The following is a 54659-nucleotide window of genomic DNA, read 5'->3' on the forward strand; positions in this document are numbered from 1 at the left end:
ACTGGCCGCGAGCACCGCCATCAGGAAAATATCGAGCTTGTCGCGCCGCTGCTTGGATGACCAGACGATCCAGAGGCCAATCAGCTGCATGGCGGCATAAGGAAACTGGTAGGCCATCATGCGGGGGAAGGATTGCCTGGGCAGGTCCTGCACGAAATAGACGATGACCGAGGTTGCCACCAGAAAGACGGTCATGAACCGCCATGGCGGATCGATGCCATATTTGTGCGCGAGCCCGATGTTAAAGATCAGCGTCGCGGCAAGGAAGACGGCAAAGGCGGCGACGACCGGCGGCGTTGCATAGTTGAACGCCGGAATGGAAAACTCCACCACGAAATAGGCCATGCCGACGGCATAGCCGAGTGCCAGCCAGCGAGCGGCGACGCGGCGCGTGTCGTAGGCGGCAATGGTCATGAAGGCCGCGGCCAGCAGGCCGGCCACGAACAGGTTGATCGCGAGGATAAAATTCGCACCGCTCATCGTGACAAATCTATCCGCAGCCTCAGGTCCGGTCGCAACGGTTACGTCAATTTAGCAAGAGCTGAATGTAGGGCTCCGAAGCGAACAACAGGTTAATCCAGCACTTGTCGCGCCATCGTCAGCCCGCGGCGGGCAAATCCCCCAACGGGGTTGGCGACGGTCTCTGGAAGGAGAGCCGGACGCTGTTGCGGCCATTCTGCTTGGCTTTGTACAGCGCTTCGTCGGCGCGCTCCGTCAGGGGAGCGAGTTCCTCGTCGCCAAAGCGCCCCGCCACGCCGAAACTGGCGGTCAACATGGTGCCGGTGGGCACCCCTTCCGGCACTTCCGAAGAGAAGGCGGTGCGCACCGTTTCGGCGAACAAGCGCCCGGCGACAAGATCGGCGGAAGGCAACAGCACGGCGAACTCCTCACCGCCGACGCGGCCGACGGCAGCGCGTGGCCCGGCCACCGCCTGCAGGCGCGCGGCGAAATTTGCAATCACGCGGTCGCCGACGGCATGGCCGAAGCGGTCATTGACGGCCTTGAAGTGATCGAGGTCGGCCAGCACCAGCGTCGCCGGCTCATTCAAGCGGGCGCAGCGCTCCAGCATCAAGGCGGCCCTCTGCTCGAAACCCCGACGGTTGAGCAGCTTCGAAAGCGGATCGGTCTCGGACTCAGCCTCCAGCTCCTTGATCGTATCCAAGGCAACGGCCGTGAGCAGCGTCAGCGCGATCAGCAGCGAGAACACCATTACCGAAAGGCTGGTGGTGAGCCAGTAGGACGAGGTTATCGGCGGCGATTGACCCGCATTGACGCTGTCGAACATGGCCACCGCGAGAGGGCGAACGAAAAAATCCGCCGCCCGCAGACCGGCGACCAGGACGATCATCCGGTCGATCACCGAACGCCGTTTGGCCTGGCGCAAACGCATCAAGGCGACCACGCACATGGCGCCGAGCCCGTAATTCACCGCGAAGACCCGCGCCGGGAAACTGGGCTGCGCGAAGAAGAACCACAGCAGGCAGCCCATGCCTGCCGCGACGCAAAGCAGGAGTTGCACGACGGGAACCTTGAGCCCCTGCCGCAGGATGATCGCCGCCGCCAGAAGAAACAGGGCGCCGAAGAACAGCGTGTTGGCGACGATCTTGGATGCAATCGGCCCAAGACCGAAGTCGAAGGATTGCAGCGTGAAACCGATGGCAACGGCGAGATAGCAGAGGCAAAGCTGCAGAACATAGGTGTTCTCGCGCCGGAATGACCACAGCACGAAGAAGGCCGTCGACAGCACCATCGACAGCACGGGATTGAGAAGAGAAATGAAAAGGCTCTGATTCACCGCCCGGTGCCCGACATCCCAGCCCTGCAAGGCTAGAACGAAGCGGCAAACAACGGGTTAAGCGACGGACCACAAAGGCGGCTTAATGACGGAAGAGGCGGCTTGGCGCCGTCAGCCGGTCGCCGCCAGCTCCTCCAGGATGCGCATTGCATCGTCGGCGCGATCGGCGGGCACGAAAAGATGGTCGTGATGGAATGCCGAAACCGGGTTCACGCCCATGCCGGCCGCCGCCAGGCGCGGCAGGATCGCGGCCAGGAAGCCGACCGCCCCCAGCGACGAATGAATGGACAAGGTGATCATCCGGCATGGGAATGTGCCAGCCAGGCCGGCGCCCCGCGCCGCGTCCTCTGAAAGGATGCAGGTCCAGCCTTCGTCTTCCCGAAACACCATGAGGGGCTGCACGCCGCCAGGCAATTCGTCGGCCAGGGGAATGGTCACGAAAACAAAACTATCGGGTTGCAGGATCGGCCGCATCGACCTCAGTAATGTCGTCAGATCCGTTTCGCCTGTCATGGCTGCGGCCCGCCGCTGGTCATCGGTTTTCTCCAAAGGTGAACCTATCGTTGGCCTGATGCGCAAACTCACCAGGTCACAAGCGGTTTTGCCCAGTATGAGCGGCGACCCTCGGCAAAAACGCAAGGGGCTTGTAGGATCGCCCGCCCGCCGACCGTCCTAGGAGCACTCTTTGTAAGTTTCAACAACCGGAGGGATTTCCATGGCTAACATTTCGCACACCGCAAACCCGCACATCGGCACCACGTCGCCCCGCATGGTTTGGGCCGGCCGCATCCTGAGCGGCCTCGTGATCTTGTTCATGATCTTCGATGGCGTCATCAAGCTGCCGCCGCTGGATGTCGTTCCGCAGTCGATGGCCCAGCTTGGCTGGCCGACCGACGTCGGCACGGCACGGCTTCTCGGCATCATCAGCCTTGCCGCCGCCGCCCTGTATGCCTGGCCGCGCACCGCCTTTCTCGGCGCCATCCTGCTGACCGCCTATTTCGGCGGCGCCATCGCAACCCATGTCAGGATCGGCAACCCGCTGTTCTCGCACACTTTCTTTGGCGTCTATCTGGGCATCATCATGTGGGGCGGCCTATGGTTTCGCGATGCCCGGCTGCGCGCTTTGCTGCCGTTTTCTCGTTGACGTCGGATATACAAACCCTGCCCGACTGCTCGATTTCGGATCGAATCGAATGCCAGCGCGTTAGGATCAGGCGGGGCGGCATACCGCGCCCGAGAGGAACGATCATGAAGAACGTCCTGATCCTGATGGCGATGCTCGTGCCGCTCGCCGCATGTTCGCAAACGGAGCGCGGCGCTGCGATCGGTGGCCTTGGCGGCGCTGCTGTTGGCGCTGCCGTCGCCGGCAATCCGGTCAAGGGCGCGGTCGTCGGCGGTGCCGTCGGCGCGGTTGCCGGCGCGCTGATCGGCAATGCGAACGAGCCGGGCAAGTGCCGCTATCGCGACCGCGACGGCCGCGTCTATGTCGCCAGCTGTCCCGACCGCGGCGGCTATTACAGTCAGGGCGACCCGGACTATCGCGACCGGCCCGGCGGCTACTAGCAGAAAGGCCGCCGCGCTGGACCCGCCGAGCCGGCGAAAACCCGTATACGCAAATAGGTCGGTCGCGACGCAATGTGTCGTGACCGACTGTTGTCTCCGGCGCCGAGGCGCTCTATGCCCGATCCGCCGGCTTGGCCGGTCGCGTTCGAGTAGCGGGGGCCATTATGATCGTGCGGCCGAAACCAGGGCTGTTGCAGCTCTTCTTCATCATGCGCGGTTCGATCGTACCGCGCATCCTGCCGCAGATTCTCGGCTTCGCCGCCTTTGCCGCCGCGGTGGTCGCGCTGGTGCGGCATTTCAACATCGAGCTCAGCGGCTTCACCATCGCGCCTTTCGGTCTGCTCGGCGTGACGCTGTCGATCTATCTGGGCTTCCGCAACAACGCCGCCTATGACCGCTGGTGGGAGGCCCGCAAATTATGGGGCCAGCTGGTCTACGACATCCGCAATCTTTCGCGCGCGGCAACCGGACTGATTGCGAACCGATCGGACCATCGCGCCCTGCTGATGGACTCCCTGGCCTTCTGCCACCTGCTGCGCGGACAGCTGCGCAAGGTGGACAGCCTGAACGAAGCGCGCGCGTTCATCGGCGATGCTGTCGACGACGTCGCTTTCACCAATCGCGCCGACGAAATGGTTAGGCGCATGGGCAAGCGCGCCGCCACGCTGCGCGAAAACGGCACGTTGGACAGCATCGGTTACCGCATTCTCGACGAGCGGCTATCGGCGATCGCCGCCATGCAGGCCGGTTGCGAGCGCATCGCCGGCACGCCCTTGCCCTTCGCCTATACGCTCCTGCTGCACAGGACAGCCTATGTCGTCTGCCTGCTGCTGCCTTTCGGCCTGGCCACCAGCGCCGGTTGGGTGACGCCGCTTTTCACCGCGCTCATCGCCTACACTTTCTTCGGGCTCGACGCGCTTTCGGAAGAACTGGAGGATCCGTTCGGCACGGAGGCCAACGACCTGGCGCTCGACGCTCTCTGTCGAGTTTGCGAGATCTCGGTGTATGAGGCGCTCGGCGAACCGCCACCGGCAATGCTGGCGGCGGAGAACTTCTTCTATTCGTAGGCCGTCGCGGCGACCGAGCCGCCTTTGCTACGCGACCTTGCTCTCGCCGTTGCGGTAGGTTTCGATGATCCGCGCCGCGCCAACGCTGTCGACGGGCGGGCTGAACAGGAAGCCCTGGATCTCGCCGCAGCGTTCTTGCCGCAGCAGTTCGAGTTGTGCGCCGGTCTCGACGCCTTCGGCTGTCGTGTCGATGCCGAGATTGGCGCCAAGGCCGATGATGGCGCGCACGATCGCCATGGATTCGCGACTGGAGCCGATGTCGCGCACGAATGAGCGGTCGATCTTCAGCCGGCTGAACGGGAAGCGCCTGAGATAGCTCATGCTGGAATAGCCGGTGCCGAAATCGTCGAGCGCCACGCGCACGCCGATTTCCCTCAGTTGCTGCAGCAAAGCGAGATTGGCGCCGGTATCGGCAAGCAGGACCGATTCCGTGATCTCGATTTCCAGCCGGGACGGATCCAGACCCGACATATCGATCGCGACGCGGATCGTCTCGGCGAACTGCCCCTGGCGGAATTGGACCGCGGAGGCATTGACGGCGATGATGAGGTCGTCAGGCCAGGAAGCCGCGCGCCGGCAGGCCTCGTCCAGCACCCAGCGACCGATCGCTTCGATCATGCCGGTTTCCTCGGCAAGCGGAATGAACTCCGCCGGCGACACCATGCCCCGCCTTGGATTGCGCCAGCGCACCAGCGCCTCGAAGCCGCGCAAGCCACCGCTGCGCAGCGATATGATCGGCTGGTAATGCAGCTCAAGTTCACGGTCGAAATCGGCGGAGCGCAGCTCGAGCTCCAGCGCGCGACGTTCGCGCATTTCGACATCCATCTCCGGCTCAAAGAAATGGAACGCGCCCTTGCCGTCGCGCTTGGACCGATAAAGCGCCAGATCGGCACATTTGAGCAAGGCTCCGGCTTCGCGCGCGTCGACAGGCGCCATCGCCGCGCCGAGGCTCGCACCGATCGAAAGCCTGTGTCCCTCGTAACCATGCGGTTCGGAGATTGTTTGGATGATGCGCCTGGCCAGCGTTTCGACATCGTTGCGGCCCAGCGCACCGCGCAGCAGCACGGCGAATTCGTCGCCCCCCAGCCGCGCGACCAGATCGGTCCGGCGCAACAGCCTGCGGATGCGCGCGGCCGTCTCGATCAGCAGCGAATCGCCCGCGGCGTGGCCAAGTGTGTCGTTCACGGCCTTGAAGTCGTCGAGGTCGATCAGGACGAGTGTGAATGGCTGGTGGCCCGCGACGGCGGTCGCCACCGCATCCTCGATCTCCTGCGAGAATGTCGTGCGATTGCCGACGCCGGTCAGCGGATCGTGGTGGGCCAGGAACGAGACGCGTTCCTCGGCGCGTTTGCGTTCGGTGATGTCGACGATGGTCGACAGCATCGCCGGCTGTCCACCGACGGTAATGGCGCGAGCATATTCGACGACGTCGAGATCGGCGCCGGTGGCGGTGCGATGGCGGACAAACCGCTCGCCGGAAACCGCCGGCCGATCGGCTGTGCCGGGCACCAGTTTGCCGATGCTCAGCGCCAGGAACTCGGCCCGGCTGCGGCCGTAGAGATTGAGCGCCGCGGCATTGACGTTGAGAAAGGCGCCGCCGTCGGCGCGCCGCACATACATCGGCACCGGGTTGTCGTCGAACAGCGAGCGGAACAGCATCTCGCGATTGCGGATTTCGCGGATGTCGGTCAGCGTTACCGCCAGAAGTCCTTCGGTCTCCGCCACACCGACCTGCAGCGAAATAGCCTCTCCGTCGAGCTCATATTCGAGTTCGAGCGAAGGCGCGGCGACGCCATGCGCACGCGCCTCGCCACATCGATCGAGCAAGTCCGTCAGCCTCTGGGCGGCACACGTTTCCGACAAAAGATGGTAGCGCATGGCTTCCGCGGAAACACCGAGCAGCCGCGCGGCGGCATCGTTCATGCTGAGGATCTGATAGTCGCGCGCTTCGCCGCTGGCCGTTTCCAGCGCGCTCAGCGCCATGATGCCTTCGTCGGTGGAGTTGATCAGCAATCTGGCAAGGTCGACCTGCGCTTTGCGCGGCCGTGCGAAGATAAGGAAATATTCGCCCGGCCAGCGGCAGGACAGCGGCAGCGCCAGCACCTCGACCGTCGACACCATGCCGTCGACGATCGAACGGCAAAGCGTCAACCGTGGCTTCGCCGCCAGACGCGAGAGATCGATGGCACCGGCAACGGCCCGCTGCAGGGCAAACGGCAGCGCGGAAAGCGAGACGGCGGGTTCGGCAAGCCCGGCAAGAGCGCCGAAGCGCGGCCCGGCGCGCAGAATGAACCCTTCGCGATCCGCCGCAATCCGCACCACCGCCATCTCGTCGGCGAAACGACCGACGCTGCCCAAGGCCAGTTCTTCGTAGGGCGGCAGGGCGTCGTCGACACAGGCCGCCTGCCAGCGCCGCAGCACCAGCCTGACGTCGTCGAATTCCGTTTCGACCCTGGTCGATGCCCGCGTTGGCGAGAACCCGTCGGGCTCGACCGGGTCACGCAGCGATCCTGCTCCCCCATTCAGCCCGTTTGCCCGCACCACCGTCAGCATCATTTGAGCCCGCCACCATCGCAACGACCAAAGGTCCGGCGGTGCCGGACTCCCAGTCGATGTCGGATCGATCTTTCAGCACATGCCGAACCGGATTCGGCGCAATGGCCCGGCATCATGCCCGCGCGAACGGTCGTGGTCCGCGCGCCATCGAAACCACGTTAGCGGCGACTAACTTACTCGTTGCTTAAGCCGAATGTCATATAGCCGTCATAGTCTGGTGGAGACGAAGCCTCGGCCAGCGCTGAGCCTTTCGACGCGACCGGACGGACCTCAACCCATGAGGATCGGCCGTACGAGATTGAGATGGCGGAAGGTGAAATCGAAGAAACTGCCGATGCGCGGTGTCTGGCGCAGATCGGCTCGCGTGAGAAGATACCAGCCGCGCGTGAGGTCCTGCACGGGTGGAAGAACCTGAACGAGCTCCTCTTCCATGTCTGCAATGGCGGTGGGTAGCGGCGCGACGCCGACGCCCGATTTCACTGCGTGCAGCACCCCAAGCACGCTGTTGTTGCGCGCAATGACCTTGGCGCCGGGTGCGACAGCCGATAGCCATTTCGCCGCGCGATGGTTGACGAGCATCCCATCGAAACCGACAAGCGCGTGATGGCCGAGGTCGTCAACCCGTTCCGGCCGGCCGTGATGTTGAAGATAGCTTTTGCTGGCATAGACCGCCCATATCGAATCGGCGATCTTTCGGCCGACCAGCGTTTCGTCATCCGGCTCACCTGAGCGAAGCGCCACATCGGCTTCACCCTTTCCGAGATCGAGATAGCGGTCGCTCATCACGAATTCGATCTTCAATCCCGGGTGCTTCTCGTGAAAAAGATCGAGATATGGCGACCCAACGAGGCGCGATACCAGCGGCTCGGGACAGGTCAGGCGAATGACCCCGACAAGTTCGTTCCCGTGAGCGTGGATCTGGTTCTGGAGAACCGCGACTTCAGCCTCGACGCGCTCGGCTGTGGGAAGCAGCGCCTCGCCAAGGGCGGTCAACCTGTAGCCCGTCGGATGCCGAACGACGAGCGCAAAGCCGGCCCGACGTTCGAGCTCGACGAGCCGCCGATGAACCGTGGACTGGTTGACGCTGAGCGTCCGTGCCGCCGCCAGCGTGCTGCCCTCGCGCGCGACGGCAAGCAGATAGCGCAGGTCGTTCCAGTCGAACATCCTCAACTTATGCGCTTCTGCACGGCCGCTCTGCAAGCTTGCGGCTGCCGGAGCGGCCGGTCCCGCGTTAGCCTTCATTCAGCAACGATGGAGGAGGCGATGCACAAGACAATGGCCACCAGGGATGCCATCGCGGGCATGACCGTCGGTATCACCACCTCGGCGCAACTGTCGGGCGCCGCGAAGCTCTCGGTCGTACACCGCGAGAAAACGACCGGTATGCCGATGGAGGAAATGCAGGAAATACGGGTCCTGCTGGCCAGGCTCGATCCAGGCGATTGCACACCCCGTCACAGCCACCGGCACCCCGTGACGGTCTACATGCTGGAAGGCACGTTCACGCTGGAGCTCGATGGACGGACGCCAGTGGAGGTGAAGGCTGGCGAAGTCTTTGTCGAGCCACCGCACATAGCCATGACCGGCCGCAATCTAAGCGCGGGTACGCCGGCGCGGATGGCGATTTTCTATGTCAGCAAGCCTGATACCCCGTTCGCCGACCCCGTGGCTTGATAAATGCAAAACGGCGGGCCTCTCGACCCGCCGTTTGCCTGCGCCAGATTGGCGAAATTTACTCGGCGCTCGTCTCGGCCGGAGCAGCGGCGCTGGCCGCGGCAGCAGCAGCCGCTTCCTGGGCCTTCTGCAGAAGAGCGGCGCGTTCCTGCGCCTTCTTGCCCGGCTCCGCCTTGTTCGGGTTCGAGCGAGCTTCGCGCTTGGCGATGCCAGCCTCGTCGAAGAAGCGCAGCACGCGATCGGTCGGCTGCGCGCCGTTGCTCAGCCAATGCTTGGCGCGGTCGGCGTCGACCTTGACGCGCTCGCCGTCCTTCGGCAGCAGCGGGTTCCAGGCGCCGATCGCTTCGATGAAGCGGCCGTCACGCGGCGAGCGCGCATCGGCAACGACGATGTGGTAGTAAGGACGCTTCTTCGAGCCCGCACGGGCCAGTCTGATTTTCAGTGACATTTTATTTCTCCTAAAGCTCTGTTTCTCGTTGGTCGGGTTACGGCCGGGTTCAGCCGGTTTTGCTTGCGCCGTTTTCCGCTGCGATCTGCTCGTGATGGCGGATCACTTCGCGGATGACGAAGTTCAGGAATTTTTCTGCGAAATCGGGGTCGAGATGCGCTTCCTTGGCGAGGCGACGCAGCCGCTCGATCTGCTCGGTCTCGCGCTTGGGGTCTGCCGGCGGCAGGCCGTGCGTGGCCTTCAGCACGCCGACCGCCTTGGTGCAGCGGAAACGTTCGGCCAGCATATGGACCAACGCCGCATCGATATTATCGATCGAGGCGCGGTAGCCGGCGAGCTGGGTCCGGGCGTCGTCCATGGTCACGTCGTCGCTCATCCCTGCCTCACTTCTTCTTGGCCGAACCGGGCAATCCGCCCGGACCGCCCAGACCCGGCAGCTTCAGCCCGCCCGGCAGGCCGGGCAATCCGCCGCCGCCGAGGCCCGGCAAACCACCGGGAAGGCCCTTGGGCAGCCCGCCGCCGAGGCCGGCCGCCTCCGCCTGCTTCTTCAGCGCTTCGAGCTGCTTGGGATCCATCTTGGACAGGTCCGGCATACCGCCCATGCCGGGCATCATGCCGCCAAGGCCCATCTTGTTGGCAAGGCCGCCCATCAGGCCGCGCATCATGCCACCGCCTTTGCCCTTGCCGCCCATCGCCTTCATCATGTCGGCCATGCCGCGATGCATCTTGAGCAGCTTGTTGATTTCGGCGGCATCGGTACCGGAGCCGGCGGCGATGCGCTTCTTGCGCGAGTGTTTCAGAACGTCGGGATTGGCGCGCTCGGCCTTGGTCATCGACGAGATGATGGCGAGCTGGCGGCCGAACATCTTGTCGTCCATGCCGGCCGCGGCCATCTGGTCCTTCATCTTGCCCATGCCGGGCATCATGCCCATGATGCCGCCCATGCCGCCCATCTTCTGCATCTGGCCAAGCTGGTCGGCGAGATCGTTCAGGTCGAACTTGCCCGACTGCATCTTCTTGGCCATCGCCGCGGCTTTTTCCGCGTCGATGTTCTCGGCGGCCTTTTCGACCAGCGAAACGATGTCGCCCATGCCGAGGATGCGGTCGGCGATGCGCTTGGGATGGAATTCCTCCAGCCCGTCCATCTTTTCGCCGGTGCCGATGAGCTTGATCGGCTTGCCGGTGACGGCGCGCATGGAGAGTGCCGCACCGCCACGGCCGTCGCCGTCCATACGGGTCAGCACCAAACCGGTGATGCCGACGCGATCGTCGAAATTCTTGGCGAGATTGACGGCGTCCTGGCCGGTCAGCGAGTCGGCGACGAGCAGGATTTCGTGAGGGGTCGACGCCTTCTTGATGTCGGCCATTTCGACCATCAGCGGCTCGTCGATATGCGTGCGGCCGGCGGTGTCGAGGATGACGATGTCATGGCCGCCAAGCTTGGCCGCCTGCACGGCGCGTTTGGCGATGTCGACCGGCGTCTGGCCAGCGATGATCGGCAGCGTCGCCACCTTGGTCTGCTCGCCGAGCTGGCGCAGCTGTTCCTGCGCGGCCGGGCGGCGCGTGTCGAGCGAAGCCATGAGCACTTTTTTGCCCTGGCGCTCGGTCAGCCGCTTGGCGATCTTGGCCGAAGTGGTCGTCTTGCCCGAACCCTGCAGGCCGACCATCATGATGACGACCGGCGCCGGCGCATTCAGGTCGACGGCAACGCCCTCGGCGCCCAGCATCTCGACCAGCTCGTCATGGACGATCTTGACGACCATCTGGCCGGGCTTGATCGACTTCAGCACCGCCGCGCCAACGGCCTTTTCGCGCACCTTGTCGGTGAACGAGCGCACCACTTCAAGCGCGACGTCGGCTTCGAGCAGCGCACGGCGCACTTCGCGCAGCGCTGCCGAGACGTCGGCCTCCGACAGCGCGCCGCGGCCGGTGAGGCCGTTCAGAATTGAGCCAAGTCGCTCTTGCAGCGATTCGAACATGCTACTTCCTTCGATCCCGAGTGGTCAGACCCGAGAAGTAATGCGCCCGCCCCGATCATCCAAGCAAAGCCGGAGCGCGATGGCCCAAAACCAAAAAGCACCCGGGGGCGCGCTGCGCTGCCGGGTGTTGGCCTCCGGGATCGGTCTGGAGCGCATCTTGCGGCGCTCGCCACGTCCCGGTCGGCTTTCGCGAAGATGGTCGTCGCGGAAGTTGTGGGCCTTTGACAGCAAAAACCGCCGGGAGTCAAGGCAAACGGGGATGTTCGGCGGCTACGGCGCTCTATCTTTCTACCCTGAGGAGCGAGGAGGAGACCGCCATGACCCACGATACAACCCCGATACCGGTACCGTCGTTGCCGGAAACCCGCTCGGAAGCGGTCACCGCCGCCGTCCACTATTATCGCGCCGAGATCGCCCGCATGGCGGGATGGCGCGAGCGCATCGATCACACCACCAATTGGGCGATCACCGTCGTTGCCGCGCTGTTGTCGGTCTCGCTGTCGACCGCCACGGCCCATCACGGCGTGCTGCTGTTCGCCATGCTTCTGGTCTATCTTCTTTTGATGATCGAAGCGCGTCGCTATCGCTTCTTCGACGTCTATCGGTACCGGGTGCGGCAGTTCGAACGCCACTATTTCGCCCAGGCCTTCTCGCCGGTGCCCGATGCTTCCGCGAACTGGCAGCAGATTCTCGGCCAGAACCTGCGCGAGCCGCGCTTCTTCATCTCGACCGGCGATGCGTTGTCGCGACGCCTGCGCCGCAACTACATCTGGATGTTCCTGATCCTGCTCGCGGCATGGGTGCTGAAGATTTCGACGCCGAAACTGCAGCATGAGGGAAACAGCCTCGGCATTTCCCAATCGTTCCAGGACGTGGTGACCAACGCCAATCTCGGCCCGATCCCGGGCCTGTTCGTGCTTGCGGCGGTGACCGCGTTCTTCCTCTGGCTGCTTTACGCCTGCCTGCGAACGCAGGACGACACCGGCGAAAGCGGCTTCGGCGAAGTGCACGTCTAGGCCAGAACCTATTTTCCGATGCCGTGGTCGGGCCCAACCCTGAGCGGCGAACGTGGATGGAGCAGCAGCACCGCGGTGAGCAGGCTAGAGACGATGCCGATGCCGGCGATCAGCACGGCATCGAGCCCGGCCCAGCTCGCATCCTCCAGCGATCTTGCCTCCAACAGGGCAAACCCGCCCAGGCTCTTCTGGTGCGAAATCAGCAGGAAGCCGAACAGATTGTTGCCGAGATGCGCGCCAAAGGCGGCACCGAGATTGCCCGTCACATAAACCAGCATCATCAGAACAGCGGCGAAGGCACCGATCGAAATGAGGCCGGCGGCATTCATCGCCGGCGTCGCGCCGGCACCCCAGTGCAGGGCGGTGAAAACGAGCGTCGGCAGCAGCGCCCAAATCAACGGGCTGCGGAACCTCTTGGCCAGTCCGCGCGGCAGGTAGGCGCGAAACAGCAGTTCTTCCGAGGATGTCTGGATGAATGCCAACAGCGCAATGGGCACCAGCGCCAGCAGCCAGGAAACCAACGCGATCGACCCACGCCAGATACCGGGGTTGATCAGATAGAGCAGGATCTCGGACAGGAGGGAGGTCACGACGACGGCGGCGAGCCCTTTCAAGAAACCAGACCGCGAAATGCGGCGGCTGGTGCCGAAGAGAGCGGAGAGCGGTTCGCCATGGACCCATCGCATAACCAGCCACGCGCCGGCCCAGATGCCGGAGAACGTGCCAAGCGAAATGAGTATTCCGGCGGGCGATGCCAAGAACGCCGCCGGGTCCTCCCCCTCGGGCAGCACGGAAAGCGGCGGCATTTCGAGCAGGTGCATGCCGAGATAGATCGCGACGAAGGTCGAAAGCCCCCAGAACAAAAGGATGATGACCGTGCCGAGCACGAGCCGCGGCAGCGTCGTCTTTCCGTTCGGGCCCGAGCGGTAGGCTTCGAAGGCAGCGGGATCGATGGCCATAAGGCCTCCTTTTGGTGTGTCCGAAAGCTAGGCGCAGGAGCTTAGGATTAGGTTTCGAAGGTTCGCGCGCGCCCTGAAATCCGTTTCCCAATGAACACAACCGCCGGCGAAATATGCCGGAGGGTCAAAAAACGCTTGATCGACGGCGGGTTCTAGCCTCTTAGCCGGATATGGCGGAGTTGCGCGAATAGCGGTGACAAGCCGGTTTTTCGCTGTAAATTCGCGCAGACGAGGTGATTCAGGCAACCAGGAGACGAGAATGGCATTGCTTGCCAAGGGGAAGGTTTTTGCGGCCACGGTTCTGGCTGTTGTAGCAGCGGCGACCGGAGCCCAGGCTGCCGGCAAATGCGGCAAGGATGGCAGCGGCTTCACGGCCTGGGTCGAAGCCTACAAGTCCGACGCGGCGCGCCGCGGCATCGATACCGGCCCGCTGGCCGGCATAAAATACGACACCGGCGTCATCCGCATCGACCGCAGCCAGCACAAAGCGTTCTCCGGTTCGGTCGAACAATTCCTGGCGCGCCGGGCGCCCGCTTCCTACGTCTCCAAGGCCAAGGGCTACATGAAGTCGCAGGCGGGCCTGCTCAAGCGCATCGAAGACCGTTACGGCGTCCAGCCGGAAGTCGTGCTCGCCATCTGGGGCATGGAAACCGGCTTTGGCGCCAATTCGGGCAACAAGAGCGTGTTCGGCCCGCTGGCGACGCTGGCCTATGACTGCCGCCGCTCGGCCTTCTTCACCAACGAACTCGATTCGGCGCTGGAAATTGCCCAGAAGGGCTATATCGCCGCCAGCCAGATGAAGGGCGCCGGTTTCGGCGAACTCGGCCAGACGCAGTTCCTGCCATCCAAATATCTGCAATACGCCGTCGACTTCGATGGCGACGGCCGCCGCGACCTGATCCATTCGCGCGCTGACGTGCTGGCCTCGACCGCCAACTTCCTGAAAGGCCATGGCTGGGTCGCCGGCGGCGGCTATGGCCCCGGCGAGGTGAATTTCCGTGTCTGGAACGACTGGAACCGCGCGTCCGTCTACCAGAAAGGCCTGGCGGAATTCGCAAGGCGGATCGCCAACTAAGTAGCCACGCGATTCAAGCGAGGGCCTTGTTTCCAAGCAGGCCCTTGCTTGAACCTCTACATTTTCGGGGCGGTGCCGACCTTAGCGCCCCTTTATGACCTTCCAGACCTCGCTATGCCGGTTTTCCTGAAGGCGGTTGATGTCGGAATAGGTGATACGTCCGCTCGCCATGGCTTTGACCAGGCGTTGGCAGAAAACCGCGGGCGCGCGCTCCTTCGATACGCCCATGAAGGTTCTGAATTCTTCCTTCGCGGACAGCGGAAAGACAGCATAACTCTTCATACACTGGTCCATGCCGGCCTTGATGTCCGGCTTGTCACCCGCAAGAGAAATCTGGCAGGCTGACAGAACAGCGATTGCCGCCAACAATGGGCGAAGCTTCTTTCGCAATGGATAGTCCCCCTCGTCTGAATAATAGTCCAATCTGGAAAAGCGCAGAAACGCCGGGTCAGAAGGAATGTCCCCATTACGTTTGTCAATGCGAGGAATCCGGCAATCCAGAAGCCGAAGCGCCCGTGTATTGCACTACATACCCAAACGAGTTGTTGAGTTTACCCCTCACGGACAATCCGGTGCGCGAAAGCAGTTCCTACTGGACTTCGATCTTGTAGGAACATCCCGCCAGCACCTTGCCGGGATGCGTCTCGACGGTTGAGACATTGAGGCTGATGCGCGTGGCGAAGGTGACGCCTTCGGCGCTCTCGGTTTTGTCCGATACCACTTTCTCGCCAAGGAATTTCTGCGGGCTGGAAATCAGCGGCTGAATGCCGAGCTTCTTTGCAACGTCCGCCGCCGCGACGCCGTCCAGCACGGCCATCGGCCCACTGGACGTAAAGACGATGCTCTTCGTCTGCTCGTCAAAGACCGCGACCGGCTTTTCCAGTTCGTATTGCGACAGGAAGGGATTGTTGCTGTCGACCTTGCGCCAGCCGAGCTTTTCGGCGGCACCTGCTTCTCCGGTCAGCCAGAAAGCGAAACCATTATAGGCCGGCACATCGGCCCGGCATTCAATCAGGGCCGGAAGATCGAGGCTGCCGGGGTCGAATTCCTGTGCGACGGCTGGCTCCGCGGCAAGCAGAGCCAGACCGGTCAGGCACGGAACGGTGCCGCGCACGTTCAGCGGCGGTTTCTGGCCGCCAATGTACGCAGGCGCAGCGCGTTGAGCTTGATGAAGCCGGCGGCGTCCTTCTGGTCGTAAGCGCCCTGGTCGTCCTCGAAGGTGACCAGCTTGTCCGAATAGAGCGACTTCGCGCTCTCGCGGCCGATGACCATGACGTTGCCCTTGTAGAGCTTGAGCGTCACTTCGCCCTCGACATCCTTCTGGCTGAGGTCGATCGCCGCCTGCAGCATCTGGCGCTCGGGCGAGAACCAGAAGCCGTAATAGATCAGCTCGGCATAGCGCGGCATCAGCTCGTCCTTGAGGTGCGCGGCACCCCGGTCGAGCGTGATCGACTCGATGGCGCGGTGCGCCTGAAGCAGGATCGTGCCACCGGGGGTCTCGTAGACGCCGCGGCTCTTCATGCCGACGAAGCGGTTCTCGACCAGGTCGAGACGGCCGATGCCGTTGTCGCGGCCGTAGTCGTTGAGCTTGGCAAGCAAGGTCGCCGGCGACAGGCGCTCGCCGTTGATCGAGACGGCATCGCCCTTTTCGAAGCCGATCTTGATAACAGTCGCCTTGTCAGGCGCTGCCTCGGGCGAAATGGTGCGCATGTGCACGTATTCGGGCGCCTCGACGGCCGGATCTTCCAGCACCTTGCCCTCGGAGGACGAGTGCAAAAGGTTGGCGTCGACCGAGAACGGCGCCTCGCCCTTCTTGTCCTTGGCCACCGGGATCTGATGCTTCTCGGCGAAGTCGAGCAGGTCGGTGCGGCTCTTGAACGACCAGTCGCGCCACGGTGCGATGATCTTGATGTCGGGGTTCAGCGCATAGGCCGACAGTTCGAAGCGGACCTGGTCGTTGCCCTTGCCGGTGGCGCCGTGGGCAATCGCGTCTGCGCCGGTCTTCTTGGCGATCTCGACGAGATGCTTGGAGATCAGCGGGCGGGCGATCGAGGTGCCGAGCAGGTAGACGCCTTCATAGACGGCATTGGCGCGGAACATCGGGAAGACGAAGTCGCGGACGAACTCCTCGCGCACGTCCTCGATGAAGATTTCCTTGATGCCGAGCATTTCGGCCTTCTTGCGCGCCGGCTCCAGCTCCTCGCCCTGGCCGAGGTCGGCGGTGAAGGTGACGACCTCCGCATTGAGCTCGGTCTGCAGCCACTTCAGGATGATCGATGTGTCGAGGCCGCCGGAATAGGCGAGCACAACCTTCTTGACGTCTTTCCACTTGGTCATCTTGGAGGGTAACCTTCTTGCGCTTGGCCAGAACCGCATTTTTGCGGCTGCACTATTAGTGCGGTTCCGATCCGGGGGGAAGCGGCCAGCCGCGCCAAAATGCATGGCGTTGGCGACGTTCAGCCCAGGCACCCACCTCCCGGTCGAAAGGTTTCATTGACTGTACTTGCGCAAGTGCGAGGCCGATTCAGTCGCGCGGTGCCGCAAACACCACCGGGTTAAGTCTGCCTTCACGATTCAACCGGTAATTGACCCACGCCCTCCTGATTGCCTCCCATCGAAGGTCCTTTGATCCAGATGCGCGTCATCTCCTGCATCGCCACGGAACATAATCTGTGGCTCGTCCTGCTCGCCGCTTTCCTGTGCGTCACCGGCTGTTGGGTCACCTCCGGCCTTTTCCAGCGCACCAGGAAAACCGATGGCATCCAGGCCAAGGGTTGGCTGGTTTTGACGGCGGTTGCAGCTGGCTCGTCGATCTGGTGCACGCATTTTGTCGCCATGCTGGCCTATGATCCCGGCGCGCCGATCTTCTTCGAACCGCTTCTGACTATGGCCTCGCTGATCATCGCCATCATCGGCACCGGGCTCGGCTTCGCCTGCGCAACCAGTGGTGGCCGCTACATGGCGCCTGTCGGCGGCGCCATCGTCGGCCTGGCGATCTCTGCGATGCACTATACCGGCATGGCCGCCTATCACGTTGCCGGTATCGTCGAGTGGGACAGCGCCTATGTCGCCGCTTCCGTTCTGATCGCAATCGCCTTCGGCGCAGTGGCGCTGGCACAGTGGGTGCGCGGGCAAAGCCGCAATGCACTCTTCATTGGAACCGGCGTTCTGGTTCTGGCGATCGTCGGCCTGCACTTCACCGGCATGGCCGCGGTTTCGGTGACACCGATGTCCTTTGTCACCGGTGGCACCAACCCCAGCGTCCTCGAGGCGATGGCCGTTTCCGTGGCGATCGTCGGCTTGCTGATCGCCGGCACCGGCGCCGTCAGCTACCTCATCGACGAGCGCATGCGCTTCGAGAATTACGAGCGCTTGCAGCAGCTCGCTCTCAACGATGCGCTGACCGGCCTGCCCAACCGCACCAGCTTCACCGACTATCTGGTCAACGAAATCGAGCGGGCCGCCGAAACCGACGGTACCAAGGTCGCGGTGATCGGCATCGATCTCGACCGCTTCAAGGAAATCAACGATCTGCGTGGCCATGCAGCCGGCGACCATGCGCTGAAGATGGTGGCGCGCCGCCTGGCGCGCCTGTTGAAGGACGGCGAATTCACGGCGCGCCTCGGTGGCGACGAGTTCGCGGCCATCAAGCGTTTCACCGAGCAAAGCGACCTGCTCGACTTCGTGGCGAGACTGGAAAAGGCGCTGTTTCAGCCGCTGCGTTTCGACGATTTCGAGATCGTAACCGGCGCAAGCATCGGCGTCGCCGTCTACCCGCTCGATGGCGAAGACTGCGAGCGGCTGGTCAGCAATGCCGACCTTGCCATGTACCGCGCCAAGGCGGACGTGCAGCAGGCGGTCTGTTTCTACGAATCGGCCATGGACGAGGCGGCCCGCGACCGGCGCGCGCTCGCCAACGATCTGCGCCATGCCATCGACCGCGGCGATCTGGCGCTCCACTACCAGTTGCAGGCTTCCGTGCTGACCGGCGAAGTGACCGGCTACGAAGCGCTTCTGCGTTGGCGCCACCCCGAGCGTGGCATGATCCCTCCGTCGGAATTCATTCCGATCGCCGAGGAAAACGGCTCGATCCAGGCCATCGGCGAGTGGGTCTTGCGCACCGCATGCCGGCAGGCAGCGGGATGGCACAACGGACACAAGGTCGCCGTCAACCTGTCGCCCAAGCAGCTGTCGCACAGCAACCTGCCGAAGCTGATCCACGAAATCCTGCTGGAGACCGGCCTGCCGGCGCGCCGGCTTGAGCTGGAACTGACGGAATCCGCCATCATCGCCGACAAGGCGCGAACCCTGCATGCGCTGCGCCAGATCAGGGCACTGGGGGTTACGATTGCCATCGACGATTTCGGCACCGGCTATTCCTCGCTCGACACGCTGCGTTCCTTCCCGTTCGACAAGATCAAGCTCGACCGTTCCTTCATGGGCGACATCGAACAAAGCCCGCAGGCGAAGGCCATCGTGCGCGCCGTGCTTGCTCTCGGGCGCAGCCTCGAGATCCCGGTGCTCGCCGAAGGCGTCGAGACAAAAATCCAGCTTTCCATCCTGCAACAGGAAGGCTGTAACGAAGCGCAAGGTTTTCTGCTTGGCCGGCCTCAGCCGCTCGGCAAGATCATCGAAGCCAACTTTGGCCCGGAAATCGTCGAGGAGGCCATGGAAACCACTGTCTCCGTGCGCCTGCCCTTGAAACGCCTGGGTCGATAGCCCCAGGCAACTGTCTCTGGAGCGGGACAAGCTTATCGGCTATGGCTCGGCCTGCCTGCTGCTGGGAGCCTTTCCATGTCCTTTGTTCCGGACAACACGACGCTGATCCAATTCGCCATCGCCACCTTCATCCTGGCGATCACGCCCGGACCGGACATGACCCTGTTCGTCAGCCGCACACTGAGCCAGGGCCGCGCCGCAGGCTTTGCCTCGATGGCCGGTGCACTGTCAGGCACTTTGATCCACACGTCACTGGTTGTGGTCGGCGTTTCGGCGCTCATCGTCGCCTCGCCGATGGCTTTCTTTGTTTTGAAGATCTTCGGCGCCGGCTATCTGGTCTTTCTCGCCTGGCAGGCTGTCACCAAGGGTTCGGCCTTTTCGCCGGAAAAGAAGGTGGGGCCGCAGATTTCGCTTGCGCGTGCCTGGGCGGCGGGGCTTGGCGTCAACCTGCTCAACCCGAAGATCATCCTGTTCTTCATGACCTTCCTGCCGCAATTCGTCTCCGCGCACGATCCCAACGCGCCGGGCAAGCTGTTCTTCCTCGGCGCAATGTTCGTGGTGCTGTCCATTCCGGTGACCGCGCCGATGGTGTTCGCCGCGGAAAAGTTCTCGGCGGCGATGAAGGCCAGCCCGCGCGTCACGCGTGTGGTGGACTATCTGTTCGCCGGGGTGTTCTCGGCCTTCGCGCTCAAGATCCTGACGGCCCAGGCGAAGTAGGCGGATTGTCGTCCCGCCACCAGCTTGCCGCCCACCGGCCCGCGCAAAACCAGTAGAAAATGCCGCCGACCATTCCGGCGCCGATCAACGCCAGAATGACGCGCGTGCCGGCGATCATGAAATCCGGATCGCCGGACTGGCGCGCGAAGCCGATAATGGCCGCGGCCACGACGCCGCCGCCCAGCGCATAAAACAGCCAGTCGCGGCGGGCGAGCACTTCCGACAACAGGATGAGCACCGCCGATGGCGCGAAGGCGAAATAGCCTATGAACAAGGCAAGCAGCGGTATGGTCACCACCAATGGGCCGCTCGCCATCAAACGGGTTTCCTCAGCCGTGAAGCCGGCCGAGCCGAGGAACAGCACATTGATGAAGGCGCTCGCCGCCAGCGCGGCAATCGCATAGCCGAACAGGATGACGAGGCAACGGACGAAATAGGCCGCGAAGCGGCTCACTCGCCGTGCCCCGCGATCATCATCGCCTCCAGCGCCAGGCGCTCGGATTTCTTCAACCGCTCCGATTCCGACTTCAGCTGGCCGCAAGCGGCCAGGATGTCGCGACCGCGCGGCGTGCGGATCGGCGAGGCGTAGCCGGCATTGTTGATGAAGTCGGCGAACTTCTCGATCGTCTCCCAGTCCGAGCACTGGTAGTTGGTGCCGGGCCAGGGATTGAACGGGATCAGGTTGATCTTGGCCGGGATGCCCTTGAGCAGCTGCACCAGCGCCTTGGCATCTTCCGGGCTGTCATTGACGTCCTTCAGCATCACATATTCGAAGGTGATGCGGCGCGCGTTGGAAAGGCCCGGATATTTGCGACAGGCATCGATCAGCTCTTTCAGCGGGTACTTCTTGTTGATCGGCACCAGAAGGTCGCGCAAATCGTCGTTCGAGGCGTGCAGCGAAATCGCCAGCATCACGCCGATCTCCTCGCCGGTGCGGAAGATTTCGGGCACGACGCCGGAGGTGGACAGCGTGATGCGGCGCTTGGACAAAGCCAGCCCGTCACCATCGGATGCGATGAGCAGCGCCTGCTTCACCGCCTCGAAATTGTAGAGCGGCTCGCCCATGCCCATCATGACGATGTTGGAGACCTTGCGGCCCTCGGCTGGCACGATGGCGCCGGCCGGCGTGTCGCGGTCGGGGAAGTCGCCCAGCCGGTCGCGAGCGGTCATCAGCTGCGTCAGGATTTCTTCCGCCGTCAGGTTGCGCACCAGCTTCTGCGTGCCGGTATGGCAGAACGAGCAGGTCAGCGTGCAGCCAACCTGGCTGGAAATGCACAGCGTGCCGCGTCCTTCCTCGGGAATGTAGACCGTCTCGATCTCCACCGGGCGGCCGGCGCCGCGCGGCGGGAAACGGAACAGCCATTTGCGGGTGCCGTCGGAAGAAATCTGCTCCTCGACGATCTCGGGCCGCGTGATGGCGAAATGCTGGTCAAGCGCGGTGCGCAGGTCCTTCGAGATGTTGAACATCTGCGAGAATTCGGAAACGCCGCGCACATAAAGCCAATGCCAGAGCTGCTGCACGCGCATCTTGGCCTGCTTTTCCGGCACGATGCCGGAAGCGACCAGCGCCTCGGCCATTTCGGCGCGGCCAAGGCCGATCAGCGATGCCTTCTGGGCAGCGCCGGCGCGGGCGGCGAGTGCGGCACGCGTGTTGCCATCGGTGATGTCGAGCGAAAGGGTCATAGCGATCTGGCGTGGACTGTTACAATTTTGGCTAGATAGGGTTCAGGCCGCACATATCACAGCTGCGACATGGCGTCACGATGGTGTCGCATCCAGCATGGCGACAGCCCGTCGAAAACGACCTGTCAGGCCGATCGTTCCCGTTTTTGTCGAAAAACAAAAGCCGGGCGCGTGGCCCGGCCTGTCGTCGGCATGTCTGGAAAGCCGCGCCTACTTGCAGGTGGCGATCGACTGCAGCGCCGCCGAAATGCCCTTCAGCGAAAAGACGTAGGACGTCGGATTGCCGCGACCGGATTTGGCGGTGACCTTCATGTCCTTGCCGGTCTTCATGGCTGCGATCAGCACCGGTTCCTCGGCAGCGTTCTCCACCCAGGCCGACTTGCCCTTGGTGAACATCGAGAACGACTTGTTGTCGATGGTGACGACAGCCTTCGAATTCTGCTGGAACGCATAGCCGGCGATGAACTGCGGCTCGTAGGAAACCTGCTGACCCGGACGCTGGCTGACGAAGAAGAACATGTCGCCGTGGTCGAGCGTCGGCGGCTGCTTGTCGGTCGGCACGGTCAGGACGTAGCAGACCTTGCCGCTCGCAGCCTTGTAGCTGTAGGTGCCCCAGGCATTGTGCTGGCCAATCTTGGTCGCCTGCTGGGCGAGCGCCGGCACCGCCGTGGCAAACAGGGCCAGACCGGTGGCAATAGCAATCAATCCGCGCATTTTCTTTCCTGTATTCCAAACTATGCGGGTGCCAGGCAGGACCCCGCCCGCCGTTTCGCTTTAGTTTGATTTAATCTGGGTTACCAAAGGGTGAACTTTCCGAGGAAAAGAACGCCGCCTTCAGAAACCGTTGCCTATTCCGGGCCCTAGCCGCCTTGCGACAGGGGCCCGCACCCCATGGCAGACATGGAGAGCACGAAAACGGCAAGAATTTGACTGGAGGAAATGGCGCCCGTCATGTCGGGCGCCAGGCGCGACGGTGTCGTCAGTCGTGCTCAGCGATGGCGTCGCGCGCGGCCTGGCGATGCGCCGGCGTGATGTGGGAGCTCACGGCCGTGATCGCCGCCGTCAAAACGGCGATGTCGTCGGTGAAGCCGATACCGGCGACAAAATCGGGAATGGCGTCGATCGGCAGCACGAAATAGGCCAGTGCGCCAAACAGGATCGCCTTGACCTTGACCGGCGTTTCCTTGTCGAGCGCGCAATAATAGGCAGCGACCACGTCCTCCATGAACGGGATCTGTCGTGCCGCCTTCTTGGCCGTGCGCCAGAATTTCGCGCGAACGCTCCTTTCCTGGGCTGGGCCATCGCCCGGGCCGAAGAATTCGTAGCTGCCGTCGCGCACCATCCTGGAGCCCCCGAAACAACGAGGCACCGACTTGGCCTCGGCCGAGATGTGGGAAGTACCGAACCCGCCTGCAAGATGCCGCCCCGCCAAGCGGTACGACCGCCCAATCAGTTGCCGGCGATGCGGTCCATCTTCTTGGCCAGTTCGAAGTCGAGCGCGGTCAGCCCGTCGGCGTCATGCGTGTTCAGCGTGACGTTCACGGTCTTGTAGACATTCGACCAGTCGGGGTGATGGTCCATTTTCTCGGCGGCCAGCGCCGTCCGCATCATGAAGGCGAAGGCTTCCGAAAAGTTCTTGAAATCGAAGGTGCGGGAAATCGACTTGCCGTCAGCGGCAAGAGCCCAGCCGTCCAGTCCGGCCAGCAACGCGGCAACGGCCTCCCGGCTCAATTTTTCTCTCGTCATGTCCTGCTTCCGTGCTATCGCGATTGGGATTGTTGGCAAGATAGCGTGGCAGCCGATGCGCGTGGAACCCCCAAAATCGATCCTGTTTGTTTGCCTCGGCAACATCTGCCGTTCTCCGCTGGCCGAAGGCGTCTTCGGGCACGTCCTGGCGACGCGCGGCATGGACCAGGCCTTCCGGCTCGATTCGGCGGGAACAGGCGGCTGGCATGCCGGCTCGGCGCCGGACCCGCGCTCGGTCGACATTGCCGCGCATCATGGCATCGACATTTCCGGCCAGAAGGCGCGCAAGGTGACGCCTGACGATTTCGACCGCTTCGATCTGATCTTCGGCATGGACCGGTCGAATGTCGCCGACCTGAAGGCCGCGGCTCCATCGTCCGCACAGGACCGCATCCACCTTTTCCTGGAATTCGCCGGCAACCGCGGCAGCGAGGTGCCGGATCCCTATTATGGCGGGTCCGAAGGCTTCGCCTCGGTCTACCGCATGATTCGCGAGGCGTCGGAAACCATCGCGACCCGGTTGGAGGGACGGGCGTCCGCATCCAGCAGCGGCCAGGCCTCTTCCACGACATAGGGGCCGCCGCCGACCGAATCGCGCGACGACATCAGCACGAAACGGCCGACACGGAAGGGCATGGCGGCGAAGTTACCGCGCGCCGAGAGATAGTGGGCGACCTCCAGCGGGCTGGAATTGCGCAGCCGCGCGAGCGTGACATGCGGCGTGAACTTGCGCGGATCGGTCGGCACGCCGAGACGCTGGCAGATGCGTTCGATCTCCGCCTGCAGCGCATTGAGGTCGGGCGAGGGCGCGACGCCGGCCCATACCGCATGCGGCTTCTTCTGTCCGAAAGCGCCGACACCCGACAGCGTCAGCGAAAACGAGGGGCGGTGGACACGGTCCAGCGCATTGGCGACCTCGTCGGCGACATGGCCTTCGACATCGCCGATGAAGCGCAACGTCAGATGGTAATTCTCGACATCGATCCAGCGGGCGCCGGGCAGGCCGCCCCTGAGCAGGGAGAGTGAGAGAGCAGCATCACGCGGAATTTCGAGGGCGGTGAAAAGACGCGGCATGGTAAGCCTCCTGTCCTCGAATCGATCTCTCACCTACAGCGAATCACTGAAAAGCGGCGGGAGCAAGAGGTTTATTTTGGGCGCCGCGCCCATTTCCGTCGATCCGCGCAGCCGGCTCAGGATTTTCCGGCCGTGGCCTGAATGGCCTTTTCGACCGTCGGCAGGATACGCTCGACGATGACATCGATGCCTTTGGCATTGGGGTGCATGCCGTCGGGAAGCTGCAAGGCAGGGTTGCCGGCAACGCCGTCGAGAAAGAACGGATAGAGCGGCACTTCGTATTTCTGGGCGAGCCTCGGATAGAGCGTACCGAACGCCTCGCCATAGGCGTGGCCGAGATTGGGAGCAGCAACCATGCCGGCGAGCAGCACCGGGATTTTGCGCTCCTTCAGTCGCGTCAGCATCTTGTCCAGATTGTCCTCGACCAGCTGCGGGTCGATGCCGCGCAGCATGTCGTTGGCGCCGAGTTCAAGAATGACCAGCCTGGTCCCGTCCGGCACCGACCAGTCGAGCCGCGCCAGTCCGCCGCTCGACGTGTCGCCGGAAACGCCGGCATTGGCGACGGCGACATCATATCCCTTGGCGCGCAAGGCGGCCTGGAGCCTGTCGGTGAACCCTTCGCCGGGCGCCAGGCCGAAGCCCGCGGTCAGGCTGTCGCCGAAGCCGACGATCTGGACTTGTTCGGCCCGGGCGGCTGAAATCGGCATAAGCGCCATGAAAAATGCGACAAAGACGGCGAGATGTTTGAAAACCATGCGGCAAGCCCCATATCACCGGGACAGTCCCGCCCCGTTTTCTCCATATAGGACAGTTTCGCTTTGACTGAAGCCGTCATCCAGCTGAAGGACGTTTCACTGACCCTTGGCGAGGGCGCCTCGTCGGTGCATGTGCTGAAGGGGATCAGCCTCGATGTCGCGGCGGGAGAAGCCACCGGCATAGTCGGACCGTCCGGCTCGGGCAAGTCCACTTTGCTGATGGTGCTGGCCGGTCTGGAGCGGGTCGACGCCGGCAGCGTGCGCATAGCCGGCGAATTGCTGAACGGCAAAAGCGAGGATCAGATTGCTTCGTTTCGGGGCCGGAACATTGGCATCGTCTTCCAGTCCTTCCACCTCATTCCCAACATGACGGCGCTGGAAAATGTCGCCGTGCCGCTGGAACTTGCCGGCGCCGCCGATCCATTTGGCGTTGCCGCGCGCGAACTGGCGGCGGTCGGTCTTGCGGATCGCGTTACTCACTATCCCGGCGAGCTTTCGGGCGGCGAACAGCAGCGCGTGGCGATCGCCCGTGCGCTGGCGCCGTCGCCGCGCATCCTCATCGCCGATGAGCCGACCGGCAATCTCGATCAGGCGACGGGAAAACAGGTTGCCGACCTGCTTTTCGCCAAGGCTGTGGAACGCGCCATGACGCTGGTGCTGGTCACGCACGATCCCGCGCTCGCGGCCCGCTGCACGCGCCAGATCGCGATGCGCTCGGGCCGGATCGAGGCAGGCGCGATCCTCGCCAGGATCCCGGCTTGAGACCGCGCGGATGAACGGCGCCTCGGTTCCCAATCCTCTGGCACGAACGCTTGCCCTGGCGGTTCGTTTTTCCTTGCGCGAAATGCGCGGCGGCCTGTCCGGCTTCCTGATTTTCATCGCCTGCATCGCCCTCGGCGTCGCGGCGATCGGCGGTGTCAATTCAGTGGCGCGATCGATTTCAGACGGCGTCGCCACCCAGGGCCAGACGCTGCTTGGCGGCGATATCCGTTTCCAGCTCAACCAGCGCGACGCGACCGCGGCCGAGCGCAGCTTCCTGGACGGGCTTGGCACTGTTTCGGAAAGCTCCGGCATGCGCTCCATGGCGCGCCTGATGGACGGCTCCGACCAGGCTCTTGTCGAGGCCAAGGCTGTCGACCAGACCTATCCGCTCTATGGCACGCTCCAGACCGAACCGGCGCTGCCGCGCGAGGCTCTATTTTCGGAGAATTCGGGCGCATTCGGCGCTGTCGCGCCGGACATCCTGTTCGAACGGCTGCATCTGAAGCCCGGCGACCGCCTGAAGCTCGGCAACGCCACGTTCGAACTGCGGGCGATGCTGACCAGCGAGCCGGATGCGGTGTCCGATGGCTTCGGTTTCGCGCCGCGCCTGCTGATTTCCAAGGAAGGACTGGCAGCCTCCGGCCTCGTGCAGCCGGGCAGTCTGGTCGAGAACGCCTACAAAATCCGTTTGCCCGCTCGGGCCAGCGAGGCCGACATCGAGGCCATCCGCCAGCAGGCGACCGACAAGTTCCCCGAGGCGGGCTGGTCGATCCGCAATCGAACCAACGCCGCACCGGCTTTGTCGTCCAACATCGAACGTTTCTCGCAGTTCCTGACGCTGGTCGGGCTCACCGCGCTGGTGGTCGGCGGCGTCGGCGTCGCCAACGCCGTGCGCGCCTATCTCGACGGCAAGCGTTCGGTGATCGCCACCTTCAAGAGCCTCGGAGCCTCGGGCGGCTTCGTCTTCACGGTCTATCTCGTGCAGATCCTGATGATTTCCGGGCTGGGCATTCTGCTCGGCCTGCTGCTCGGCGCGGCCATGCCGTTCGCGGCGAGCGCCGCGCTGCAATCGCTCATTCCCGTACCGGCCGAAGGCGGGTTTTATCCCGGCGCGCTGACCCTTGCCGCGCTGTTTGGCGTCATGGTGACGCTCGTCTTCGCATTGCTGCCGCTCGGTCGCGCCCGCGACATTCCAGCCACCGCGCTGTTTCGCGAGATGGGGTTTGAAAGCCGCGGCTTGCCGCGCTTGCCTTATGTCGCGGCTGCACTGCTCATTGCCGCGGTGCTTGCCGGTCTGGCGGTGCTGCTGGCCCACGATCGTCGCATCGCCGCCATCTTCGTCGGCGCGACCATATTTTCATTTCTCGTGCTGAGGCTGGTGAGCGCGCTCGTCCAGCTTGTCGCCAGGAGAAGCCCGCGCGTCCGCTCCACCGCGCTGCGGCTGGCGGTCGGCAACATTCACCGTCCCGGCGCCCTGACGCCATCCGTCGTGTTGTCGCTGGGACTTGGCCTGACGCTACTGGTCACGCTCGCGCTGATCGATGGAAATCTCAGGCGGCAGATCGGCGGCAGCCTGCCCGAGCGCGCGCCGAATTTCTTCTTCGTCGATATCCAGGCGGCCGATGTCGACGCCTTCTCCGCTCTGGTCGCCAGGGAAGCGCCGCAGGGAACGCTGGCCAGGGTGCCGATGCTGCGCGGCCGCGTGATGGCGCTGAACGGCGTCGCCGTCGACAAGATCGCCGTACGGCCTGAAGGCGCCTGGGTGCTGCGCGGCGACCGCGGCATCACCTATGCAACGACCATGCCCGAAAACGCCACGCTGTCGGCCGGAAACTGGTGGCCGGCCGACTATCAGGGCGAACCGCTGGTGTCCTTCTCGGCCGAGGAAGCGCATGCGCTCGACCTGAAGATCGGCGATACCGTCACCGTCAATGTGCTGGGCCGCAACATCACCGCCAGGATCGCCAATTTCCGCCAGGTGCAGTGGGAGACCATGGGCATTAATTTCGTCATGGTGTTTACGCCCAACACCTTCGCCGGCGCGCCACATTCCTGGCTGGCGACGCTGACGGAAAAGACCGCGACCACGGCCGACGACGCCCGGGTGCTCAACGCGGTAACCCGCGCTTACCCGGCGGTGACGAGCGTGCGGGTCAAGGATGCGCTCGAGATCGTCAATCGGCTGGTCGGCCAGATCGGCACCGCTATCCGTGCCGCCGCCGGTGTGGCACTCGTCTCGTCCGTGCTCGTGCTGGCCGGCGCACTGGCCGCCGGCAACCGGGCACGCATCCACGACGCGGTCGTGTTGAAGACGCTGGGCGCCACGCGCCGCACCCTGATTGCCGCCTTCTCGCTCGAATACATGCTGATCGGCCTCGCCACCGCTGTCTTTGCCTTGTTCGCGGGCGGTATTGCTGCCTGGTTCGTGGTGTCGCGGGTCATGACATTGCCGTGGCAGTTTCAGCCCGAAGTGGCCATCGGCACCATTCTGCTTTCACTCGTCGTCACCGTCGGCATCGGGCTCCTGGGCACCTGGCGGGTGCTGGGCCACAAAGCCGCACCTGTACTGCGTACGTTATGAGCCATGCAAAAATCACGCTGTTTCGGACGATTTTCGGTTAATTCACGGTAAGAAATCGCCAGAAACGGCGCATTTTTCGCCTCTTGGCCCCTTCACGAAGCGTTGCAGGCCGTCACGGTCTTGTTCTTGCCTTCAAGAACCCTCATATTTCGGGCAGGCATGCTGGAGCCCCGCCAGCGGCGCCTGGGCTCCGTTTCGGGAGCCTGACACCCGACGGGGCAGAGCAACAGAGGAATCCCATGTCTGACTTCCGCAACTATCAAACGCGTAGCGTGCCGGCTGGAACCCGTGCCGACGCCGGCATTGATGAAGGCCTGCGCGCTTACATGCTCAAGGTCTATAATTTGATGGGCCTTGGCCTGCTGATCACCGGCATTGCCGCGGTCGGCACCGTCATGCTGGCCACCACCAACAATCCGGCCGCAGCCGTCGCCACGCTGCCGAATGGCGATATGCTGACCTCGTTCGGTTACGCGATCTTCGCCTCGCCGCTGCGCTGGGTGGTCATGCTTGCCCCGCTCGCCGCCGTGTTCTTCCTGTCGTTCCGCGTCCAGTCGATGAGCGTCTCGGCCGCGCAGACCACCTTCTGGGTCTATGCCGGCCTGGTTGGCCTGTCGCTGTCGTCGATCTTCCTCGTCTACACGTCGGCGTCGATCTCGCAGACCTTCTTCGCCACCGCAGCCGCCTTCGGCGCGCTGTCGCTGTACGGCTACACCACCAAGCGTGACCTGACCGCGATGGGCTCGTTCCTGATCATGGGCGTGTTCGGCATCCTGATCGCCATGGTCATCAACATCTTCCTGCAGTCGTCGGCGCTGTCCTTCGCCATCTCGGCGATCGGCGTGCTGGTGTTCGCCGGCCTCACCGCCTACGACACCCAGAAGATCAAGGAGATGTATTACGAGAACGACGATACGCTCGTCGCTGGTCGCAAGGCGATCATGGGCGCGCTGACGCTGTATCTCGACTTCATCAACATGTTCATGTTCCTGCTGCAGTTCATGGGCGACCGCCGCTAAGGCGACACCCTGGACCAGCGAAATCGAGGGGGCGGCCCAACGGCCGCCCCTTTTCTTTTGCGCCTGTTTTTGCTCTCATCTGAGGCAGCAATGATTGGTGCATAAAAAATGAGCAGTTTGACAATACGCGATGCGGAACCCGCCGATCTCGACCGAATCACAGAGATTTATGCGGACGCCGTCGCCAACGGCACGGCCTCCTATGAGCTTTCGCCACCCGGTCGGGACGAGATGGGAGACCGGTATGCGGCATTGAAGGCCAGTGGCTTTCCCTATCTGGTCGCCACTGATTCGGATGGAATCGTGCTCGGTTATGCCTATGCAGGCGCCTTCCGCGCGCGGCCGGCCTACCGTTTCATCGTCGAGGATTCGGTCTATGTCGCTCCCGAAGCCAAAGGCCAGGGCGTCGGGCGGCAGTTGATGGAACAGCTGATCGAAGCGACGCGGGCGCTGGGTTTCCGCCAGATCGTCGCGGTGATCGGCGACGGCAGTCCCGACAGCGCTTCGGTGAAGCTGCACGAGAGGCTCGGCTTCACCCATTCGGGACGCCTCGTCGGCTCGGGCTACAAGCACGGCCGCTGGCTGGACACCGTGTTCATGCAGCTGGAACTGAATGGCGGCGCTTCAATCCCGCCGGACCCGGCCTCCTGGCCGGAGCGCAAGTTCGGGCAAGGCTAAAGCAGCGGTCCCGACCGCTCAAAATCGAGGCTTCTCAAGCCTTTACCAGCTTCAGCCCGGTGTCGAAGATGCCGAGAACGCGGGCCAGTTCATGGCCGCGCTTGAGGATACGCCCGCCGGCGGCGATGACCGCGAAAGCGCCCTGCCGGCGCGCCAGTTTCGGGTCCTTGACGATCTGGAACAGCGGCACTTCCGAGGCCCGGCGATAGACGGAAAACACCGCCCGGTCGGTGAGATGGTCGATGGCATAGTCGCGCCATTCGTTGGCGGCGACCATTCGCCCATAGAGTCGAAGAATAAGATCGAGCTCACGCCGCTCGAAGGCAACCGGCAGGTCGAGACGCTCGCGTCGTGCCTCATGCAGCGGGATCAGTATTGCGGATGCGTCCCCATCCTCCGTCCCGCCACCGCGTTCCATCATGCCTTTATCCTCAGGCGGAATCGTTTGCTGGCAACAGGGTCGCGCTTTCGGCCGTCAATTGCAAGGGTGCAGGCGAATCCCTACCCACGCTGTTGATCGAGGACGCGTCCACTCACGTTTGCAAACGACGTGTTGGAAATGGTGATTCACCGCCACATTCTCGCCGTCTTTTATCCGCGTTGTCGCCCCAATATCCGACGAACCTGCGATCGTTGCCTGAGACGGTTCGGTCCGGCACCGGCTCGTAAACCCCAAGCCCCCCGCCCACGGGTCAGCGTCGGATCGAACCAACCTCTGCCTGCAGGCGAAACAAGAGCGACAATTTTTGAAAAGAGCCACCGGCGTCGGACACAGCCTGACGTCGGTTTTTTGTTGTCCTCGCACGGTCGACAACCCCGGCAACCCGCCGGCGGCTCATCCGGGATGATTTAAGAGATCAAAGCGACGGCCGGCGGATAAAAGCCGCGCCGATGATCGGGCCGAGCAGGCCGTCGCGGCTGACCGCCTGCAAAAGCACCGCGGAACCGGCAGCCTTGCTGATTTCGCTGGCCGGCAGGTCATAGCGTTGCGACTTGCCATACCACATGCCGGCTGTCTGCACGTCGGACACCGCATTCCAATAGATCATCCGGCGGCCGTCATTCTCGCCCTTGCCGACATTCACCACCTGCGGTGGATTGAAATAGACGATGACGACATGCGCCTTGCCGGGAACCCCGCCTGCATCGCTCGGAGCGTCGCCCGCCTCGATGGCGACGCCGTCCGGGGTGCTGGAAACCTTGATGTCGACCTGCATGCCCCTGCCCGCCTTGCTGAGGCGGTTGAGCGTGCCGCTGATCGCCTCGCGGCTGGCCCCGTTGACGTCGGCACGGCCGTTGATGACGGCCTGCGGCGTGTAGACGGAGCGGCCGTTGAAGGCGCGCATATAGCCATATTGGCGCTCGGTGTTCTCCTTGCGCGCAAAGGAATCCTGCCAGCCGAGATAATCCCAGTAGTCGACATGATAGGCGAGCGCGATCACGTCGCCTTTCGCAGCGATTTCAGCAAGATAGCGGTCGGCCGGCGGGCAGGATTTGTTGCCCTGGCTGGTAAACAGTTCGATGACGCCGAGTGGACGCGCCGAATCGGCCGCCAGGGCCGCGCCAGCAAACATCGAAACCGCCAGCCCGGCCGCAGCCAGCAGCAGTGGTTTTCGAGAAGACATCGTCTGGGTCCCGCCGGCATGGCCGGCATCTATTCATCGTTGCCAGAACATCTGCCAGAAGCGGCAGTCAACGGGAAGTCACGTTGCGGTGAAATTTTGTCACCAGCAGAACGTCGATACCTCAAAAGAAAGAGCCGCCGGAACTTTCGTCCCGGCGGCTCGTCATTCATCGCTCCAACAGCGTTTATGCCGCCAGATCGCGCAGCACATATTGCAGGATGCCGCCGTTCTTGAAGTAGTCCAGCTCATCCAGCGTATCGATGCGGCACAGGATCGGAACGTTCTTCACCGTGCCGTCGCCATAGGTGACCTTGGCCACCATCTTCTGGCGCGGCTTGATCGCTTCCAGACCGTCGATCTCGACCAGTTCGTCGCCCTTCAGGTTGAGCGAGGCCCAGGACGTGCCTTCCTCGAAGGTGAAGGGGATGACGCCCATGCCGACCAGGTTCGAGCGATGGATGCGCTCGAACGACTGAGCGATGACCGCGCGGACACCCAGGAGATTGGTGCCCTTGGCCGCCCAGTCGCGCGACGAGCCGTTGCCGTATTCGACGCCGGCGAAGATGACCAGCGGCACGTTTTCCCTGCGATATTCCATAGCGGCGTCGTAGATCGACATCTCTTCCTTCGACGGATAGTGGATGGTGTAGCCACCTTCCTTGCCGTTCTCGCCCAGCATGTGGTTGCGGATGCGGATGTTGGCGAAGGTGCCGCGCATCATCACCTCATGGTTGCCACGGCGCGTGCCGTACTGGTTGAAGTCGGCAACGCCCACCCCATGGTCGGTCAGGTACTTGCCGGCCGGCGAAGCGGCCTTGATCGAACCCGCCGGCGAGATGTGGTCGGTGGTGATCTTGTCGCCGAACAGGCCGAGCACCCGCGCGCCCTTGATATCGCGGATCTGGCCGGGCTTGGCACCCATGCCGGCGAAGTAGGGCGGGTTCTGCACATAGGTCGAATCGTCGTCCCAGGCGTAGGTCTGGCCGCTCGGCGCCTGCACCTTCTGCCAGTTCTCGTCGCCCTTGAACACGTCGGCATATTTGCGGGCGAACAGCTCGCGGGTGACGTTCTTCTCGATGAACTCCTGGATCTCGGCCGAGGTCGGCCAGATGTCCTTGAGATAGACCGGCTTGCCGTTCTTGTCCTCGCCGAGCGGCTCCTTGGTAAGATCCTTGGTCACCGTGCCGGCCAGCGCGTGCGCAACCACCAGCGGCGGCGAAGCGAGATAGTTCGCCTGCACGTCGGGCGACACACGACCTTCGAAATTGCGGTTGCCGGAAAGCACGGCGGCCGCGATCAGGCCCTTGTCGTTGATGGTCTTGGAGATCGGACCCGGCAGCGGGCCGGAATTGCCGATGCAGGTGGTGCAGCCGAAGCCGACCAGGTTGAAGCCGATCTGGTCGAGTTCCTTCTGCAGGCCGGACTTCTCCAGATACTCGGCCACAACCTGCGAGCCGGGCGCCAGCGAGGTCTTGACCCACGGCTTCTGCTTGAGGCCGAGCCGGTTGGCGTTGCGGGCGAGCAGGCCCGCGCCGATCAGCACCGACGGGTTGGAGGTGTTGGTGCACGACGTGATGGCCGCGATGACGACATCGCCATGGCCGAGATCGTGCGACGTGCCCTCGACGGCATAACGCTTGGAAATCTCGACGGCCTTCTTGTACTCGGTCTCCATCGCCTTGGCGAAGCCGGCCGGGATATCCTCCAGCGCGACACGGCCTTCGGGGCGCTTCGGGCCGGCCATGGACGGCACGACGGAGCCAAGATCGAGCTCCAGCGTGTCGGTGAAGACCGGATCGGCCGAGGCATTGTCGCGCCACATGCCCTGCGCCTTCGAATAGGCTTCGACCAGCGCGATGCGGTTTTCCGCGCGGCCGGACATGGTGAGGTAGCGCAGCGTTTCCGAATCGACCGGGAAGAAGCCGCAGGTCGCGCCATATTCCGGCGCCATGTTGCCGATCGTCGCGCGGTCGGCCAGCGTCATGTTGGACAGGCCGGGGCCGAAGAACTCGACGAACTTGCCGACCACGCCCTTCTTGCGCAGCATCTGGGTGACGGTCAGCACCAGGTCGGTGGCGGTGACGCCTTCCTTCAATTTGCCGGTGAGCTTGAAGCCGATGACTTCCGGCAGAAGCATGGAGACCGGCTGGCCGAGCATGGCCGCTTCCGCCTCGATGCCGCCGACGCCCCAGCCCAGAACGCCCAGGCCGTTGATCATGGTCGTGTGCGAATCGGTGCCGACGCAGGTGTCCGGATAGGCCGTCGTCTCGCCGTCCTCGTCATTGGTCCACACGACCTGGCCGAGATATTCGAGATTGACCTGGTGGCAGATGCCGGTGCCGGGCGGCACGACGCGGAAATTGCGGAATGCCTGCTGGCCCCACTTCAGGAACTTGTAGCGCTCTTCGTTGCGCTCATATTCGAGCTCGACATTGCGAGCGAAAGCCATCGGCGTGCCGAACTCGTCGACGATGACCGAGTGGTCGATGACGAGGTCGACCGGCACCAGCGGGTTGATCTTCTGCGGATCGCCTCCCAGCGAGGCGAGGCCGTCACGCATGGCGGCCAAGTCGACCACGGCCGGAACGCCGGTGAAATCCTGCATCAGCACGCGGGCCGGACGGTAGGCGATCTCGACGCCGGCGGTGCCCTTGTCGGCCAGCCAGGCGGCTACGGCCTGGATGGCCTCCTTGGTGACGGAGCGGCCGTCTTCGTTGCGCAAGAGGTTCTCAAGCAGAACCTTCATCGAATAGGGCAGGCGGGAAACGCCGGCGAGGCCGTTCTTTTCGGCCTCAGTCAGGTCGTAATAGACATAGTCGGCCCCACCTGCGGTCAGGGTGCGGCGGCAATTGAAACTGTCGATTGATTTGGACACGTGCGTTCCATCCTTGTCTGTTCAGCCTGAAAGGGAACGGACTCCGATGGGCATGCTTATCACGCGCAAAGGTGCGGGTACGGCCATTTCCGCTGTCCGCTCCCAAGCAACCCGAGCCGTTCAAGGCGGCGCGTGCGCTGGTTCGGCGCAAATTCATTTGCCTTCCCCGACCGCTGGGGTTGGTAAGGGTGCATATAGAGAAATTCCTGGAATAGTTCTAGAGACGGAATTGGCATTTTTGCTGCGGCGCAATGCGCCAGCGCTCAGACTTTCGGCGAAGGGAAAATGATGCGGCTGATCGCCGAGAATCTGAGCGGGGAGCGCGGCGGCGAGCCAGTTTTCGAAGGTATCGGCTTCTCGGTGACGGACGGCGAGAGCCTGGTCGTGACGGGGCCGAACGGATCGGGCAAGTCGACGCTGCTGCGTGTTGTCGCCGGTTTCCTGCCCGCCGCGGAGGGCCGCGTGCGAATCGCCGAAGGCGGCGAGGAATTTCCGACCGTCGCTTCCGCCTGCCATTATCTCGGCCACCAGAACGCGATGAAGACGGCGCTGACGGTGACGGAGAACCTCGTCTTCTGGCGACAATTCTCTGGCGAGGGCCGATTTGAGGTCTCCGGCGCCCTCGATGAGGTCGGGCTCGGCGACATCGGCCACCTGCCGTTCGGCTATCTCTCCACCGGCCAGCGTCGGCGGGCCGCCATCGCCAAGCTTCTGGTCTCGCATCGTCCGATCTGGCTGCTGGACGAGCCGACCGCCGGCCTCGACAAGGCTTCCGAGGAACGCTTCGCCGCCCTGATGCGGGCGCATTGCGCGACAGGCGGCATCGTCGTCGCGGCGACGCACCTGCCGCTCGGACTTGGAAATGCGAAGACGCTGGAGATGGGGGCGCAAATTTGATGCTCGCCCTTTATCTGCGCGACCTGAAACTTGGCGTCCGTGCCGGCGGCGGCGCGCTCACCGGCGTCATCTTCTTCCTGGCCGTCATCGCCACCATTCCCTTCGGTGTCGGGCCGGATCTCAACCTGCTCGCCCGCATCGGCCCGGCGATCCTGTGGATCGGCGCGCTGCTCGCCTCGCTGCTCGGCCTCGACCGCCTGTTCCAGGCCGAGCGCGAGGACGGTGCGCTCGACCTGCTCGTCCTCAACAACGACCGCCAGATGCTGGCGCTCACCGTGTTCGTCAAATGCCTGGCCCACTGGACCGTCAGCGTGTTGCCGCTGGTGGTGGCAGCCCCCTTGCTCGGCCTGTTCATGAACATGTCGCCCGCCGGCATCGGCGCCACCGCGCTGACACTGCTGGTCGGCACGCCGGCCATCACATTCATCGGCGCGGCCGGCGCGGCGGTGGCGGTGGCGCTGCCGCGCGGCGGGCTGCTGATTTCGGTGCTGGTGTTGCCGCTGACCATCCCGGTGCTGATCTTCGGCGTCTCGGCCAGCTACGGCGCGGTCAACGATCCGGCACCTTTTTTTCAGCCTTTCCTCATTCTCGCCGCGCTGACGTTGTTTCTGGCAGTCGTCGGGCCTTTGGCTGCGGCACTGGCGCTGCGCCACAGCGGCGACTGAACGGCCAGCGGGTGCGGCGCGACGGCAGATTGTGCATCCGATGGGCGAAGGTTAAGGGTAGGCATGGTCACGAACGACTATAGAAGCGGGCTTGCCAGCCATTGTGCGCGAGGCAACGCATGAGTGCGCACGCGCTTTATGTTGCCGCCGCCTATGGCATCACCGCCATCGCCCTGGCCGGGCTGATCGGCTGGATCCTGCTCGACCAGCAGGCGCGCAAGCGCGAATTGGCCGAACTGGAAGCGGCCGGCGTCCGCCGCCGCTCCGACAAGATGGCCAAACCATGAGGGTGGTACCGCTGTGAGCGACCAAATCCAGGCGCCGGCGCGTCGTTTCCGTCCGATAATGCTTCTGCCGCTGGCCATATTCCTGGCCTTGGCCGGACTGTTCCTGTCCCAGCTGCTTTCCGGCCGCGACGTTGCCGCGATCCCTTCCGCCCTGATTGGCCAGGACGCGCCGGAAACCAAGCTGCCGCCACTGGAGGGCAGCAACCTGCCGGGGCTGGATTCGGATCAGTTCGAAGGCAAGGTGACGGTGCTCAACGTTTTCGCTTCGTGGTGCGTGCCATGCCGTGAAGAGCACCCGGTGCTGATGGGCCTCGCCCAGGACAAACGCTACGCGATGGCGGCGCTCAACTACAAGGATAAGCCGGAGAACGCCCGCCGCTTCTTCGGCGAACTGGGCAACCCGTTCCAGGCCATTGGCATTGACCCCGCCGGCCGGGCGGCCATCAACTGGGGCGTCTACGGCGTGCCGGAAACCTTCCTGATCGACAAGAGCGGCAAGATCACCTTCAAATATGTCGGCCCGCTGACACCGCAAACCGCGAAGGCGCTGCTTTTGCCAGAAATCGAAAAAGCACTGGCCGCCGACGAATAGTCGCCTGGACTTGGCTTGACCTTTGGTAAGCCGCACCCGGCCCGCGTCGGATAGGCAAATACCCCCGTTTTCGACTACCTTTCCTCCAAGGCTGCCCGGAGGACGCCACAACGGCGCGCGCGGCCTGGCGCATGACCCCGAAAATCGGATCGGTTTTCGGAAAACAGCGTGCGCCGACACCAGGGGCTAGAGCGTCCCTGACGCGTCCAAGAAGGACGCGCGGCGCTCTAAAGAGGGGGGACTTCGATGCAGGACAACTCCGCGCTGATTATCTTTCTGCCGCTGGCGCTCGGCATCATCATGCTGGGCCTCGGCCTGTCGCTGACGATCCAGGATTTCCGCAACGTATTGCAAAAACCGAAAGCGGTGGTTGTCGCTCTGATCTGCCAGACGCTGATCCTGCCGCTCGCCTGCCTCGGTCTCGTTTATGTGTTCAAGCTGGAACCGGCTCTGGCGGTGGGCATGATGCTCCTGGCGGCCAGCCCCGGTGGCACCTCCGCCAATCTCTACAGCCATCTCGCCGACGGCGACGTGGCGCTCAACATCACGCTGACCGCGATCAACTCGGCCCTGTCGATCCTCACGCTGCCGCTGATCGTCAATTGGTCGCTCGCCCATTTCATGTCCGGCGATCAGGCGATCCCGCTGCAATTCGCGAAGGTCGTGCAGGTGTTCGTCATCGTGCTCGGACCGGTGCTGATCGGCATGTGGCTGCGCAGCCGTTTCCCGGCTTTCGCCGCCCGCATGGCACAGCCGGTGAAGATCCTGTCGATGCTGTTCCTGTTCGCCGTGGTCGCGGTGGCGCTGGTCCAGGAGTGGGATACGGCGCTGATTTGGGCCCCGATTGTCGGCATGGCGGCACTCGCCTTCAACCTGGTCAGCCTGGCGGTCGGCTATTGCGTGCCGCGCGCCGCGGGCATCGACCAGCGGCAGGCGACCGCCATCGGCATGGAGATCGGCATCCACAATGGCACGCTGGCGATCGCCATCGCGCTCAGCCCGCTCCTGCTCAACAATGCAACGATGGCGGTGCCGGCGGCGATCTACGGGGTCATCGCCTTCATCACCGCGGCGATTTTCGGCTACTGGCTGAAACGGACACACGCAGCGCCCGTTGCGCAAAAGGCGTCCCGATAAGCAAAGAACCCGAAAGCCGGCTGACTTTCGGGTTCCAATAGTTTCCGCTGCCAAACGCGCCTGGAGTTCATCCTTGGCGCGGCTGGCGGTGGACGGCTTAGCCGTAGATCTGCTTGCGGACGTTGTAGAGCATCTCGGCGCGGTTGCCGTTGAAGTCGGCGAGGTCGCGGTCGGTCAGGCCCTGGATTTCGCTGACGAGCAGGTTGTAGCGCTTGCGCTTGGCCATGCTGTCGCGGGCACGGGAAACGAGGTCGAGGATCATGGCGAAATTCCTTCGCTTAAGGCCGCATTGGCGCGGCGGTTAGTCCTCCCTTTATTCGATACGCAACATGACATAGTTGGTGTGCATTGCAAAACAAGATGTTGCAATGCAGCATTGCGCCTCGCGCATGGCCGGTTAATGCCGAATTAATCGGTTGAAAGGCTATTTTTCGGTCCGTTCCTCGACCGAATGCCGCATGATCAACGGCATCTGAACGGCCGTGAACAGGACCGTTATGGGCAGCGTCGCCCACACCTTGAAGGCCACCCAGAAGTCGGTCGAGAAGTTGCGCCAGACCACTTCGTTGACCACGGCGAGGAACAGGAAGAACACCCCCCAGCGCAGGGTGAGCTTGCGCCAGCCCTCGGCATCGAGGCGGAAGGCGGAATCGAAGACATAGCCGAGCAGGGATTTGCCGAAGGCGAGCCCGCCCAGAAGCACGACGCCGAACAGCGCGTTGACGATGGTCGGCTTCATCTTGATGAAGACGTCGTCCTGCAGATAGAGCGTCAAGGCGCCGAAGACCAACACCACGCCGCCGGAAACCAGCGGCATGATCGGCAATGTGCGCACCAGCGCCCAGGAAACGACCAGCGCGATGACCGTCGTGATCATGAACAGGCCGGTGGCGATGAAGATGGGGCCGCCGAAATCGGTCAGGATGGGGAATTTCTGCGCCAGCCATTCGCCGCGTGTGTTGGCGAAGAAGAACACCATCAAAGGCCCAAGTTCCAACACCAGCTTGAGAACCGGATTGATGGCTTCCTTGCGCTTTTGCGGGTCGGCGGGATCGCGTTCGAGAATTGGGTTGCTCATGGCTTCCTGATTGTGCAGCAGCCGGGGTGGTTATGCCACCCCGGCGATCGCCTTGGCGAAATCGCCGGCGGAGAAGGGTTCGAGGTCGTCGACCTGTTCGCCGACGCCGATGAAATAGACCGGCAATTTATGTTTGGCCGCGATTGCGACCAAAATACCGCCGCGCGCCGTGCCGTCCAGCTTCGTCATCACCAAACCGTTGACGCCGGCGACATTGCGGAAGATCTCGACCTGGTTGAGCGCGTTCTGGCCGGTGGTGGCATCCACCGTCTGCAACACGGTGTGCGGCGCTTCCGGATCGAGCTTGCCGAGCACGCGCACGATCTTTTCCAGTTCCGCCATCAGTTCGGTCTTGTTCTGCAAGCGGCCGGCGGTATCGATGATCAGAACGTCGGAGCCGGCCTCCTTGGCCTTCTCGAACGCATCATAGGCAAGGCCGGCGGCATCGGCACCGAGCTTGGTGGCGATGACCGGCGATTTGGTACGTTCACCCCAGATCTTCAGCTGTTCGATTGCCGCGGCGCGGAAGGTATCGCCAGCGGCCAGCATCACCGAAAGCCCGCCATCGGTGAGCTTGGCGGCCAGCTTGCCGATGGTGGTGGTCTTGCCGGTGCCATTGACGCCGACGACCAGGATGACATGCGGCTTGTGCGACAGGTCGAGTTCCAGCGGCTTCGCCACCGGCCCGAGCACCTTTTCCACCTCGGCCGCCATCACCGCGCGCACTTCCGTGTCGGACACATCCTTGCCGTAGCGGCTGGCGGCGAGCGAATCGGTGACGCGCAACGCCGTCTCGACGCCGAGATCGGCGCGGATCAGCACGTCTTCCAAATCCTGCAGCGTTTCGTCGTCCAGCTTCCGCTTGGTGAAGACACCGGCGATGTTGCCGGTGAGTTCGCGCGACGAGCGTGAGAGCCCTTCGCGCATACGCTGGAACCATGAGCGCTTCGGCGCCGGTTCGGGTGCCTTTTCGGCCTCGGCCTTCTGCTCGACCTTCTTCGCGACGGTAACCTTGCCGGTGGCGGAACGCGCCGCCGGTTCTGTTTGGGCAACCGGCGAAGCGACAGCTTCCTTCTCCCCGCTCGCGGGGAGAAGGTCCGGCAGGGGATGAGGGGCGGTGCCAGCATCCGAAGTGCTTGGCTCTATTGGCGCTTCAGCCTCGGGCAGCAGATGCTGCCCCTCACCCTTACCCTCTCCCCGTTCACGGGGAGAGGGGGGCGCCAAAGTTGGCTCTAGCTGTTCGACTTCCCGCGCGGACGCTTCCTCGACCTGCAGTGCCTCGGGCTGCTTTTCCGGCGCCGGTTGTTCAGGCTCCGCGACAAATTGCTCTTCCGCCTCAGCCGAGGCCGTTTCCGCCTCGGCAACGGCCTCAACTTCCGGCTCAGCCTTCAGCTCAACCTTAAGCTCCGGTTCCACGGCCTCGACAGCTACCGGTTCCGGCTCGGCGATCGCCTCGACCTGTTCAGGCTCCACTTGCGCGGCGACGCTTTCTTCAGGCGCCGGTTCGGGTTCAGGCTCGACGGGCCTTGCCGCAACAATTTCCTCGACGGGCGCAGGTTCGACGACGACCGGCCGATCGATCTCGACATGTGGCTCTGCCGCCTGATCCTCGACGGGCGCTTCCGGTTCGGCGACAACCTCGGCTTGTTCCGCTTCCGGGGCCTTGGCTTCGGCCGGCGCGGCCGGTTCCGCCTTTTCAGCCTCGGGCGCCTGCTCCAACTCGGCGGCTGGCGCGGCCTCAACCTGCTCTTCGCGCTTCAGGAAATCAGGAACTTCCTGCTCGGCGGCCGGCTTCAACGCCTCCAGCGCGTCGAAATTCAATGGCGGCAGCGGCGCGGTCTCGTCGACCTTCTCCTCCACCACTTCCTTCTTGCCGAAGGAAAAGACTTTCTTGATGAACCCGAATGCCATGCGTTCGCTCGTTTCAGGCCGCGCGCGCGGTCAGTGGCGCGGCTTCCAGCCTGGCGCCGTCATGGCCGGTGACCATGGCCTCGATGATCTCGCCGGGTTGGCCGGCGGCAATCGCCGCCAGGGTGAACCCTTCGGTGCGGCCAAGGCCCTCGCGCTCGATGAGGATGGATTGCGTCGTCCCGGAAAGCCCGGCCAGATGCCGGGTATAGGCAGCCTCGCCGGCCGCCCGCAGCCTGGCCGCTCGGCTCTTCACCACCTCGCGCCGCACTGGCGGCATGCGTGCCGCCGGCGTGCCTTCGCGCGGGCTGAACGGGAAGACGTGCAGATGGGTGAGGCCGCATTCCTCGACGATCTTCAGCGAGTTTTCGAACATCTCGTCCGTCTCGGTCGGAAAACCGGCGATGATGTCGGCGCCGAAAACGATGCCGGGCCTGAGTTTGCGCACATCCTCGCAGAACCGGATCGACTGGTCGCGCAGATGCCGCCGCTTCATGCGCTTCAGGATCATGTCGTCGCCCGACTGCAGCGACAAATGCAGGTGCGGCATCAACCGGTGTTCGGTGGCGACGGCTTCCAGAAGGTCCTCGTCGGCCTCGATCGAATCGATAGACGACAACCTCAGCCGCTTCACGTCCGGCACCTGACGTAGGATGGTTTTCACCAGCTTGCCCAATCGCGGCGCGCCCGGCAGGTCGGCGCCGTAGCTGGTCATGTCGACGCCGGAAAGCACGATCTCGGCATAGCCGTTGCCGGCCAGGCGCTTGATCTGCTCGACCACGGCGCCCATTGGCACCGAGCGCGAATTGCCGCGACCGTAGGGGATGATGCAGAAGGTGCAGCGGTGGTCGCAGCCGTTCTGCACCTGCACGAAGGCGCGCGCGCGGCCCTCGATGGCATCGACCATATGCGAGGCCGTTTCCTTCACCGACATGATGTCGTTGACGCGCGCCTTCTCGAAATCGTTGACGCCGAAATCCGGCAGGGCGCGGTAATTATGCGCCTTGAGCTTTTCCTCGTTGCCGAGCACGAGGTCGACCTCGCTCATCGCCGAGAAATCCTGCGGCTTGGTCTGGGCGGCGCAGCCGGTAACGATGATACGGGCTTCCGGGTGCTCACGGCGCGCCTTGCGGATCGACTGCTTGGCCTGCCGTACTGCCTCGCCGGTGACGGCGCAGGTATTGAAGATGATGGCGCCGCCCTTCAGCGCGCCGAGGCCGGCGCTTTCGGCTTCGCGGCGCATCACCTCGGATTCATAGGTGTTGAGCCGGCAGCCGAAGGTGACGACCTCGATCCCACTGGCAGACGTTGCGGACATCAGGCGGCGCTCTCGGTGTCGCGCGCCCAGGTGCCGGTGGCCGGGTCGAAGCTGCCGGAAAATTCCCATTCGGCCGGACCGGTCAGGATGACGTGATCGTCGTCGCGCCACTCGACAGTGAGCTTGCCGCCGGGAGCTGTCAGTTCGACGCTGCGGCCGGTGCGCTTGGTGCGCGCGCCAGCGACCGCAGCCGCGCAGGCGGCCGAACCGCAAGCCCTGGTCAGGCCGGCGCCGCGTTCCCAGGTGCGGATGATCATGCTGTCCGGCGACGTCACCTGGGCAATGGTGATGTTGGCGCGCTCCGGAAACATCGGATGGTTTTCCAGCATCGGGCCGAATCGCTCGAGCTCATAGCTCCAGACGTCACGGTCGACCCAGAAGATGGCATGCGGATTGCCTATCGAGACCACAGAAGGCGAATGCAGCACCGGCGCGTCGATCGGGCCGATCTGCAACTCGATCATGCGGGTGTCGCGAAATTCTTCCGCCAGCGGGATTTCCTGCCAGCCGAAACGCGGCATGCCCATGTCGACGGAAATCGACCCGTCCTGATGCTGCTTGGCGTTCAGGATGCCGGCGACCGTCTCGAAGGTGAAGACCGTCTCGCCGGTTTCGGCGGCCAGTGCCTGCACCACGCAGCGCATGCCGTTGCCGCAGGCCTGCGCTGACGACCCGTCGGAATTCAGAATGTCGACGAAATAGGCGGTGCCCGGCGTCCTGGCGTCGTGGATGGCCATGATCTGGTCGAAACGCGTCGCCGGATCGGCGTTCAGCGCAAGCGCTGCGGCAGCGCTCACCCGCTCTGCACGGCCACGCATATCGGCAACGATGATCTCGTTGCCGATGCCGTTCATCTTGGCGAAGGGGGCCGCGCCAGCCATTGCGTTCCGCGTTTCCGTGTCTGTTTGGCGCTATATGGCGGAAACAGCCGGAAATTACCAGTGCGGCAAAGGATTGGCGCTGTCAGGCGATGCGAAGATGCGAGGCCGGACAGGCGCCTGTCGCACCGCCGCCCCACCACATCCACCTGCGATAAAATTGCAACAGACGCCGGCGCAAACCCTATTTTAACCATATCGGGTTGAAATTCTGCCGTCTTCGCCGTTTTGGTGGGGCGTGCATTTCGTTGGACGGCGCCCGTAGCGGGCCGCGGAGGTTGCCATGATTCTTTCGAGATCCGGTCTCGTAGCCGTATCCCTTGCCGCGCTCCTTGCCAGCGGCTGTACCAGCACGCGTTTTGGCTCGGAAGATTCAAAGCCCGCACCGCTCGAGCCGCAGCCTTCGGGCACCGTGTCCTCCAGCCAGTTGCCGCCTCCGGCCGCTCCGGCTGCGACGGACGCCTCCAAGTTCCCGACCGCGCCGGGTGGCACCCAGGTCGCTTCGCTGCCGCCAGGCGGCGGCCAGCCTCCGGCCAACGCGCCTGACCTCACCGCCTCGGCCATCGCCGGCGTGTGGAGCGCCTCGGTCGCCGGCCAGAGCTGCAAGGTGGCGACACCGCAGACCAAATTCGGCCAGGGTTATCGCGCCGGCCCGCTGCGCTGCCCGCCGCCCATCGACAACGTCAAGTCGTGGAACGTCGCCGGCAAGCAGTTGACCCTCTTCGATCAGGACGGCGGCACGCTGGCCAGGCTCTATTCCTCCAGCCCGACCAAGTTCGACGGCCAGACCTCGAATGGCCAGCCGATCTCGCTTTCCAGATAGGATAGGCGTTCTTCCAATCCCTATCCGGTGACCAGACCCCATGCATGTGCGTGACGGCCTCCAGACCCATGTGACCGTCAGGCAGCGCTACGATCATCTGGTCGAAACCGGCGCCGTGTCGCGCGACCCGGCGCAGGAGCGCATCGTCGGGCGGCTCGACCGCCTCGTCGACGAGATCGCCGACAAGCGGCTGGCGCAAAAATCCAGTGCGCTGGGCTGGCTGTTCGCCAAGCGGCCCCGCGCACCGACGGCCGTGAAAGGCCTTTACGTCCACGGCGGCGTCGGCCGTGGCAAGACGATGCTGATGGACATCTTCTTTGAGCTTCTGCCGGTCAGGCGCAAGCGGCGCGTCCATTTCAACGACTTCATGGCGGACGTGCAGGACCGCATCCAGAAGCACCGGCAGGCCCGCAAGGAAGGCACCGTCAAGGAAGACGACCCGATCCCGCCGGTGGCCAAAGCGCTGGCCGAAGAATCGTGGGTGCTGTGCTTTGACGAGTTCAGCGTCACCGACATCGCCGACGCCATGATCCTGTCCAGGCTGTTTTCGGCGCTGTTCGCCAACGGCGTCGTGCTGATCGCCACCTCCAATGTCGCGCCGCGAGACCTCTACCGCGATGGCTTGAACCGCCAGCTTTTCCTGCCCTTCATCGCGATCCTCGAACGGCATGCCGATGTGGTGACGCTGGATTCCGATACGGACTACCGGCTGGAAAAGCTTTCGCGCATGCCGGTCTATATGACCCCGCTGGAAGCCGACACCGACCGTCGGATGGATGATACCTGGCATGCCGTCACCCACGGCCATGTCGCGGCACCCCTGGACATTCCGATCAAGGGCCGGCACGTCGCGGTTCCCCGCGCGGTGGGCGCCAATGCCCGCTTCACCTTCGCGGAACTGTGCGACGCGCCGCTCGGCGCACGCGACTATCTGGCGATCGCGCAACGGTTCGACACGATCTTCATCGACCATGTGCCGATGCTCGACCAGACCCGCCGCAACCCGACCAAGCGTTTCATCCTCCTGGTGGACACGCTTTACGATACGAAAAAGCGCGTGGTGATGAGCGCGGAGGCCTCGCCGGAAAAGCTTTATGCCGGTCGTGCCGGCGTCACCGAAGCCTTCGAATTCGACCGCACCGCCTCGCGGCTGATCGAGATGCAGAGCAAGGATTGGCTGGACGACTGGAAGGACCGGCACGCCTTGCAGCCCGCACCGTCCGCTCTCTCCTAGCGCGCCAACCCGGGGCAGATAGGCGGATTTTACAAGATCGGTCCGACGATCGCGAAGGCGTTGAACCAGATGCGCCGCGGGATCGACCACGCCTTTACCCCGGCCGGATCGACCGGTGTCGAGTCCGCCAGATAGGCCATCTGCCGTTCGCGGATTTTGCCGGTCAGCACCCTGTCGGTGAACAGGATGTCGTTTTCGAAATTCAGGTCGAAGCTGCGGATATCCATGTTGGACGAGCCGAGAAAGGCCGTCTCGCCGTCGATGGTCAGCGTCTTGGAATGCAGCAGGCCGCCATTATATTCCGCGATCCTGACGCCGGCGGCGACCAGACGTGGATAGTACGAACGGCTGGCATTCCGGACAAAACCGGAATCGTTGCGACGCGGCAGGATCAGCGTCACCGCCACGCCGGATTGCGCGGCACTCGTCAGCGCCTCGCACACCGTTTCGCCCGGCACGAAATAGGGCGTCGAGACGATCAGTTCGCTGCGGGCCTCGTAGATGAGGCGCGAAAACAATTGCGCGGTGACGCCATGTTTGACGTTCGGCCCGGTGCCCACCGTTTGGGCGACGAAGCCGCCGGGCATGGGTTTGACGACCCTGTCGAAATGCATCAGCTCGTTGGGGCGGTCGCTCAGCCAGTCTTGCGCGAACAGAAGGTGCATCTGGTGCACGACCGGTCCTTCGAAGCGGACCATGACATCCACCCATGGCGCGAAGTTCGGCTTCACGCGAAATTCAGCGTCGGCGCAGTTCTGGCTTCCGCAATGCAGGATCCTGTCGTCGATCACGGTGATCTTGCGGTGATTGCGCAGATCGAGGCGACGCTGGAACATGGTCTTCAGCGGATTGCCGAGCGGCAACGCGACCGTGGTTTCGACGCCGGCGGCCTGCAGCCAGGCGCAGGTCTCGCTCTCGATGAAGGCGCGCGATCCGACCGCATCGACCATGGCCTTGCAGCGCACGCCGCGTTTGGCTGCCCTGATCAGCGCGTCCGCTACCGCGCGTCCCGTGCCGTCATCGAGCCAGATGTAATAAAGGACGCAGATGTTTTCCCTGGCATTGTCGAAGTCCTCGATCATGCGCGCCCTGGCACCGGCAGGACTGTCCAGGAGTTCGCCCTTGTTGCCCTCGGTCGCACCGAAACCGTTGATTGAAGTGGCAAAGCCGCTGGCGACGCCGAAGCGGCCAAGGTCCGGCCTCTCTCCGCTGGCAATCACGAACGACCGGGTTGCCGTTTCGGCGGCGGTGTGGGCGGCGCGGGCGGGACCGCGGAAATTGACCTCGCCGACGAAGAAATAGAGCAACAGGCCGAAAGCGGGCACGACCAGCAAAACCAGGATCCACGCCACTCGTGTCGTCGGCAGCATGTCCGAGCGCGCCAACACGCGCAATGTCACGGCCAAAAAGAGCAAAAGATGCAGTGCGGTGAGGAACATCGCCATGGCGCATTCATGGCAGGAAGCGCGATACCCCGCCAGTAGAGGCAAGCGACCCGGCCCGCGATCCTATGTTGGTGTCGGATCGGGCGCGCCACGATCCCGCAAAACGCTTCATTTTCTCGCAAAGCCCTCGAGCCGCGACGCGTCGACCGGCTCGTCGAACACCTCCTCGGCAACCTCAGCGAACAGGGCGTCATCACCCGGCAACATTCTTCTGATTTCTATGCCTATCTCGTGGCGATCCTTCGAACCGGGTTCGTAAACTTTGACGTTTACGTAAATCCCAGACAATCTAACCGATTGAAATATTTAGCTCCAAAATAATCGTTTGAACTTTTCCCACGGCGGGTCTATTGGGTGCGGCGAAATTTCGCGGGTTCCCGACCCTAACGGCCTCTCCTCCGACGCCGCAATGGCGCCGTCCAAGACAAGGGAATTGATCCTCACATGGCACGCAACAAGATAGCGCTCATCGGCTCTGGCATGATCGGCGGCACGCTCGCCCATCTGATCGGCCTCAAGGAACTCGGCGACGTCGTCCTGTTCGATATCGCCGAGGGCATCCCGCAGGGCAAGGGCCTGGATATCGCCGAATCCTCGCCCGTCGACGGCTTCGACGCTCGTTATGTCGGCGTCAACGACTATGCCGGCATCGAAGGCGCTGACGTCTGCATCGTCACCGCCGGCGTGCCGCGCAAGCCCGGCATGAGCCGTGACGATCTGCTCGGCATCAACCTCAAGGTGATGGAACAGGTCGGCGCCGGCATCAAGAAATATGCCCCCAACGCTTTCGTCATCTGCATCACCAACCCGCTCGACGCCATGGTCTGGGCGCTGCAGAAGTTCTCGGGCCTGCCGAAGAGCCACGTGGTCGGCATGGCCGGCGTGCTCGACTCGGCCCGCTTCCGCTACTTCCTCGCCGAGGAATTCAAGGTTTCCGTCGAGGACGTCAGCGCCATGACGCTCGGCGGCCACGGCGACGACATGGTGCCGATGGTGCGTTATTCCACCGTTGCCGGCGTGCCGCTGCCCGACCTCATCAAGATGGGCTGGACCAGCCAGGAGAAGCTCGACGCCATCGTCGAGCGCACCCGCAAGGGTGGCGGCGAGATCGTCGGCCTGCTCAAGACCGGCTCGGCCTATTATGCGCCGGCCGCCTCGGCGGTCGCCATGGCCGAGAGCTACCTGAAGGACAAGAAGCGCGTCCTGCCCTGCGCCGCCCACCTCAACGGCCAGTACGGCATCAAGGACACCTATGTCGGCGTGCCGGTGGTGATCGGTGCCGGCGGCGTCGAGCGCATCCTCGAGCTCGACTTCAACAAGACCGAAGAGAAGATGTTCGAGAGGTCGGTCGAGGCCGTGAAGGGCCTGTGCGAAGCCTGCGTGGCGATCGCGCCGCAACTTGGCCAGAAGTAAGCGAGGAACGTTCCGATGAACATCCACGAATATCAGGCCAAGCAGGTTCTGAAGGGTTTCGGAGCGCCGGTCGCCGAGGGCGTGCCGGTGTTCCAGGCGGCGGATGCCGAGGCTGCCGCCAAGCGCCTGCCCGGGCCGCTTTATGTGGTGAAGAGCCAGATCCATGCCGGCGGTCGCGGCAAGGGCAAGTTCAAGGAACTGTCCGCCGACGCCAAGGGCGGCGTGCGTCTCGCCAAGTCGATCGCCGAGGTTGTCACCAACGTCAACGAGATGCTCGGCCACACTCTGGTGACCAAGCAGACCGGCCCCGCCGGCAAGCAGGTCAACCGCCTCTATATCGAGGACGGCGCCGACATCGACCGCGAGCTCTATCTGTCGATCCTGGTCGACCGCTCGGTCGGCCGCGTCGCCTTCGTCGTTTCGACCGAAGGCGGCATGGACATCGAGACCGTTGCCCACGACACGCCGGAGAAGATCATCACGGTTGCGATCGATCCGGAGGCCGGCGTTACCGCTGCCGACGTCGCCAAGCTCAACGCTGCGCTGAAGCTTTCGGGCGACGCGGCCAAGGACGGCGAAACGCTGTTCCCGATCCTCTACAAGGCCTTCGTCGAGAAGGACATGAGCCTGCTCGAGGTCAACCCGCTGATCGTCATGAAAAGCGGCCGCCTGCGCGTGCTCGACGCCAAGGTGTCGTTCGACAACAACGCTTTGTTCCGCCACGCCGACATCGTCGAGCTGCGCGACACCAGCGAAGAGGACGAGAAGGAAATCGAGGCGTCGAAATACGACCTCGCCTATGTTGCGCTCGACGGCAATATCGGCTGCATGGTCAACGGCGCCGGCCTCGCCATGGCCACGATGGACATCATCAAGCTCTACGGTGCCGAGCCCGCCAACTTCCTCGACGTCGGCGGCGGCGCTTCGAAGGAAAAGGTCACGGCCGCCTTCAAGATCATCACCAAGGACCCGGCGGTCGAGGGCATCCTCATCAACATCTTCGGCGGCATCATGAAATGCGATGTCATCGCCGAGGGCGTCATCGCCGCGGTCAAGGAAGTCGGCCTGAAAGTGCCGCTGGTGGTGCGCCTGGAAGGCACCAATGCCGAGCTGGGCAAGAAGATCATCAACGAGAGCGGCCTGAACGTCACCTCGGCCGACGATCTCGACGATGCGGCAAAGAAGATCGTCGCCGCGGTCAAGAAGGGCTGAGCGCGGCGTTAAAGCGGCTTTGACCATGAACACGGCGTCTTCCCCAACCCTGTCACCCGACCACCAGCGCCTCCAGGCGCTGGTTGGCGCGTGGCATGGCGAGGAGGAGATTTCGGCCACGCAATGGGCGCCAGCCGGTTCGGCAACCGCCGAGGTTACCGCGCAAGCCGAGTTCGGCGGCCTGTTCGTGATGCAGCGCTATCGCCAGGCTCGCGACGGCAAGACGTCCTTCGCTTCGCACAACATCTTCGGCGTCGACCAGCCGAACGCCACCTGCACCATGCACCAGTTCGATACGATGGGCTTCGTGCCGGCTGAGCCGGCAACCGGAACCTGGGGCGACACCGGACTGGCTTTGGTGAAAAGCTCGCCGCGCGGCGCCGCGCGGACAACCTATCGCTTCGATACTCCCGACAGCTACCGCATGCGCCTCGAATTCAAGGCCGCCGGCAGCGACATCTGGCAAGACATGGTGAACGGCGTCTACCGGCGCGTTTCGCCTTCCTCCATCACCCTCTCGTAAAAAGGTTGGGCATGTCCATTCTCGTCGACAAGAACACCAAAGTCCTGGTCCAGGGCCTGACCGGCAAGACCGGCACCTTCCACACCGAGCAGGCGCTGGCCTATTACGGCACGCAGATGGTCGGCGGCATCCACCCCAAGAAGGGTGGCGAGACCTGGACCGGCGCCAAGGGCGAGGCCTTGCCGATCTTCGCGTCGGTCGCCGAAGGCAAGGAGAGGACCGGCGCCACCGCCTCGGTCGTCTATGTGCCGCCGGCGGGCGCGGCCGAAGCCATCATCGAGGCCATCGAGGCCGAGATCCCGTTCATCGTCTGCATCACCGAGGGCATCCCGGTGATGGACATGGTGCGCGTCAAGGCGCGCCTGGAAAAGTCGAAGTCGCGGCTGCTCGGCCCGAACTGCCCCGGCATCCTGACGCCTGAGCAGTGCAAGATCGGCATCATGCCCGGCAACATCTTCAAGAAGGGTTCGGTGGGCGTTGTTTCGCGCTCGGGAACGCTTACCTATGAGGCGGTGTTCCAGACCACCAATGTCGGCCTCGGCCAGACCACCGCGGTCGGCATCGGCGGCGACCCGGTCAAGGGCACCGAGTTCATCGACGTGCTGGAGATGTTCCTCGCCGACGACGAGACCAAGTCGATCATCATGATCGGCGAGATCGGCGGCTCGGCCGAGGAAGACGCCGCGCAGTTCCTCAAGGACGAGGCCAAGCGCGGCCGCAAGAAGCCGATGGCCGGTTTCATCGCCGGCCGCACGGCGCCCGCTGGCCGCACCATGGGTCACGCCGGCGCGGTGATCTCGGGCGGCAAGGGCGGCGCGGAAGACAAGATCGCCGCGATGGAATCCGCGGGCATCCGCGTATCGCCATCGCCGGCGCGTCTCGGCACGACGCTGGTCGAGGCGATCAAGGGTTAGGCAATGGGCAGTCGGCAATAGGCAGTCGGTTCATTTTCCGATTGCCGACTGCCGAAGACCGACTACCGAAATCAGGAGACGGAGCCGACGCTCCGAGACAACAGATGGCACGACAAGATCAGGCCAACGACCAGTTTTCCCTCACCTCGTTCCTTTATGGCGGCAACGCCGACTATATCGACGCGCTTTATGCCGCCTATGAGGACAATCCCGCCTCGGTCGATCCGCAGTGGCAGGAATTCTTCGCCGCGCTGAAGGACGATGCGTCCGATGTGCGCAGGAACGCCAAGGGCGCATCCTGGGCGCGGCCGTCCTGGCCGCTGACCGCCAATGGCGAACTGGTTTCGGCGCTCGACGGCAATTGGGGCCTGGTCGAAAAGACGATCGAGAAGAAGGTCAAGGAAAAGGCCGTCGCCAACGGCGTCGCCATCTCCGAGGCCGATGTCCATCAGCAGACGCGCGATTCCGTGCGCGCCATCATGATGATCCGCGCCTTCCGCATGCGCGGCCATCTGCACGCCAATCTCGATCCGCTCGGCATCGCCAACCCGCTCGAGGACTACAACGAGCTGTCGCCGCAGAATTACGGCTTCACCGAAGCCGACTACGACCGGCCGATCTTCCTCGACAATGTTCTGGGCCTCGAATTCGGCACCATCCGGCAGATGCTGGAAATCCTCACCCGCACCTATTGTTCGACGCTCGGCGTCGAGTTCATGCATATCTCCGATCCCGAGGAGAAGGCGTGGATCCAGGAGCGCATCGAGGGCACCGACAAGGAAATCTCCTTCACCGCCGAAGGCAAGAAGGCCATTCTGCAGAAGTTGATCGAGGCCGAAGGCTTCGAGCAGTTCCTCGACGTGAAGTACAAGGGCACCAAGCGTTTCGGTCTCGATGGCGGCGAATCGCTGATCCCGGCGCTGGAGCAGATCTTGAAGCGCGGCGGCGCGCTTGGCCTCAAGGAGGTCGTGCTCGGCATGGCCCATCGCGGCCGCCTCAACGTGCTCTCCCAGGTGATGGCCAAGCCGCATCGCGCCATCTTCCATGAGTTCAAGGGCGGCTCCTACGCACCCGACGACGTCGAGGGCTCGGGCGACGTGAAGTACCATCTCGGCGCTTCGTCGGACCGCGAGTTCGACGGCAACAAGGTGCACCTGTCGCTGACCGCCAACCCCTCGCATCTGGAAATCGTCGACCCGGTGGTGATGGGCAAGGCCCGCGCCAAGCAGGACCAGATGGCTGGCCGCGAGCGCGGCGAGATCGTCTCGCTGTCGGAGCGCGCCAAGGTGATGCCGCTGCTGCTGCATGGCGACGCCGCTTTCGCCGGCCAGGGCGTGATCGCTGAAATCCTCGGCCTGTCGGGCCTGCGCGGCCACCGCGTCGCCGGTACGCTGCACTTCATCATCAACAACCAGATCGGCTTCACCACGAACCCGCGCTTCTCGCGCTCGTCGCCTTACCCGTCCGACGTCGCCAAGATGATCGAGGCGCCGATCTTCCACGTCAACGGCGACGATCCGGAAGCGGTGGTGTTCGCCGCCAAGGTGGCGACCGAATTCCGCATGAAGTTCCACAAGCCGGTGGTCGTGGACATGTTCTGCTATCGCCGCTTCGGCCACAACGAAGGCGACGAACCGGCCTTCACGCAGCCGATCATGTACCGCAAGATCCGCACGCAGAAGACCGCCGTGCAGCTTTATGCCGACCGCCTGATCGCCGAAGGCCATATGTCTCAGGCCGATTTCGACAAGATGAAGGCCGACTGGCGCGCGCATCTGGAAACCGAATGGGAAGTCGGCCAGGCCTACAAGCCGAACAAGGCCGACTGGCTCGACGGCGCCTGGTCCGGCCTGCGCTCGGCCGACCAGCAGGACGAGCTGCGCCGCGGCAAGACCGCGGTGCCGGTGAAGACCCTGAAGGAAATCGGCAAGAAGCTGACCGAAGTGCCGAAGGACTTCGAGGCGCACAAGACCATCGCGCGCTTCCTGGAAAACCGCCGCCAGGCGATCGAAACCGGCGAAGGCATCGACTGGTCGACGGCCGAGGCGCTGGCTTTCGGCGCGATCCTGCTCGACGGCAACCCGATCCGCCTGTCCGGCCAGGATTCCGAACGCGGCACCTTCTCGCAGCGCCACTCGGTGCTCTACGACCAGCGCGACGAGACCCGCTACATTCCGCTGAACAATCTGTCGGCCGCGCAGGCCGGCTACGAGGTCATCAACTCGATGCTCTCGGAAGAGGCGGTGCTGGGCTTCGAATATGGCTATTCGCTGGCCGAGCCCAAGGCGCTGACCTTGTGGGAAGCGCAGTTCGGCGACTTCGCCAACGGCGCCCAGGTGGTGTTCGACCAGTTCATCTCGTCGGGCGAGCGCAAGTGGCTGCGCATGTCGGGCCTCGTCTGCCTCCTGCCGCACGGCTATGAAGGCCAGGGCCCCGAGCATTCCTCGGCGCGCCTCGAGCGCTTCCTGCAGCTCTGCGCCGAAGACAACATGCAGGTCGCCAACTGCACCACGCCGGCCAACTACTTCCACATCCTGCGCCGGCAGCTGAAGCGTGACTTCCGCAAGCCGCTGATCCTGATGACGCCGAAGTCGCTGCTGCGCCACAAGCGCGCCGTATCGACCATCGCCGATCTATCGGGCGAAAGCTCGTTCCATCGCCTGTTGTGGGACGATGCGCAGCTTTTGCCCAACCAGACGATCAAGCTGGTCAAGGATTCCAAGATCCGCCGCGTGGTGCTGTGCACCGGCAAGGTCTATTACGACCTCTACGAGGAACGCGAGAAGCGCGGCATCGACGACATCTACCTGTTGCGCGTCGAGCAGCTCTATCCGTTCCCGGCCAAGGCACTGATCACCGAGCTTTCGCGCTTCCGCAACGCCGAGATGGTGTGGTGCCAGGAAGAGCCCAAGAACATGGGCGCCTGGTCGTTCATCGACCCGTATCTGGAATGGGTGCTCGCCCATATCGACGCCAAGCATCAGCGCGTTCGCTACACCGGCCGCCCGGCCGCCGCTTCGCCGGCCACCGGCCTGATGTCGAAGCATCTGGCGCAGCTCGCCGCATTCCTCGAAGACGCGCTCGGCGGCTGAGCCGGGCTTGATAACTGAACCGAACCGAAAACAACGGACAGGCACATGGCTACCGAAATCAAAGTCCCGACACTCGGCGAGTCCGTCACCGAAGCCACGATCGGCAAGTGGTTCAAGAAGGTTGGCGACGCCATCGCCGCCGACGAACCGCTGGTCGAGCTGGAAACCGACAAGGTGACGGTGGAAGTGCCGGCTCCGGCCGCGGGCACGCTGGCCGAGATCATCGTCAAGGAAGGTGAGACCGTCGGCGTCGGCGCCCTGCTCGGCTCGATTTCGGCCGGTGCGGGTGCCCCCGCCGCCAAGCCGGCAGCCGTCGCCCAGGCGTCCGCGCCGACCGCCGCTTCGACTGTCAAGGAAGCCGTTGCCCAGACCGCCATGCCGCCGGCACCGAGCGCCGCCAAATTGCTCGCCGAAAGCAACATCGCGGTCGACCAGGTTGCGGGTTCCGGCAAGCGCGGCCAGGTGCTGAAGGGCGACGTGCTTGACGCCATTGCCAAGGGCGTTTCCGCCCCGGCCGCGGCGCCCGCCGCCGCCCCGGTTGCCGTGCGCGCACCGTCCAATGCCGACGACGCCTCGCGCGAAGAGCGCGTGCGCATGACCAAGCTGCGCCAGACCATTGCGCGCCGCCTGAAGGAAGCGCAGTCGACCGCCGCCATGCTCACCACCTTCAACGAGGTGGACATGAAGGCGGTGATGGACCTGCGCAGCAAATACAAGGACGTCTTCGAGAAGAAGCACGGCGTGAAGCTCGGCTTCATGGGCTTCTTCACCAAGGCGGTGACCCATGCGCTGAAGGAAATCCCGGCCGTCAACGCCGAGATCGACGGCACCGACATCATCTACAAGAACTTCGCCCATGTCGGCGTCGCCGTCGGCA

At 63.7% G+C, this 54659-nt stretch carries 54 protein-coding genes (2 of these 54 cut by a window edge); 26 read left to right on the top strand and 28 right to left on the bottom strand.

The genetic code is table 11. The features are described 5' to 3' along the window. The 3 genes from AB4136_RS01435 to AB4136_RS01445 form a co-directional block, all read right to left on the bottom strand. On the bottom strand, positions 1-480 hold the 5' end (the start) of the coding sequence (locus AB4136_RS01435) for a GGDEF domain-containing protein (protein WP_024923127.1). It extends 744 nt beyond the left edge of the window; only the first 480 of its 1224 coding nucleotides appear in the window; the start codon lies at positions 478-480; its stop codon lies off the left edge, out of view. Positions 481-598: 118 nt separating this feature from the next. Continuing rightward, positions 599-1795 (bottom strand): GGDEF domain-containing protein, encoded by a 1197-nt coding sequence (locus tag AB4136_RS01440; protein WP_024923128.1) that lies wholly within the window; start codon positions 1793-1795, stop codon positions 599-601. A 111-nt stretch (positions 1796-1906) separates the two neighbouring features. Continuing rightward, positions 1907-2308, bottom strand: coding sequence for an ACT domain-containing protein (locus tag AB4136_RS01445; RefSeq protein ID WP_024923129.1), 402 nt, complete (start codon positions 2306-2308; stop codon positions 1907-1909). A 202-nt stretch (positions 2309-2510) separates the two neighbouring features. Between AB4136_RS01445 and AB4136_RS01450 the strand changes: the two genes are divergently transcribed. From AB4136_RS01450 to AB4136_RS01460, 3 genes are all read left to right on the top strand, one after another. Next, complete coding sequence (locus tag AB4136_RS01450) at positions 2511-2939, top strand: DoxX family protein (RefSeq protein ID WP_024923130.1); 429 nt, start codon at positions 2511-2513, stop codon at positions 2937-2939. 104 nt (positions 2940-3043) lie between these two features. Next, entirely contained in the window at positions 3044-3358 is a 315-nt protein-coding gene (locus tag AB4136_RS01455) for a YMGG-like glycine zipper-containing protein (protein ID WP_024923131.1), read from the top strand. A gap of 164 nt (positions 3359-3522) precedes the next feature. Further along, the gene (locus AB4136_RS01460) at positions 3523-4425 is read left to right on the top strand and encodes a bestrophin family protein (protein WP_024923132.1); all 903 of its coding nucleotides are present in this window, start codon (positions 3523-3525) and stop codon (positions 4423-4425) included. A gap of 27 nt (positions 4426-4452) precedes the next feature. On the opposite strand, the gene AB4136_RS01465 is transcribed toward AB4136_RS01460, so the two are convergent. Next, positions 4453-6981 carry an EAL domain-containing protein gene (locus tag AB4136_RS01465; protein ID WP_137900367.1) on the bottom strand — a complete coding sequence of 843 codons (2529 nt, stop codon included), beginning with the start codon at positions 6979-6981 and terminating at the stop codon, positions 4453-4455. Between the two features lie 270 nt (positions 6982-7251). Beyond that, on the bottom strand, positions 7252-8145 hold the full coding sequence (locus AB4136_RS01470; protein ID WP_024923134.1) for a LysR family transcriptional regulator: 894 nt from the start codon (positions 8143-8145) through the stop codon (positions 7252-7254). 99 nt (positions 8146-8244) lie between these two features. On the opposite strand from AB4136_RS01470, the gene AB4136_RS01475 reads away from it, so the two are divergent. Continuing rightward, positions 8245-8655 carry a cupin domain-containing protein gene (locus tag AB4136_RS01475; protein WP_024927546.1) on the top strand — a complete coding sequence of 137 codons (411 nt, stop codon included), beginning with the start codon at positions 8245-8247 and terminating at the stop codon, positions 8653-8655. Between the two features lie 58 nt (positions 8656-8713). Here the strand turns inward: AB4136_RS01475 and rpsP are convergent, their stop codons facing one another. From rpsP to ffh, 3 genes are read right to left on the bottom strand one after another with little or no spacing between them, the layout of a single operon-like run. After that, entirely contained in the window at positions 8714-9103 is a 390-nt protein-coding gene (gene rpsP, locus AB4136_RS01480) for a 30S ribosomal protein S16 (protein WP_024923136.1), read from the bottom strand. 49 nt (positions 9104-9152) lie between these two features. Beyond that, positions 9153-9479 carry a chorismate mutase gene (locus AB4136_RS01485; RefSeq protein WP_024923137.1) on the bottom strand — a complete coding sequence of 109 codons (327 nt, stop codon included), beginning with the start codon at positions 9477-9479 and terminating at the stop codon, positions 9153-9155. A gap of 7 nt (positions 9480-9486) precedes the next feature. Then, positions 9487-11082, bottom strand: a complete 1596-nt coding sequence (ffh, locus tag AB4136_RS01490; RefSeq protein WP_024923138.1) for a signal recognition particle protein — start codon at positions 11080-11082, stop codon at positions 9487-9489. A gap of 317 nt (positions 11083-11399) precedes the next feature. On the opposite strand from ffh, the gene AB4136_RS01495 reads away from it, so the two are divergent. After that, a complete protein-coding gene (locus AB4136_RS01495) occupies positions 11400-12098 on the top strand; it encodes a DUF2270 domain-containing protein (protein ID WP_024923139.1) in 699 nt (232 codons plus the stop codon). Between the two features lie 8 nt (positions 12099-12106). On the opposite strand, the gene AB4136_RS01500 is transcribed toward AB4136_RS01495, so the two are convergent. Beyond that, positions 12107-13057 (bottom strand): CPBP family intramembrane glutamic endopeptidase, encoded by a 951-nt coding sequence (locus tag AB4136_RS01500; protein WP_024923140.1) that lies wholly within the window; start codon positions 13055-13057, stop codon positions 12107-12109. A 259-nt stretch (positions 13058-13316) separates the two neighbouring features. On the opposite strand from AB4136_RS01500, the gene AB4136_RS01505 reads away from it, so the two are divergent. Continuing rightward, positions 13317-14132, top strand: a complete 816-nt coding sequence (locus AB4136_RS01505) for a lytic murein transglycosylase (protein WP_137900366.1) — start codon at positions 13317-13319, stop codon at positions 14130-14132. 81 nt (positions 14133-14213) lie between these two features. Here the strand turns inward: AB4136_RS01505 and AB4136_RS01510 are convergent, their stop codons facing one another. The 3 genes from AB4136_RS01510 to AB4136_RS01520 form a co-directional block, all read right to left on the bottom strand. After that, positions 14214-14522, bottom strand: coding sequence for a hypothetical protein (locus AB4136_RS01510; RefSeq protein WP_137900365.1), 309 nt, complete (start codon positions 14520-14522; stop codon positions 14214-14216). Between the two features lie 199 nt (positions 14523-14721). Further along, on the bottom strand, positions 14722-15246 hold the full coding sequence (locus AB4136_RS01515; RefSeq protein WP_137900364.1) for a hypothetical protein: 525 nt from the start codon (positions 15244-15246) through the stop codon (positions 14722-14724). A 2-nt stretch (positions 15247-15248) separates the two neighbouring features. Then, positions 15249-16469 carry an argininosuccinate synthase gene (locus AB4136_RS01520; protein WP_024923144.1) on the bottom strand — a complete coding sequence of 407 codons (1221 nt, stop codon included), beginning with the start codon at positions 16467-16469 and terminating at the stop codon, positions 15249-15251. A 297-nt stretch (positions 16470-16766) separates the two neighbouring features. Between AB4136_RS01520 and AB4136_RS01525 the strand changes: the two genes are divergently transcribed. Both AB4136_RS01525 and AB4136_RS01530 read left to right on the top strand, forming a co-directional pair. Next, positions 16767-18851 (top strand): bifunctional diguanylate cyclase/phosphodiesterase, encoded by a 2085-nt coding sequence (locus AB4136_RS01525; RefSeq protein WP_137900402.1) that lies wholly within the window; start codon positions 16767-16769, stop codon positions 18849-18851. A 75-nt stretch (positions 18852-18926) separates the two neighbouring features. Further along, positions 18927-19568: a LysE family translocator gene (locus tag AB4136_RS01530; RefSeq protein ID WP_137900363.1), complete on the top strand. Its 642-nt coding sequence runs from the start codon at positions 18927-18929 to the stop codon at positions 19566-19568. Here the strand turns inward: AB4136_RS01530 and AB4136_RS01535 are convergent. The 5 genes from AB4136_RS01535 to AB4136_RS01555 form a co-directional block, all read right to left on the bottom strand. Beyond that, complete coding sequence (locus AB4136_RS01535) at positions 19540-20022, bottom strand: hypothetical protein (protein WP_137900362.1); 483 nt, start codon at positions 20020-20022, stop codon at positions 19540-19542. The two genes, AB4136_RS01530 and AB4136_RS01535, sit on opposite strands and share 29 nt — an antisense overlap. Continuing rightward, complete coding sequence (gene rlmN, locus AB4136_RS01540) at positions 20019-21251, bottom strand: 23S rRNA (adenine(2503)-C(2))-methyltransferase RlmN (RefSeq protein WP_137900361.1); 1233 nt, start codon at positions 21249-21251, stop codon at positions 20019-20021. The genes AB4136_RS01535 and rlmN overlap by 4 nt, the downstream gene beginning before the upstream one ends. Before the next feature lie 210 nt (positions 21252-21461). After that, positions 21462-21965 (bottom strand): invasion associated locus B family protein, encoded by a 504-nt coding sequence (locus AB4136_RS01545; RefSeq protein WP_024923149.1) that lies wholly within the window; start codon positions 21963-21965, stop codon positions 21462-21464. A gap of 265 nt (positions 21966-22230) precedes the next feature. After that, a complete protein-coding gene (locus AB4136_RS01550) occupies positions 22231-22593 on the bottom strand; it encodes a YkvA family protein (RefSeq protein ID WP_024923150.1) in 363 nt (120 codons plus the stop codon). Between the two features lie 107 nt (positions 22594-22700). After that, complete coding sequence (locus AB4136_RS01555; RefSeq protein ID WP_024923151.1) at positions 22701-22997, bottom strand: 4a-hydroxytetrahydrobiopterin dehydratase; 297 nt, start codon at positions 22995-22997, stop codon at positions 22701-22703. Between the two features lie 55 nt (positions 22998-23052). Here AB4136_RS01555 and AB4136_RS01560 point away from each other — a divergent pair, with 55 nt between their 5' ends. Beyond that, positions 23053-23571: a low molecular weight protein-tyrosine-phosphatase gene (locus tag AB4136_RS01560; protein WP_024923152.1), complete on the top strand. Its 519-nt coding sequence runs from the start codon at positions 23053-23055 to the stop codon at positions 23569-23571. Here the strand turns inward: AB4136_RS01560 and thpR are convergent. Both thpR and AB4136_RS01570 read right to left on the bottom strand, forming a co-directional pair. Then, entirely contained in the window at positions 23475-24071 is a 597-nt protein-coding gene (thpR, locus tag AB4136_RS01565; RefSeq protein WP_024923153.1) for an RNA 2',3'-cyclic phosphodiesterase, read from the bottom strand. The genes AB4136_RS01560 and thpR overlap by 97 nt on opposite strands. A 116-nt stretch (positions 24072-24187) precedes the next feature. Then, complete coding sequence (locus tag AB4136_RS01570) at positions 24188-24826, bottom strand: arylesterase (protein ID WP_137900360.1); 639 nt, start codon at positions 24824-24826, stop codon at positions 24188-24190. Between the two features lie 63 nt (positions 24827-24889). Between AB4136_RS01570 and AB4136_RS01575 the strand changes: the two genes are divergently transcribed. From AB4136_RS01575 to AB4136_RS01590, 4 genes are all read left to right on the top strand, one after another. Next, the gene (locus AB4136_RS01575) at positions 24890-25588 is read left to right on the top strand and encodes an ABC transporter ATP-binding protein (RefSeq protein WP_065998129.1); all 699 of its coding nucleotides are present in this window, start codon (positions 24890-24892) and stop codon (positions 25586-25588) included. 10 nt (positions 25589-25598) lie between these two features. Then, a complete protein-coding gene (locus AB4136_RS01580; RefSeq protein ID WP_036254987.1) occupies positions 25599-28169 on the top strand; it encodes an ABC transporter permease in 2571 nt (856 codons plus the stop codon). Between the two features lie 239 nt (positions 28170-28408). Beyond that, positions 28409-29188 (top strand): Bax inhibitor-1/YccA family protein, encoded by a 780-nt coding sequence (locus tag AB4136_RS01585; protein ID WP_024923157.1) that lies wholly within the window; start codon positions 28409-28411, stop codon positions 29186-29188. A gap of 108 nt (positions 29189-29296) precedes the next feature. Next, a complete protein-coding gene (locus tag AB4136_RS01590; protein WP_024923158.1) occupies positions 29297-29866 on the top strand; it encodes a GNAT family N-acetyltransferase in 570 nt (189 codons plus the stop codon). A gap of 34 nt (positions 29867-29900) precedes the next feature. Here the strand turns inward: AB4136_RS01590 and AB4136_RS01595 are convergent, their stop codons facing one another. The 3 genes from AB4136_RS01595 to acnA form a co-directional block, all read right to left on the bottom strand. Further along, on the bottom strand, positions 29901-30287 hold the full coding sequence (locus AB4136_RS01595; RefSeq protein ID WP_024923159.1) for a DUF2794 domain-containing protein: 387 nt from the start codon (positions 30285-30287) through the stop codon (positions 29901-29903). Between the two features lie 436 nt (positions 30288-30723). After that, on the bottom strand, positions 30724-31491 hold the full coding sequence (locus AB4136_RS01600; RefSeq protein WP_024923160.1) for a DUF1223 domain-containing protein: 768 nt from the start codon (positions 31489-31491) through the stop codon (positions 30724-30726). A gap of 184 nt (positions 31492-31675) precedes the next feature. Beyond that, complete coding sequence (acnA, locus tag AB4136_RS01605) at positions 31676-34366, bottom strand: aconitate hydratase AcnA (RefSeq protein WP_137900359.1); 2691 nt, start codon at positions 34364-34366, stop codon at positions 31676-31678. 288 nt (positions 34367-34654) lie between these two features. On the opposite strand from acnA, the gene ccmA reads away from it, so the two are divergent. From ccmA to AB4136_RS01630, 5 genes are all read left to right on the top strand, one after another. Then, the gene (ccmA, locus tag AB4136_RS01610; RefSeq protein ID WP_137900401.1) at positions 34655-35263 is read left to right on the top strand and encodes a heme ABC exporter ATP-binding protein CcmA; all 609 of its coding nucleotides are present in this window, start codon (positions 34655-34657) and stop codon (positions 35261-35263) included. Further along, positions 35263-35928 carry a heme exporter protein CcmB gene (gene ccmB, locus AB4136_RS01615; RefSeq protein ID WP_137900358.1) on the top strand — a complete coding sequence of 222 codons (666 nt, stop codon included), beginning with the start codon at positions 35263-35265 and terminating at the stop codon, positions 35926-35928. The genes ccmA and ccmB overlap by 1 nt, the downstream gene beginning before the upstream one ends. 119 nt (positions 35929-36047) lie before the next feature. Further along, complete coding sequence (gene ccmD / locus AB4136_RS01620; protein ID WP_024923164.1) at positions 36048-36215, top strand: heme exporter protein CcmD; 168 nt, start codon at positions 36048-36050, stop codon at positions 36213-36215. 58 nt (positions 36216-36273) lie between these two features. Next, positions 36274-36807, top strand: coding sequence for a DsbE family thiol:disulfide interchange protein (locus AB4136_RS01625; RefSeq protein WP_137900400.1), 534 nt, complete (start codon positions 36274-36276; stop codon positions 36805-36807). A 246-nt stretch (positions 36808-37053) separates the two neighbouring features. Then, entirely contained in the window at positions 37054-37944 is an 891-nt protein-coding gene (locus tag AB4136_RS01630) for a bile acid:sodium symporter family protein (RefSeq protein ID WP_137900357.1), read from the top strand. 97 nt (positions 37945-38041) lie between these two features. Here the strand turns inward: AB4136_RS01630 and AB4136_RS01635 are convergent, their stop codons facing one another. The 5 genes from AB4136_RS01635 to dapF all read right to left on the bottom strand — a co-directional run bounded on the left by AB4136_RS01635 (position 38042) and on the right by dapF (position 43129). Beyond that, positions 38042-38206, bottom strand: coding sequence for a hypothetical protein (locus AB4136_RS01635; protein WP_162835307.1), 165 nt, complete (start codon positions 38204-38206; stop codon positions 38042-38044). A 162-nt stretch (positions 38207-38368) separates the two neighbouring features. Beyond that, on the bottom strand, positions 38369-39022 hold the full coding sequence (locus AB4136_RS01640) for a septation protein A (protein ID WP_137900356.1): 654 nt from the start codon (positions 39020-39022) through the stop codon (positions 38369-38371). Positions 39023-39052: 30 nt separating this feature from the next. Continuing rightward, positions 39053-40933, bottom strand: a complete 1881-nt coding sequence (gene ftsY, locus AB4136_RS01645; RefSeq protein ID WP_024923168.1) for a signal recognition particle-docking protein FtsY — start codon at positions 40931-40933, stop codon at positions 39053-39055. A gap of 13 nt (positions 40934-40946) precedes the next feature. After that, a complete protein-coding gene (mtaB, locus tag AB4136_RS01650; RefSeq protein WP_024923169.1) occupies positions 40947-42248 on the bottom strand; it encodes a tRNA (N(6)-L-threonylcarbamoyladenosine(37)-C(2))-methylthiotransferase MtaB in 1302 nt (433 codons plus the stop codon). After that, complete coding sequence (dapF, locus tag AB4136_RS01655; protein ID WP_137900355.1) at positions 42248-43129, bottom strand: diaminopimelate epimerase; 882 nt, start codon at positions 43127-43129, stop codon at positions 42248-42250. Before dapF ends, mtaB begins: the two co-directional genes overlap by 1 nt. A gap of 280 nt (positions 43130-43409) precedes the next feature. Between dapF and AB4136_RS01660 the strand changes: the two genes are divergently transcribed. Both AB4136_RS01660 and zapE read left to right on the top strand, forming a co-directional pair. Beyond that, positions 43410-43949 carry an AprI/Inh family metalloprotease inhibitor gene (locus AB4136_RS01660; protein WP_024923171.1) on the top strand — a complete coding sequence of 180 codons (540 nt, stop codon included), beginning with the start codon at positions 43410-43412 and terminating at the stop codon, positions 43947-43949. A 40-nt stretch (positions 43950-43989) separates the two neighbouring features. Next, positions 43990-45183, top strand: coding sequence for a cell division protein ZapE (zapE, locus tag AB4136_RS01665; protein ID WP_024923172.1), 1194 nt, complete (start codon positions 43990-43992; stop codon positions 45181-45183). 29 nt (positions 45184-45212) lie between these two features. Here the strand turns inward: zapE and AB4136_RS01670 are convergent, their stop codons facing one another. Further along, positions 45213-46628 carry a phospholipase D-like domain-containing protein gene (locus tag AB4136_RS01670; protein WP_024923173.1) on the bottom strand — a complete coding sequence of 472 codons (1416 nt, stop codon included), beginning with the start codon at positions 46626-46628 and terminating at the stop codon, positions 45213-45215. 444 nt (positions 46629-47072) lie between these two features. Between AB4136_RS01670 and mdh the strand changes: the two genes are divergently transcribed. The 6 genes from mdh to odhB form a co-directional block, all read left to right on the top strand. After that, positions 47073-48041 carry a malate dehydrogenase gene (gene mdh / locus AB4136_RS01675; protein ID WP_024923174.1) on the top strand — a complete coding sequence of 323 codons (969 nt, stop codon included), beginning with the start codon at positions 47073-47075 and terminating at the stop codon, positions 48039-48041. 15 nt (positions 48042-48056) lie between these two features. Then, on the top strand, positions 48057-49253 hold the full coding sequence (gene sucC / locus AB4136_RS01680) for an ADP-forming succinate--CoA ligase subunit beta (protein WP_024923175.1): 1197 nt from the start codon (positions 48057-48059) through the stop codon (positions 49251-49253). A gap of 25 nt (positions 49254-49278) precedes the next feature. Beyond that, positions 49279-49776 carry a DUF1579 family protein gene (locus AB4136_RS01685; RefSeq protein WP_024923176.1) on the top strand — a complete coding sequence of 166 codons (498 nt, stop codon included), beginning with the start codon at positions 49279-49281 and terminating at the stop codon, positions 49774-49776. 11 nt (positions 49777-49787) lie between these two features. Beyond that, entirely contained in the window at positions 49788-50690 is a 903-nt protein-coding gene (sucD, locus tag AB4136_RS01690) for a succinate--CoA ligase subunit alpha (protein WP_024923177.1), read from the top strand. Between the two features lie 104 nt (positions 50691-50794). Then, on the top strand, positions 50795-53782 hold the full coding sequence (locus AB4136_RS01695) for a 2-oxoglutarate dehydrogenase E1 component (protein WP_024923178.1): 2988 nt from the start codon (positions 50795-50797) through the stop codon (positions 53780-53782). Positions 53783-53827: 45 nt separating this feature from the next. After that, positions 53828-54659 carry the 5' portion of a 2-oxoglutarate dehydrogenase complex dihydrolipoyllysine-residue succinyltransferase gene (gene odhB / locus AB4136_RS01700; RefSeq protein ID WP_024923179.1) on the top strand. 395 nt of this gene lie beyond the right edge of the window, so 832 of the gene's 1227 nt are visible here — the first part of the coding sequence; it begins with the start codon at positions 53828-53830; its stop codon lies off the right edge, out of view.

The organism is Mesorhizobium sp. 2RAF21, assembly GCF_052115345.1.
Classification (GTDB): Bacteria; Pseudomonadota; Alphaproteobacteria; order Rhizobiales; family Rhizobiaceae; genus Mesorhizobium; species Mesorhizobium terrae.

What these genes read in the sequence shown, in the direction of transcription:
- AB4136_RS01445 (WP_024923129.1), bottom strand. Translation starts at nt 2,308, where the DNA reads ATGACAGGCGAAACGGATCTGACGACATTACTGAGGTCGATGCGGCCG.
- AB4136_RS01450 (WP_024923130.1), top strand. Translation starts at nt 2,511, where the DNA reads ATGGCTAACATTTCGCACACCGCAAACCCGCACATCGGCACCACGTCG.
- AB4136_RS01455 (WP_024923131.1), top strand. Translation starts at nt 3,044, where the DNA reads ATGAAGAACGTCCTGATCCTGATGGCGATGCTCGTGCCGCTCGCCGCA.
- AB4136_RS01460 (WP_024923132.1), top strand. Translation starts at nt 3,523, where the DNA reads ATGATCGTGCGGCCGAAACCAGGGCTGTTGCAGCTCTTCTTCATCATG.
- AB4136_RS01465 (WP_137900367.1), bottom strand. Translation starts at nt 6,981, where the DNA reads ATGATGCTGACGGTGGTGCGGGCAAACGGGCTGAATGGGGGAGCAGGA.
- AB4136_RS01470 (WP_024923134.1), bottom strand. Translation starts at nt 8,145, where the DNA reads ATGTTCGACTGGAACGACCTGCGCTATCTGCTTGCCGTCGCGCGCGAG.
- AB4136_RS01475 (WP_024927546.1), top strand. Translation starts at nt 8,245, where the DNA reads ATGCACAAGACAATGGCCACCAGGGATGCCATCGCGGGCATGACCGTC.
- rpsP (WP_024923136.1), bottom strand. Translation starts at nt 9,103, where the DNA reads ATGTCACTGAAAATCAGACTGGCCCGTGCGGGCTCGAAGAAGCGTCCT.
- AB4136_RS01485 (WP_024923137.1), bottom strand. Translation starts at nt 9,479, where the DNA reads ATGAGCGACGACGTGACCATGGACGACGCCCGGACCCAGCTCGCCGGC.
- ffh (WP_024923138.1), bottom strand. Translation starts at nt 11,082, where the DNA reads ATGTTCGAATCGCTGCAAGAGCGACTTGGCTCAATTCTGAACGGCCTC.
- AB4136_RS01495 (WP_024923139.1), top strand. Translation starts at nt 11,400, where the DNA reads ATGACCCACGATACAACCCCGATACCGGTACCGTCGTTGCCGGAAACC.
- AB4136_RS01500 (WP_024923140.1), bottom strand. Translation starts at nt 13,057, where the DNA reads ATGGCCATCGATCCCGCTGCCTTCGAAGCCTACCGCTCGGGCCCGAAC.
- AB4136_RS01505 (WP_137900366.1), top strand. Translation starts at nt 13,317, where the DNA reads ATGGCATTGCTTGCCAAGGGGAAGGTTTTTGCGGCCACGGTTCTGGCT.
- AB4136_RS01520 (WP_024923144.1), bottom strand. Translation starts at nt 16,469, where the DNA reads ATGACCAAGTGGAAAGACGTCAAGAAGGTTGTGCTCGCCTATTCCGGC.
- AB4136_RS01525 (WP_137900402.1), top strand. Translation starts at nt 16,767, where the DNA reads ATGCGCGTCATCTCCTGCATCGCCACGGAACATAATCTGTGGCTCGTC.
- AB4136_RS01530 (WP_137900363.1), top strand. Translation starts at nt 18,927, where the DNA reads ATGTCCTTTGTTCCGGACAACACGACGCTGATCCAATTCGCCATCGCC.
- rlmN (WP_137900361.1), bottom strand. Translation starts at nt 21,251, where the DNA reads ATGACCCTTTCGCTCGACATCACCGATGGCAACACGCGTGCCGCACTC.
- AB4136_RS01545 (WP_024923149.1), bottom strand. Translation starts at nt 21,965, where the DNA reads ATGCGCGGATTGATTGCTATTGCCACCGGTCTGGCCCTGTTTGCCACG.
- AB4136_RS01550 (WP_024923150.1), bottom strand. Translation starts at nt 22,593, where the DNA reads ATGGTGCGCGACGGCAGCTACGAATTCTTCGGCCCGGGCGATGGCCCA.
- AB4136_RS01555 (WP_024923151.1), bottom strand. Translation starts at nt 22,997, where the DNA reads ATGACGAGAGAAAAATTGAGCCGGGAGGCCGTTGCCGCGTTGCTGGCC.
- AB4136_RS01560 (WP_024923152.1), top strand. Translation starts at nt 23,053, where the DNA reads ATGCGCGTGGAACCCCCAAAATCGATCCTGTTTGTTTGCCTCGGCAAC.
- thpR (WP_024923153.1), bottom strand. Translation starts at nt 24,071, where the DNA reads ATGCCGCGTCTTTTCACCGCCCTCGAAATTCCGCGTGATGCTGCTCTC.
- AB4136_RS01570 (WP_137900360.1), bottom strand. Translation starts at nt 24,826, where the DNA reads ATGGTTTTCAAACATCTCGCCGTCTTTGTCGCATTTTTCATGGCGCTT.
- AB4136_RS01580 (WP_036254987.1), top strand. Translation starts at nt 25,599, where the DNA reads ATGAACGGCGCCTCGGTTCCCAATCCTCTGGCACGAACGCTTGCCCTG.
- AB4136_RS01585 (WP_024923157.1), top strand. Translation starts at nt 28,409, where the DNA reads ATGTCTGACTTCCGCAACTATCAAACGCGTAGCGTGCCGGCTGGAACC.
- AB4136_RS01590 (WP_024923158.1), top strand. Translation starts at nt 29,297, where the DNA reads ATGAGCAGTTTGACAATACGCGATGCGGAACCCGCCGATCTCGACCGA.
- AB4136_RS01595 (WP_024923159.1), bottom strand. Translation starts at nt 30,287, where the DNA reads ATGATGGAACGCGGTGGCGGGACGGAGGATGGGGACGCATCCGCAATA.
- AB4136_RS01600 (WP_024923160.1), bottom strand. Translation starts at nt 31,491, where the DNA reads ATGTCTTCTCGAAAACCACTGCTGCTGGCTGCGGCCGGGCTGGCGGTT.
- ccmA (WP_137900401.1), top strand. Translation starts at nt 34,655, where the DNA reads ATGCGGCTGATCGCCGAGAATCTGAGCGGGGAGCGCGGCGGCGAGCCA.
- ccmB (WP_137900358.1), top strand. Translation starts at nt 35,263, where the DNA reads ATGCTCGCCCTTTATCTGCGCGACCTGAAACTTGGCGTCCGTGCCGGC.
- ccmD (WP_024923164.1), top strand. Translation starts at nt 36,048, where the DNA reads ATGAGTGCGCACGCGCTTTATGTTGCCGCCGCCTATGGCATCACCGCC.
- AB4136_RS01625 (WP_137900400.1), top strand. Translation starts at nt 36,274, where the DNA reads ATGCTTCTGCCGCTGGCCATATTCCTGGCCTTGGCCGGACTGTTCCTG.
- AB4136_RS01630 (WP_137900357.1), top strand. Translation starts at nt 37,054, where the DNA reads ATGCAGGACAACTCCGCGCTGATTATCTTTCTGCCGCTGGCGCTCGGC.
- AB4136_RS01635 (WP_162835307.1), bottom strand. Translation starts at nt 38,206, where the DNA reads ATGATCCTCGACCTCGTTTCCCGTGCCCGCGACAGCATGGCCAAGCGC.
- AB4136_RS01640 (WP_137900356.1), bottom strand. Translation starts at nt 39,022, where the DNA reads ATGAGCAACCCAATTCTCGAACGCGATCCCGCCGACCCGCAAAAGCGC.
- ftsY (WP_024923168.1), bottom strand. Translation starts at nt 40,933, where the DNA reads ATGGCATTCGGGTTCATCAAGAAAGTCTTTTCCTTCGGCAAGAAGGAA.
- mtaB (WP_024923169.1), bottom strand. Translation starts at nt 42,248, where the DNA reads ATGTCCGCAACGTCTGCCAGTGGGATCGAGGTCGTCACCTTCGGCTGC.
- dapF (WP_137900355.1), bottom strand. Translation starts at nt 43,129, where the DNA reads ATGGCTGGCGCGGCCCCCTTCGCCAAGATGAACGGCATCGGCAACGAG.
- AB4136_RS01660 (WP_024923171.1), top strand. Translation starts at nt 43,410, where the DNA reads ATGATTCTTTCGAGATCCGGTCTCGTAGCCGTATCCCTTGCCGCGCTC.
- zapE (WP_024923172.1), top strand. Translation starts at nt 43,990, where the DNA reads ATGCATGTGCGTGACGGCCTCCAGACCCATGTGACCGTCAGGCAGCGC.
- AB4136_RS01670 (WP_024923173.1), bottom strand. Translation starts at nt 46,628, where the DNA reads ATGGCGATGTTCCTCACCGCACTGCATCTTTTGCTCTTTTTGGCCGTG.
- mdh (WP_024923174.1), top strand. Translation starts at nt 47,073, where the DNA reads ATGGCACGCAACAAGATAGCGCTCATCGGCTCTGGCATGATCGGCGGC.
- sucC (WP_024923175.1), top strand. Translation starts at nt 48,057, where the DNA reads ATGAACATCCACGAATATCAGGCCAAGCAGGTTCTGAAGGGTTTCGGA.
- AB4136_RS01685 (WP_024923176.1), top strand. Translation starts at nt 49,279, where the DNA reads ATGAACACGGCGTCTTCCCCAACCCTGTCACCCGACCACCAGCGCCTC.
- sucD (WP_024923177.1), top strand. Translation starts at nt 49,788, where the DNA reads ATGTCCATTCTCGTCGACAAGAACACCAAAGTCCTGGTCCAGGGCCTG.
- AB4136_RS01695 (WP_024923178.1), top strand. Translation starts at nt 50,795, where the DNA reads ATGGCACGACAAGATCAGGCCAACGACCAGTTTTCCCTCACCTCGTTC.